Source organism: Blastococcus litoris (genome assembly GCF_003075095.1).
Classification (GTDB): Bacteria; Actinomycetota; Actinomycetes; order Mycobacteriales; family Geodermatophilaceae; genus Blastococcus_B; species Blastococcus_B litoris.
In genome coordinates, this window is record NZ_QCZF01000005.1 from 54,904 (window position 1) to 110,989 (window position 56,086).

The 56,086-nt window shown below is 74.8% G+C and carries 56 protein-coding genes and 1 pseudogene (1 of these 57 cut by a window edge); 24 read left to right on the forward strand and 33 right to left on the reverse strand.

Features of this window, described 5'->3' with window-relative positions; translation table 11 throughout:
* On the reverse strand, positions 1-789 hold the 5' portion of the coding sequence (locus DCS98_RS11965; protein ID WP_116451613.1) for a hypothetical protein. The gene continues 234 nt to the left of window position 1, outside the view; 789 of the gene's 1,023 nt are visible here — the first part of the coding sequence; its start codon is at positions 787-789; the stop codon falls past the left edge of the window.
* A 223-nt stretch (positions 790-1,012) separates the two neighbouring features.
* Here DCS98_RS11965 and DCS98_RS11970 point away from each other — a divergent pair, with 223 nt between their 5' ends.
* The 3 genes from DCS98_RS11970 to DCS98_RS11980 are packed head-to-tail and all read left to right on the forward strand — an operon-like array spanning position 1,013 to position 2,221.
* Positions 1,013-1,240 carry a hypothetical protein gene (locus DCS98_RS11970; RefSeq protein WP_116451614.1) on the forward strand — a complete coding sequence of 76 codons (228 nt, stop codon included), beginning with the start codon at positions 1,013-1,015 and terminating at the stop codon, positions 1,238-1,240.
* A gap of 53 nt (positions 1,241-1,293) precedes the next feature.
* A complete protein-coding gene (locus DCS98_RS11975) occupies positions 1,294-1,791 on the forward strand; it encodes a MarR family winged helix-turn-helix transcriptional regulator (protein WP_116451615.1) in 498 nt (165 codons plus the stop codon).
* A complete protein-coding gene (locus DCS98_RS11980; RefSeq protein WP_116451616.1) occupies positions 1,778-2,221 on the forward strand; it encodes a DUF5313 family protein in 444 nt (147 codons plus the stop codon). The genes DCS98_RS11975 and DCS98_RS11980 overlap by 14 nt, the downstream gene beginning before the upstream one ends.
* A gap of 7 nt (positions 2,222-2,228) precedes the next feature.
* Here the strand turns inward: DCS98_RS11980 and DCS98_RS23900 are convergent, their stop codons facing one another.
* The 7 genes from DCS98_RS23900 to DCS98_RS12015 all read right to left on the reverse strand — a co-directional run bounded on the left by DCS98_RS23900 (position 2,229) and on the right by DCS98_RS12015 (position 8,431).
* The gene (locus DCS98_RS23900) at positions 2,229-3,347 is read right to left on the reverse strand and encodes a phosphotransferase family protein (protein ID WP_116451617.1); all 1,119 of its coding nucleotides are present in this window, start codon (positions 3,345-3,347) and stop codon (positions 2,229-2,231) included.
* Positions 3,344-4,084, reverse strand: coding sequence for an SDR family oxidoreductase (locus DCS98_RS11990; RefSeq protein WP_241037735.1), 741 nt, complete (start codon positions 4,082-4,084; stop codon positions 3,344-3,346). Before DCS98_RS11990 ends, DCS98_RS23900 begins: the two co-directional genes overlap by 4 nt.
* The gene (locus tag DCS98_RS11995; RefSeq protein ID WP_116451618.1) at positions 4,081-4,875 is read right to left on the reverse strand and encodes an SDR family NAD(P)-dependent oxidoreductase; all 795 of its coding nucleotides are present in this window, start codon (positions 4,873-4,875) and stop codon (positions 4,081-4,083) included. The genes DCS98_RS11990 and DCS98_RS11995 overlap by 4 nt, the downstream gene beginning before the upstream one ends.
* A gap of 92 nt (positions 4,876-4,967) precedes the next feature.
* Complete coding sequence (locus DCS98_RS12000) at positions 4,968-5,450, reverse strand: hypothetical protein (RefSeq protein WP_116451619.1); 483 nt, start codon at positions 5,448-5,450, stop codon at positions 4,968-4,970.
* Entirely contained in the window at positions 5,432-6,355 is a 924-nt protein-coding gene (locus tag DCS98_RS12005; RefSeq protein WP_116451620.1) for an MBL fold metallo-hydrolase, read from the reverse strand. Before DCS98_RS12005 ends, DCS98_RS12000 begins: the two co-directional genes overlap by 19 nt.
* A complete protein-coding gene (locus DCS98_RS12010) occupies positions 6,346-7,590 on the reverse strand; it encodes a kynureninase (RefSeq protein ID WP_116451621.1) in 1,245 nt (414 codons plus the stop codon). The genes DCS98_RS12005 and DCS98_RS12010 overlap by 10 nt, the downstream gene beginning before the upstream one ends.
* The gene (locus tag DCS98_RS12015) at positions 7,583-8,431 is read right to left on the reverse strand and encodes a tryptophan 2,3-dioxygenase (RefSeq protein ID WP_116451622.1); all 849 of its coding nucleotides are present in this window, start codon (positions 8,429-8,431) and stop codon (positions 7,583-7,585) included. The genes DCS98_RS12010 and DCS98_RS12015 overlap by 8 nt, the downstream gene beginning before the upstream one ends.
* 80 nt (positions 8,432-8,511) lie before the next feature.
* On the opposite strand from DCS98_RS12015, the gene DCS98_RS12020 reads away from it, so the two are divergent.
* Complete coding sequence (locus tag DCS98_RS12020; RefSeq protein ID WP_206340223.1) at positions 8,512-9,225, forward strand: alpha/beta fold hydrolase; 714 nt, start codon at positions 8,512-8,514, stop codon at positions 9,223-9,225.
* A gap of 5 nt (positions 9,226-9,230) precedes the next feature.
* On the opposite strand, the gene DCS98_RS12025 is transcribed toward DCS98_RS12020, so the two are convergent.
* On the reverse strand, positions 9,231-11,798 hold the full coding sequence (locus DCS98_RS12025) for an ATP-binding protein (RefSeq protein WP_116451623.1): 2,568 nt from the start codon (positions 11,796-11,798) through the stop codon (positions 9,231-9,233).
* A gap of 368 nt (positions 11,799-12,166) precedes the next feature.
* Between DCS98_RS12025 and DCS98_RS12030 the strand changes: the two genes are divergently transcribed.
* Complete coding sequence (locus tag DCS98_RS12030) at positions 12,167-14,293, forward strand: DEAD/DEAH box helicase (RefSeq protein ID WP_116451624.1); 2,127 nt, start codon at positions 12,167-12,169, stop codon at positions 14,291-14,293.
* 4 nt (positions 14,294-14,297) lie between these two features.
* Here DCS98_RS12030 and DCS98_RS12035 read toward each other — a convergent pair whose 3' ends face one another.
* Positions 14,298-14,729 (reverse strand): MarR family winged helix-turn-helix transcriptional regulator, encoded by a 432-nt coding sequence (locus DCS98_RS12035; protein ID WP_116451625.1) that lies wholly within the window; start codon positions 14,727-14,729, stop codon positions 14,298-14,300.
* A gap of 76 nt (positions 14,730-14,805) precedes the next feature.
* Between DCS98_RS12035 and DCS98_RS12040 the strand changes: the two genes are divergently transcribed.
* The 4 genes and pseudogenes from DCS98_RS12040 to DCS98_RS12055 all read left to right on the forward strand — a co-directional run bounded on the left by DCS98_RS12040 (position 14,806) and on the right by DCS98_RS12055 (position 17,871).
* Complete coding sequence (locus DCS98_RS12040; protein WP_116451626.1) at positions 14,806-15,456, forward strand: maleylpyruvate isomerase family mycothiol-dependent enzyme; 651 nt, start codon at positions 14,806-14,808, stop codon at positions 15,454-15,456.
* A gap of 9 nt (positions 15,457-15,465) precedes the next feature.
* Positions 15,466-15,825: an MmyB family transcriptional regulator gene (locus DCS98_RS23015; protein ID WP_164704528.1), complete on the forward strand. Its 360-nt coding sequence runs from the start codon at positions 15,466-15,468 to the stop codon at positions 15,823-15,825.
* Between the two features lie 222 nt (positions 15,826-16,047).
* Entirely contained in the window at positions 16,048-16,863 is an 816-nt protein-coding gene (locus tag DCS98_RS12050) for a TSUP family transporter (RefSeq protein WP_206340224.1), read from the forward strand.
* 112 nt (positions 16,864-16,975) lie between these two features.
* Positions 16,976-17,871 (forward strand): annotated as a pseudogene (locus DCS98_RS12055) (MsnO8 family LLM class oxidoreductase).
* Here DCS98_RS12055 and DCS98_RS12060 read toward each other — a convergent pair.
* Positions 17,864-18,661 (reverse strand): DUF6544 family protein, encoded by a 798-nt coding sequence (locus DCS98_RS12060; RefSeq protein WP_116451627.1) that lies wholly within the window; start codon positions 18,659-18,661, stop codon positions 17,864-17,866. The pseudogene DCS98_RS12055 and the gene DCS98_RS12060 overlap by 8 nt on opposite strands.
* A gap of 172 nt (positions 18,662-18,833) precedes the next feature.
* On the opposite strand from DCS98_RS12060, the gene DCS98_RS12065 reads away from it, so the two are divergent.
* Positions 18,834-19,502, forward strand: coding sequence for a hypothetical protein (locus DCS98_RS12065; protein ID WP_206340225.1), 669 nt, complete (start codon positions 18,834-18,836; stop codon positions 19,500-19,502).
* A gap of 57 nt (positions 19,503-19,559) precedes the next feature.
* Complete coding sequence (locus DCS98_RS12070) at positions 19,560-20,063, forward strand: hypothetical protein (RefSeq protein ID WP_116451628.1); 504 nt, start codon at positions 19,560-19,562, stop codon at positions 20,061-20,063.
* A gap of 5 nt (positions 20,064-20,068) precedes the next feature.
* Here the strand turns inward: DCS98_RS12070 and DCS98_RS12075 are convergent, their stop codons facing one another.
* Both DCS98_RS12075 and DCS98_RS12080 read right to left on the reverse strand, forming a co-directional pair.
* The gene (locus DCS98_RS12075; protein WP_116451629.1) at positions 20,069-20,758 is read right to left on the reverse strand and encodes a monooxygenase; all 690 of its coding nucleotides are present in this window, start codon (positions 20,756-20,758) and stop codon (positions 20,069-20,071) included.
* A gap of 28 nt (positions 20,759-20,786) precedes the next feature.
* Positions 20,787-21,005 (reverse strand): PLDc N-terminal domain-containing protein, encoded by a 219-nt coding sequence (locus DCS98_RS12080; protein ID WP_116451630.1) that lies wholly within the window; start codon positions 21,003-21,005, stop codon positions 20,787-20,789.
* 295 nt (positions 21,006-21,300) lie between these two features.
* Here DCS98_RS12080 and DCS98_RS12085 point away from each other — a divergent pair, with 295 nt between their 5' ends.
* The gene (locus DCS98_RS12085) at positions 21,301-21,975 is read left to right on the forward strand and encodes a response regulator (protein ID WP_116451631.1); all 675 of its coding nucleotides are present in this window, start codon (positions 21,301-21,303) and stop codon (positions 21,973-21,975) included.
* A 6-nt stretch (positions 21,976-21,981) separates the two neighbouring features.
* Here the strand turns inward: DCS98_RS12085 and DCS98_RS12090 are convergent, their stop codons facing one another.
* The 5 genes from DCS98_RS12090 to DCS98_RS12105 are packed head-to-tail and all read right to left on the reverse strand — an operon-like array spanning position 21,982 to position 25,561.
* Positions 21,982-23,715: a sensor histidine kinase gene (locus DCS98_RS12090; RefSeq protein ID WP_206340226.1), complete on the reverse strand. Its 1,734-nt coding sequence runs from the start codon at positions 23,713-23,715 to the stop codon at positions 21,982-21,984.
* A 55-nt stretch (positions 23,716-23,770) separates the two neighbouring features.
* A complete protein-coding gene (locus tag DCS98_RS12095; protein WP_164704529.1) occupies positions 23,771-24,196 on the reverse strand; it encodes a pyridoxamine 5'-phosphate oxidase family protein in 426 nt (141 codons plus the stop codon).
* Positions 24,193-24,732, reverse strand: a complete 540-nt coding sequence (locus DCS98_RS12100; protein ID WP_206340227.1) for a flavodoxin domain-containing protein — start codon at positions 24,730-24,732, stop codon at positions 24,193-24,195. Before DCS98_RS12100 ends, DCS98_RS12095 begins: the two co-directional genes overlap by 4 nt.
* Entirely contained in the window at positions 24,729-24,869 is a 141-nt protein-coding gene (locus DCS98_RS23325; protein WP_206340228.1) for a hypothetical protein, read from the reverse strand. The genes DCS98_RS12100 and DCS98_RS23325 overlap by 4 nt, the downstream gene beginning before the upstream one ends.
* Entirely contained in the window at positions 24,866-25,561 is a 696-nt protein-coding gene (locus tag DCS98_RS12105; RefSeq protein WP_164704530.1) for a CBS domain-containing protein, read from the reverse strand. The genes DCS98_RS23325 and DCS98_RS12105 overlap by 4 nt, the downstream gene beginning before the upstream one ends.
* A gap of 200 nt (positions 25,562-25,761) precedes the next feature.
* Here DCS98_RS12105 and DCS98_RS12110 point away from each other — a divergent pair, with 200 nt between their 5' ends.
* Positions 25,762-26,427, forward strand: a complete 666-nt coding sequence (locus DCS98_RS12110) for a hypothetical protein (RefSeq protein ID WP_206340229.1) — start codon at positions 25,762-25,764, stop codon at positions 26,425-26,427.
* Positions 26,428-26,591: 164 nt separating this feature from the next.
* Complete coding sequence (locus DCS98_RS23910) at positions 26,592-27,581, forward strand: universal stress protein (RefSeq protein WP_164704531.1); 990 nt, start codon at positions 26,592-26,594, stop codon at positions 27,579-27,581.
* A gap of 116 nt (positions 27,582-27,697) precedes the next feature.
* Here DCS98_RS23910 and DCS98_RS12120 read toward each other — a convergent pair whose 3' ends face one another.
* Entirely contained in the window at positions 27,698-28,342 is a 645-nt protein-coding gene (locus tag DCS98_RS12120; RefSeq protein ID WP_206340230.1) for a phosphatase PAP2 family protein, read from the reverse strand.
* Positions 28,339-30,756, reverse strand: a complete 2,418-nt coding sequence (locus DCS98_RS12125) for a phosphatase PAP2 family protein (protein WP_116451636.1) — start codon at positions 30,754-30,756, stop codon at positions 28,339-28,341. Before DCS98_RS12125 ends, DCS98_RS12120 begins: the two co-directional genes overlap by 4 nt.
* Positions 30,757-30,966: 210 nt before the next feature.
* Here DCS98_RS12125 and DCS98_RS12130 point away from each other — a divergent pair, with 210 nt between their 5' ends.
* The 3 genes from DCS98_RS12130 to DCS98_RS12140 all read left to right on the forward strand — a co-directional run bounded on the left by DCS98_RS12130 (position 30,967) and on the right by DCS98_RS12140 (position 35,939).
* Complete coding sequence (locus DCS98_RS12130) at positions 30,967-33,408, forward strand: HAD-IC family P-type ATPase (RefSeq protein WP_116451637.1); 2,442 nt, start codon at positions 30,967-30,969, stop codon at positions 33,406-33,408.
* Between the two features lie 101 nt (positions 33,409-33,509).
* A complete protein-coding gene (gene arfA, locus DCS98_RS12135) occupies positions 33,510-35,015 on the forward strand; it encodes an arabinosylfuranosidase ArfA (RefSeq protein ID WP_116451638.1) in 1,506 nt (501 codons plus the stop codon).
* A gap of 15 nt (positions 35,016-35,030) precedes the next feature.
* Complete coding sequence (locus DCS98_RS12140) at positions 35,031-35,939, forward strand: NAD-dependent epimerase/dehydratase family protein (RefSeq protein ID WP_116451639.1); 909 nt, start codon at positions 35,031-35,033, stop codon at positions 35,937-35,939.
* Positions 35,940-35,952: 13 nt separating this feature from the next.
* Here the strand turns inward: DCS98_RS12140 and DCS98_RS12145 are convergent, their stop codons facing one another.
* The gene (locus tag DCS98_RS12145) at positions 35,953-36,771 is read right to left on the reverse strand and encodes an alpha/beta hydrolase (RefSeq protein WP_116451640.1); all 819 of its coding nucleotides are present in this window, start codon (positions 36,769-36,771) and stop codon (positions 35,953-35,955) included.
* A complete protein-coding gene (locus DCS98_RS12150) occupies positions 36,768-37,853 on the reverse strand; it encodes an LLM class flavin-dependent oxidoreductase (protein WP_116451641.1) in 1,086 nt (361 codons plus the stop codon). Before DCS98_RS12150 ends, DCS98_RS12145 begins: the two co-directional genes overlap by 4 nt.
* A gap of 128 nt (positions 37,854-37,981) precedes the next feature.
* On the opposite strand from DCS98_RS12150, the gene DCS98_RS12155 reads away from it, so the two are divergent.
* Positions 37,982-38,380 carry a nuclear transport factor 2 family protein gene (locus DCS98_RS12155; protein WP_164704532.1) on the forward strand — a complete coding sequence of 133 codons (399 nt, stop codon included), beginning with the start codon at positions 37,982-37,984 and terminating at the stop codon, positions 38,378-38,380.
* A gap of 54 nt (positions 38,381-38,434) precedes the next feature.
* Positions 38,435-39,538 (forward strand): NAD(P)-dependent alcohol dehydrogenase, encoded by a 1,104-nt coding sequence (locus DCS98_RS12160; protein WP_116451642.1) that lies wholly within the window; start codon positions 38,435-38,437, stop codon positions 39,536-39,538.
* A gap of 30 nt (positions 39,539-39,568) precedes the next feature.
* On the opposite strand, the gene DCS98_RS12165 is transcribed toward DCS98_RS12160, so the two are convergent.
* The gene (locus tag DCS98_RS12165; protein WP_116451643.1) at positions 39,569-40,117 is read right to left on the reverse strand and encodes a 2,4'-dihydroxyacetophenone dioxygenase family protein; all 549 of its coding nucleotides are present in this window, start codon (positions 40,115-40,117) and stop codon (positions 39,569-39,571) included.
* 239 nt (positions 40,118-40,356) lie between these two features.
* Between DCS98_RS12165 and DCS98_RS12170 the strand changes: the two genes are divergently transcribed.
* The 4 genes from DCS98_RS12170 (at position 40,357) to DCS98_RS12185 (ending at position 43,410) form a co-directional block, all read left to right on the forward strand.
* On the forward strand, positions 40,357-40,830 hold the full coding sequence (locus tag DCS98_RS12170; protein WP_116451644.1) for a DUF6790 family protein: 474 nt from the start codon (positions 40,357-40,359) through the stop codon (positions 40,828-40,830).
* 392 nt (positions 40,831-41,222) lie between these two features.
* Complete coding sequence (locus DCS98_RS12175; protein WP_116451645.1) at positions 41,223-42,164, forward strand: alpha/beta fold hydrolase; 942 nt, start codon at positions 41,223-41,225, stop codon at positions 42,162-42,164.
* Between the two features lie 104 nt (positions 42,165-42,268).
* Positions 42,269-43,036 carry an alpha/beta hydrolase gene (locus DCS98_RS12180; protein WP_116451895.1) on the forward strand — a complete coding sequence of 256 codons (768 nt, stop codon included), beginning with the start codon at positions 42,269-42,271 and terminating at the stop codon, positions 43,034-43,036.
* A 2-nt stretch (positions 43,037-43,038) separates the two neighbouring features.
* Positions 43,039-43,410, forward strand: a complete 372-nt coding sequence (locus tag DCS98_RS12185; RefSeq protein WP_116451646.1) for a cupin domain-containing protein — start codon at positions 43,039-43,041, stop codon at positions 43,408-43,410.
* A 27-nt stretch (positions 43,411-43,437) separates the two neighbouring features.
* Here DCS98_RS12185 and DCS98_RS12190 read toward each other — a convergent pair whose 3' ends face one another.
* The 7 genes from DCS98_RS12190 to DCS98_RS12220 form a co-directional block, all read right to left on the reverse strand.
* Positions 43,438-46,725 (reverse strand): MmyB family transcriptional regulator, encoded by a 3,288-nt coding sequence (locus DCS98_RS12190; RefSeq protein WP_116451647.1) that lies wholly within the window; start codon positions 46,723-46,725, stop codon positions 43,438-43,440.
* Positions 46,726-47,274, reverse strand: coding sequence for a copper chaperone PCu(A)C (locus DCS98_RS23020; RefSeq protein ID WP_164704533.1), 549 nt, complete (start codon positions 47,272-47,274; stop codon positions 46,726-46,728).
* A 41-nt stretch (positions 47,275-47,315) separates the two neighbouring features.
* Positions 47,316-48,881 (reverse strand): basic amino acid/polyamine antiporter, encoded by a 1,566-nt coding sequence (locus tag DCS98_RS12200; protein WP_206340231.1) that lies wholly within the window; start codon positions 48,879-48,881, stop codon positions 47,316-47,318.
* Complete coding sequence (locus DCS98_RS12205) at positions 48,838-49,542, reverse strand: MarC family protein (RefSeq protein ID WP_206340232.1); 705 nt, start codon at positions 49,540-49,542, stop codon at positions 48,838-48,840. The genes DCS98_RS12200 and DCS98_RS12205 overlap by 44 nt, the downstream gene beginning before the upstream one ends.
* Before the next feature lie 19 nt (positions 49,543-49,561).
* Positions 49,562-50,845: an arginine deiminase gene (locus tag DCS98_RS12210; RefSeq protein WP_116451649.1), complete on the reverse strand. Its 1,284-nt coding sequence runs from the start codon at positions 50,843-50,845 to the stop codon at positions 49,562-49,564.
* Positions 50,846-51,074: 229 nt separating this feature from the next.
* Positions 51,075-51,815, reverse strand: a complete 741-nt coding sequence (locus DCS98_RS12215; protein WP_116451650.1) for a B3/B4 domain-containing protein — start codon at positions 51,813-51,815, stop codon at positions 51,075-51,077.
* A gap of 100 nt (positions 51,816-51,915) precedes the next feature.
* The gene (locus tag DCS98_RS12220; RefSeq protein ID WP_116451651.1) at positions 51,916-52,587 is read right to left on the reverse strand and encodes a maleylpyruvate isomerase family mycothiol-dependent enzyme; all 672 of its coding nucleotides are present in this window, start codon (positions 52,585-52,587) and stop codon (positions 51,916-51,918) included.
* Between the two features lie 72 nt (positions 52,588-52,659).
* On the opposite strand from DCS98_RS12220, the gene DCS98_RS12225 reads away from it, so the two are divergent.
* On the forward strand, positions 52,660-53,091 hold the full coding sequence (locus DCS98_RS12225) for a MarR family winged helix-turn-helix transcriptional regulator (RefSeq protein WP_116451652.1): 432 nt from the start codon (positions 52,660-52,662) through the stop codon (positions 53,089-53,091).
* Between the two features lie 56 nt (positions 53,092-53,147).
* Here DCS98_RS12225 and DCS98_RS12230 read toward each other — a convergent pair whose 3' ends face one another.
* From DCS98_RS12230 to DCS98_RS12240, 3 genes are all read right to left on the reverse strand, one after another.
* Positions 53,148-53,723: a hypothetical protein gene (locus tag DCS98_RS12230; protein WP_116451653.1), complete on the reverse strand. Its 576-nt coding sequence runs from the start codon at positions 53,721-53,723 to the stop codon at positions 53,148-53,150.
* A 10-nt stretch (positions 53,724-53,733) separates the two neighbouring features.
* Entirely contained in the window at positions 53,734-54,873 is a 1,140-nt protein-coding gene (locus DCS98_RS12235) for a zinc-dependent alcohol dehydrogenase (RefSeq protein WP_241037739.1), read from the reverse strand.
* Between the two features lie 137 nt (positions 54,874-55,010).
* Positions 55,011-56,030, reverse strand: coding sequence for a helix-turn-helix transcriptional regulator (locus tag DCS98_RS12240; protein WP_116451655.1), 1,020 nt, complete (start codon positions 56,028-56,030; stop codon positions 55,011-55,013).
* Positions 56,031-56,086 lie beyond the last annotated feature (56 nt).

Here is a 56,086-nt window from a genome sequence, read left to right on the forward strand (position 1 = left end):
GAGGCGCTCCCGGGTGGCCGCGGCCTCGGCGTCCGCGCGCCGCCGCTCCTCCCGGCCGGTGCCCAGCATGCGCACGACCTCGTCACGGGCGCGCAGCCGGGCGGCGAGGGCCTCCTCGGTCGCCCGCTCGCGGATCCGCGCCGCCTCCGCGATGGCGCGGGCCTGCACGGCGCGGGCGTCGGCCAGGTGCGCGGCCGCCGCGCCGCGGACGTCGCGCCCGGTCTGCTCGGCCTCGGCCAGCGTCCGGTCGGCCTCGGCGATCCGGTCGGCCACCTCCGTCTCCGCGTCGGCCAGCAGCTGCTGCGCCTCGGTGCGCGCGTGGGCGAGCGCTCGGCGGGCGTCGGCGGTCAGGACCTCCGCCTGGGCGCGCACGACGGACCGGTGGTTCTCCGCCTCGGCCCGGATGTTCTCGGCCTCGTCGGCCGCGCCGGCGAGCAGGCCCCCGATCCGGCGGGAGACCTGCACGAGCCGGCCGCCGGCGGGGGAGTGGGACAGCAGCTCCCGCGCCTCCTCGAGCGCCGCCTGCGTGCTGACCTGACGGGCCAGCAGGTGCTCGCGCTCGCGGTCGGCGGCGACGAGCTCGTCCTCGGCCCACCGCACGTAGGTGTCGACCTGGAACCGGTCGTAACCGGCCAGGACGCGTCGGAACATCGGCCCGACCTGCAGGACCGTGGGCAGGTCGCCGGAGACGTTCGGGCGCGCCCGCTCCGGGCGCGCGGCACCCAGGACGGCGTGCGGCCCCCCATCGGTGCGTGCGGCCCCGTCGTCGGTGCGCAGCTCGGTGCTCATCCCACCTGCCTCCCCTCGCAGTTCGGTCCGAGGTTCGGGAACGCTACGGCCCCGGATCGCCTCCGCGCCCCCGCGGACCGGGCGGCATCACCCGGAGGGGCGGTGCCCGCGCCCCGATCCGGTAGCGCGGGCGCCGGCCCTCGCTCTGCGTGACCTCGCTCACCCGGGTGAGGACTCCCGTGCAGCGGGTGTGGCCGCGCCCGCGGCAGCGCACCCTCGTCCCATGGCGCCCGTCCCGACCTCGCCCGCACCGGGGAGCATGACCGTCCCGCCGCTGTTCGGCTGGGAGACCATCCTCGTCGTGCTGGTCGCCGTCGTGCTGGTCGCCGTCGCCTTCCTGCTGCTCGGCGCGGCGCGGGCCAGCGGCAGCGAGCGGTCGGAGTTCCAGGCCTGGCTCGACGGCCGGTCCGGCACCCGCGCGGGCGACACGTCCGACGCCCGGCGTGACTGACGCCTCAGACGCTTTGTGCCCCAACGATTGGTGCACCAGCTAACCTGGGGTGCATGAGCACCACGACCGCTCCACCCGTCGACGCGGAGGACGTGCTCGCGCTCGACCGGCAGGTCTGCTTCGCCCTGTCCGTGGCCGCGCGCAACGTCGTCGCCGTCTACCGGCCGGTCCTCGAGCCGCTGGGGCTGACCCACCCGCAGTACCTGGTGATGCTGGCGCTGTGGCAGCACGGGTCGCTGTCGGTCAAGCGGCTCTCCGGCCTGCTGCAGCTCGACCCGGGCACGCTCTCACCGCTGCTCAAGCGGCTGGAGTCGGCCGGCCTGCTGCGGCGGGAGCGCGACGCCGGTGACCAGCGCAACCTGGCGCTCTCGCTGACCGAGAAGGGGCAGGCGCTGCGGGCGGAGGCTGAACGCATCCCGGCCGGCATCGTGGAGCGGCTGGGCATGCCGGTCGACGAGCTCGTGACCCTGCACGCCGCGCTCACCGGGGTGATCGCCGCGTCCCAGCGGGCGCTGGCGGAGAGCGAGGGGAGCGGTCGTGGCGAGCGCTGACGTGGCGGCCCCGGTCGTCCGGCCCGCTCCGCACCGGTGGCTCTGGTACGCCTTCGGGGGCGCGCTCCCCGCGCGGCACCGCGGCTGGGTGCTGCACGACACCACGACGCGCACCTGGTGGCTGCGCCACGTCGTCCGCACGCTCGTGCAGCTCGCCGTCCCGATCGTCCTGCTGCTGGTGCTCCTCCCCGCCGGGTGGGGGCTGAAGCTGGCGTGCGCCGGCGGCGGTCTCGCGCTGGCGCTGTTCTACTCGTCGGCCTACATGCCCGAGGCGGTGGAGAACCGGGTCGTGAAGGCCGGCTACCCGGCCGGCACCGCCACCCGGCACCGCGACGCCGCCGGGCTGGTGCGCCAGCAGGCGGAGAGCGAGCGCAAGCGCGCGGCCGCCGCGAGGCGGGCGGCCCGGTACCGGGAGCGCCTCGGGCGCTGAGGCCGGGTCAGCCCACCGCGGCCGCGGCCCGTGCCGGGTCCATCCGCCGTGCCCGGGCGATGATCCGGCGGCAGCGCAGCTCCAGCAGCACGACGGCGACGCCGAAGAGCCGGAACTGCCTGTTCGTCGTCTGGCCGGTCCAGTACCGCTGGTAGACCTGCTGGGCGATCACGGCGACCCGGAACAGGCCGAACACCTCGTACCAGGCCCACTCCCGCCGCGTGACGCCCCGGCCGCTGCGCGCGCAGTAGTGGGCGACGACCTGCTCGCGGGTCATCATCCCCGGCAGGTGGGTGGGCTGGCGCCGGAACGCCTGCATCAGCCTGCCGTCGTCGGCCTGCAACCAGTAGCCGAGCGATCCGGCCAGGTCCACTAGCGGATCGCCCACGGTGGCCAGCTCCCAGTCGAGCAGGCCGATCGGCCGCGTGGGGTCGGCCGGGTCGAGGACGACGTTGTCGAAGCGGAAGTCGTTGTGCACCAGCGTGTGCGGGCGGTCCTCCGGCTGGTTCTCGTCCAGCCAGCGCATGACGCGCTCGAAGCTGCCGACGTTCCAGGTGCGCGCCCGGCGGTAGCGCTCGCTCCACCCCTCGACCTGGCGGCGCACGTAGCCCGGGCCCTTGCCGAGGTCGGCCAGCCCGGACGCCTCGACGTCGACGGCGTGCAGCTCCACGAGCAGGTCGACGACGTTGCGGCACAGGGCGGCGACCTCGTCGCGGGACAGCTGCACGCCGCGGGGCAGCTCCTTGCGGGGGATCGGCCCCTCGATCCGCCGCATGACGTAGAAGGGCGTGCCGACGACCGACACGTCCTCGCAGAGCGCGACGGTCCGCGGCACGTAGGGGAGCACCCGCCCCAGCGCCGTCTGGATGCGGTGCTCCCGCGCCATGTCGTGGGCGCCCTTGTGGTGCGTGCCCCGGGGCGGGCGGCGGAGGATCAGGTCGTCGTCCGGGTAGCGCAGCAGGTAGGTCAGGTTCGAGACGCCGCCGGAGAACTGCTGCACCCCGGGCACGGCGGTGAGGTCGACGCCGGCCGCCTCGCGGTCGGCGTGCGCGGCGAGCCACGCGGCGACCGCGGCGACGTCGAACGCGTCCTCGGTCCGGACGTCCCTGGCGTCCGGCGAGGTCACGTCAGCTTCCGGACGGCGGACAGCGGCAGCACCCGCATGAGGAACCCGATCGGCACCCACGGCCACGCCGGCACGTACGCCGTCGCCCGGCGGGCCTCGATGGCGGCGACCATGCTGCGCACCCCGGTCGGGGTGTCGACCATGAACCGGGTCCTCTGCTGCACGTGCTCGTTCATCTCCGAGCGGATGTAGCCCGGGTAGATCACCGACACGTCCAGACCCGGGATCCGTTCGGAGCGCAGCCCCTCGGCGATCGAGGCGACGCCGGCCTTGGTGGCGGCGTAGACGGTCATCGACTTCCGCATGCCGCGCAGCGCCGACATCGAGGAGATCAGCACCAGGTGCCCGCGCTGCTGGCGGCGGAAGATCTCCAGCGCCGCCTCGCACTGCGCGAGCGCGCCGACGAAGTTGGTCATCGCCGTCTCGCGGTTGGCGTCGGCGCGGCCGGTGCCCAGCGGGGCGCCCTTGCCGAGGCCGGCGTTGACCACGACCCGGTCGACGGTGCCGAACGCCTCGGCGAAGCGGGCGAAGACGGCGGGGACGGCGTCGGCGTCGGTGACGTCGAGCGCCGCGGTCGCCACCCGCCGTCCCGTCGCCGTCCGGATCTCCTCGGCGAGGGCGTCGAGCCGGTCGGTGCGCCGGGCGCAGAGCGCGAGGTCGTGGCCGAGCGCGGCGAACTGGCGGGCCATCTCCGCGCCGAGGCCGGAGCTGGCCCCCGTGATCAGGACGGTGCTCACGCCGCGCCCCCGTCCAGCTCGGCGCGGTGGATGCGCGCGCCCATGCCGCGCATCTGCCGGTCGTAGAGCGGCCGCGCCAGCCGCTTGCTCCAGTAGGCGATCCGTGCGTTGCGGTCGGGGAGCACCAGGAACCGCTTGGCGTCCACCGCGCTCACCACACGGTCGGCGATCTCGTCGGCGCCGAGCTTCGAGCGCTCGATGAGGCGGGTGGCCACCTGGTCCATCAGGGGGTCGTCCCCGCGGAGGGAGGCGGCCAGGTTGGTGCGGAAGAAGGTCGGGCAGACGACGGAGACGTCGACGCCCCACGGCCCCAGCTCCCAGCGCAGGCTCTCCGAGAGGGCGACGACGGCGGCCTTGCCGGCGTCGTAGGAGGTCATCGCCGGCGGGTGCACCAGGCCGGCCGCCGAGGCGACGTTCACCAGGTGGCCCGAGCCCTGCTCCTTGAACAGCGGCACGAACGTGCGGCAACCGGTGACCGCCCCGAGCACGTTGACGTCGAGGACGCGCCGCCAGTGGTCGGCGCCGAGCCGGTCGATCCGCCCGCCGGCGGCGATGCCGGCGTTGTTGACCAGCACGTCGAGGCCGCCGAACTCCGAACGGACCCGCTCCAGCGCCGCCACCCAGTCCGCTTCCGACGTGATGTCGAGCCGCTGGTAGGACGCGCCGGCCGGGACGTCCGCCGTCCCGGCCAGGTCACCGACGAGCACGCGGTCACCCCGGGCGGCGTACCGGGCGGCCAGCGCGGCACCGAGCCCGGAGGCGCCGCCGGTGACCAGCACGCGCCGGGTCATCGCGGGGCCACGGGCGAGGAGGAGCGGCAGGAGATCATGCGGGCACGCTACGGAAGAGCCGCAGGTCGGCGGCGGGTGGCTCCGGCGGCCGGTCAGCCGACGCGGCGGTAGGTGATCGCGAGGTCGGGATCCCAGATGACTCCGTCGCGCGACAGCTCGCCCTGCCCGGCGATCGTCGTGCCGTCCGGGCCGAGGGTGCCGGTGAACCTCTGGGCGAACCCAGGAGTGGCGTTCCGGTAGCGCCAGGTGCCGGGGGCGACGTCGACCTCGAAGACGCGGTGCACGCCCCGGACGTCGAAGTAGTGCATGGCCGGCGCCCCGTCGAGGGTGCCGATGACGGCGAGCGCGTCCGGGATCGCGTCGTGCTCGACGTGCGTGCGCAGGACCAGCAACTGCTGGTCCTCCAGCCACTCGAACGTGGCCCGTCCGTGGATGACCTCGCCGGGCAGGCCCGGGTGGGTCGCCTCCGTCGTCCACTCCCCGAGCAGCCACCGCCACGGGTGGGACGGCTGGTCCGGTGGCTGCACGGCGTCCTCCTCGATGCGGCGGGGAGCTGCTAGCACAGCCTCGCCCACGGGTCCTCCCGCCGCCAGACGGTCGGGAGGTGCAGGCCGACTCCCTGGTCGGCCGCCAGCCGGCCGAGCACCCGCAGGGTCACGTCGAGGTCGTCGCCGGCGTAGGGCAGCGCACGCAACGGCTCGTCGAGGGGGCGGAAGAAGTCGTCCCAGTGCACGAGGACGACGTCCCGCGCACCGACCGCCTCGACGGTGTGCCGCCAGTACTCGCGGATGTAGGCCTCGTCCAGGACGCCGAGCTGGCCCACGCCGAGGTAGGCGATGTCGGCGGTCCGGCCCTCGAGGGCGCCGGCGACGAACCCGGCGCTGCCCTGCACGAGCGCGGTGCGGCCGCCGGCGTGGCCGACCAGCAGGGACCACGCCTCCCCGCACCGGTAGGCGCCGGCCCGCACGGGCGGGACCGGGGGCGCGGTGATCTCCCCGGGGTAGCGGTCCGGCGGGCAGTGGTCGGACACCAGCGGGGTGACCGTGAAGCTACCGAGGGCGATCGGCTCGCCGGGTGCGGCGACCACGATCCGGTCGGCGGGGAGACCGGCGCCGCGGGCCAGGTTGGCCGCCGAGCGCCCGCCGACCACGTCCGCGCCGGTGCGCTGCGCCACGGCGGCGGAGTCCAGGGCGTGGTCGTAGTGGGTGTGCACCGGCAGCACGGCGCGCAGCCGGCCGCCCAGGTCCAGCCGGGCCAGGGCGGCGTCGATCCGGGCGTCGTCGGGCGCCACCTTCCCGAGCCCCACCCGCAGCAGCGAGGGCCGGGAGAAGAAGCCGTCGGTCAGCAGCGCGTGCTCGCCGTCGTCGAACAGCAGGCTGGAGACGCCCAGGAACGTCACGCCGAAGGCTCCGGTCGCCGCCGGGACGTCGAAGAGCCCCGCGTGCGGACGAAGGTCGGGGCGGCCGGGCCTCAGCCGCACGGGACCTCCGCGAGGATCTGCCGTACGTGCGCCAGGGCCGTGGCGAGCTCGCCGAAGCTCGTGCTCAGCGGGGAGAGGCCGACGCGCAGGCCGCGCGGCTGCCGGAAGTCGGGGATGACGCCCCGCCGCCACAGCTCCTCGACCACGGTCTTCATCGCGTCGTGCTCCAGGGTGACGTGACCGCCGCGGGTGGCGGCGTCCCGCGGCGAGGCGACGACGACGCCCAGCGGCGCCAGGACCCGGTCGGCGACGGTGATCGCGTACTCGGTGAGCGCCACGGACTTCGCCCGGACGGCGGGCATCCCGGCCCGCTCGACCAGCGTCAGCATGTCCTCGACCGGGATCATCGACAGGATCGGCGGCGTCCCGCTCAGGAAGCGCCGGATGCCGGTCGCCGGGACGTAGTCCGGGCCCATCGCGAAGGGCTCCGCGTGCCCCATCCACCCGGTGATGGGCTGCACCAGCTCGTCCTGGAGGCGGCGGGCGACGTAGCCGAAGGCAGGGCCGCCGGGGCCGCCGTTGAGGAACTTGTAGCTGCAGCCGACGGCCAGGTCGACGTCCGCCGCGTCGAGCGCCGTCTCCACGACGCCGGCCGAGTGGGACAGGTCCCAGAGGACGAGCGCGCCGGCGCCGTGGGCTGCGGCGGTGATCGCGGACAGGTCGGCGACGTAGGCGGACTTGTAGGCGACGTGGCTGAGCAGCACCAGCGCCGTCCGGTCGGAGAGCACCGCGGCCACCTCGGCGGGCTGCACGCCGGTGGCCGGGTCCGGCTCGATCCAGCGGATCGTCCGGCCGGTCTCCGCGGCCACCGACGCCAGGACGAAGCGGTCGGTGGGGAAGTTCTCGGTGTCGGCCACGATCTCGGTGCGCTCGGGCCGGGCGTCGACGGCGGCCCGGACGAGCTTGTAGAGCAGCACCGTGGTCGAGTCGCCCACGACCGTCTGGCCCGGGGCGGCGCCGAGCACGACCCGCCCGATGAGGTCGCCCACGGCGGTCGGGCGGTCCAGCCACCGCTCGTCCCAGGCGCGGATCAGCCGCTCGCCCCACTCGTCGTCGACGAACCGGGCGAGCCGCTCGCCCGTGACCCGCAGCGGCCGGCCGAGGGAGTTGCCGTCGAGGTAGGCGAGCACGCCGTCGGGCAGCACGAACTCCGACCGGTACCCGGCCAGCGGGTCGCGCGCGTCGAGCTCGGCGGCGAGGTCGACCAGCTCCTCGGGGAGGCGGGGCTCAGGCACCGATCCACGTCCGCACGGTGTACAGCTCGGGGAAGAAGGTGAGGTCCAGTGCCCGCCTGAGGAAGTCCACGCCCGAGCTGCCGCCGGTACCGGTCCGGAAGCCGATCGTGCGCTGCACGGTCCGCAGGTGCCGGAAGCGCCACAGCTGGACGGCGTCCTCGAGGTCGACGAGGTCCTCGCAGGCCGCGTACTCGGCCCAGTGCGTCGTGGTGTCCTCGTAGATCCGCTGGAACACCGGCAGCAGGGCGGCGTCCTCCACCCAGGCCTTCCGGACGTCGCGGTCGAGGACGGAGCGGGGGACGTCGTGCCCGTGGCGGGCGAGGAAGGCGAGGAAGGCGTCGTAGACGGTGGGGGAGTCGAGCAGCTCCGCGAGCATGCCGTGCGCCTCGGGCCGGGACTCGAAGACCTTCAGCATGCGGGCGTTCTTGTTGCCGAGGACGAACTCGACGGCCCGGTACTGCCAGGACTGGAAGCCCGACGCGTTGCCGAGCACGCCCCGGAACTCCGTGTACTCGCTGGGCGTGAGGGTCGCGAGGACCGACCACTGGTCGGTGATGGTGCGGAAGACGTGCTTGACCCGCGCCAGCCCCTTGCGCGCCCGCCGCACGTCGTCGGCGTCCAGGTAGGTGCGGACGGCGCGCAGCTCGTGCAGCGCCAGCTTCAGCCACAGCTCGGTCGTCTGGTGCGCGACGATGAACAGCGGCTCGTCGTGGTGGTCGCTGATCGGTTGCTGCGCCGACAGCAGGGCGTCCAGCGACAGGTAGCCGCCGTAGTCCATCCGCGCGGTGAAGTCCGTCTGCACGCCGTCCTCGATCGCGCGGACGCCGTCGTCGATCGCCATGCCGCCTCCCGGGTCCGGGCCCGACGCTACCGATCGGGTACACCTGGTCCGTGGTCGCCGCCGGATCGGAGGACAGATCGGTGCTGAGCCGGTCGGCGTCCGCTCCCGACGCCGTCGTCCCGTACGGCCCGGACGGCGACCAGGTCGCCGACGTCCGGTACGCCCGGGGGCCGGCTGCCCACCGGCCGGTGCTCGTCCTCCTGCACGGCGGCTTCTGGCGCCCGTCGTTCGACCGGCTGCACCTGCGGTCCACGACGGAGGCCCTCGCGGCGGCCGGCTGGACGACGGTGGCGCCGGAGTACCGGCGGGTCCCGGGGCGCCCGGACCGCACCGTGGCGGACGTCGCCGCCGCGGTGCGCGCCGTCGCGGGGCTGCCCGGGCTGGCCGGCCGGGCGGTCCTGCTCGCGGGGCACTCGGCCGGGGGCCACCTGGCCCTGCACGCGGCCGCCACCCTCGACGTGCCCGCCGGGGTACTGGCCCTCGCCCCGGTGGCCGACCTCCGCCTGGCGCAGGACCTCCGGCTGGACGGCGACGCGGTGACCGCCTTCCTCGGGGAGGACGCCGCCGCCCGCCCCGACCTCGACCCCGCGGCGCTGCCGTCCCCGGCCTGCGCGGTGCGGATCGTGCACGGCCGCGACGACGGCATCGTCCCGGTGGCGGTGAGCGGGTCCTACCTGCGGCGCCACCCCGCGGCCCGGCTCGACCGGGTCGACGGCGGGCACTTCGGGGTCATCGACCCGCTCAGCGGCGCCTGGCCCGCCGTGCTGGCGGCGCTCGCCGATCTCGGCGCCTGAACCGGTCAGGGAGCGCGCACGAGCGCGACGGCCTCCCGGTGGCCGAGCTCCGCGCCGTCGGCGACGGCGTCGGCGTAGGCCGCGGTGCCGAGGCACTCCCTGACGCGGTCGACCAGCTCGGCCTCGCTCCGGCGCGCCGCAGGCCAGGCCCGCAGACCCGCGCGCCGGCGGAGCCCGTCGGCCGCTCCCAGGGCGGTGGCCGCGCCCCGGCCGTCCCCGCGCGCCAGCGCGAGGTGTGCCCGGGCGACCAGGGAGAAGGTCAGCGTCAGGGTGCTGATGTCGGCGTCCGCACCCCCGTCCACCGACTCCAGGAGGAGGGGCCGGGCCTCCTCGGGGCGGCCGGTCCAGACGGCGAGGGCGGCGAGCTGGGCCAGGGCGGCCGACACGAGCCAGCGGTTCCCGGCCCGCCGGCCGAGCCCGGCGACCTCCGTGAGGTGCGCCCGCGCCGGCTCCGGCCGGCCGAGCACCATCTCGAGCCCGCCCACGGTCAGGAGCGCGAAGGCCTCGAACGGCGCGTCCTGGTCGCGGAAGCCCTCGAGCGCCGCCGTCGCCGCCCGGAGCGCCCCGTCGACGTCGCCGACGACGGGCACGGTCCACGAGATCGCCAGCTGGGCGGCGCTCTCGAGGTAGGGGTCCCCGATCCTGCCCTCCAGCCGCCGGAGGTCCTCGACCGCAGCGAGCGCGCTGTCGTCGTCACCGACCTCGACGGCGGTCATGGCGGAGGTGACCAGCAGCTCGGCGCGGGCGCGGTCGTCGAGGGCATCGGCCCGGCGCTGCACTTCGTGGATCCACGTGCGGCCCTCGGACATCCGCCCGCGCATCTGCCAGAACAACCACAGGATGCGGAACAGGTGCGGCAGGGGCCTGACGTCGTGCGCGCAGAACCAGCCGATGGCCACCCGCAGGTTCTCCTCCTCGGTCCGCCACCGGTCCGCCCACTCGCCCTGGCCCTGCGACGGCCAGTCGGCGGCCTCCACGAGCGCCCGGAAGTACGCGGCGTGGCGCCGGGCGACCTCGTCCCGGTCCGGCCGGCCGGCCAGCCGCTCGGCGGCCAGCTCCCCGACCGCTCCGAGCATGCGGAACCGCGGACCGGTCCCGGACACGTCGATGACCACGAGGCTGTGCGCGGAGAGTGCGTCGAGCAGGTCGAGCGCCCGGTCCTCCGGGAGCGCGGTCACGGAGGTCGCGGCCTCGAGCGTCCACCCCTCGGCGAACACCGACAGGGTCTCCAGCACCTCCCGCTCGTCGTCCGCCAGCAGCCCGACGCTCCACTCGACCGTCGCGCGCAGCGTGCGCTGGCGCTCGGGGAGGTCGACCGGACCGGGGCCCAGGGCGTCGAGGCGGGAGCCGAGCCGGGCCAGCAGCGCGGCGGGGTCGAGCAGCCTGCTGCGCGCCGCGGCGAGCTCGATCGCCAGCGGCAGGCCGTCGAGGCGGCGGCAGATCTCCGCGACGACCGGCGCGTTGGTCTCGGTCAGCGCGAAGTCGTAGCGGACCGCCCGCGCGCGGTCCTCGAACAGCTGCACGGCCGGCAGCGCCGCGAGCTCCTCGAGGCGGGGCCGCTCCGGCAGCGCCGGCACGTCGAGCGCGCCGACGGCGTACTCCCGTTCGGCGCGGAGCCGGAGCGCGGTGCGGCTGGTGACCAGGACGGTGAGCCCCGCGCACCGCGCCAGCAGCTGGTCGAGGTCGGACGCGACCCCGACCAGCTGCTCGAGGTTGTCGAGCACGAGCAATGCCGGGGCGTCGGCGAGGTGCTCGGCGACGACGTCCACCGGTGGTCGGCTCCCGTCGACGGGGGCGCCCAGCACGGCCGCCACGCGGGGCAGCACCAGCGCCGGCTCGACGACGGAGGCCAGCGGGACGAAGACGGCGCCGCGCGGGAAGGAGCGCTCGAGCCGATCGGCCACCGCGATCGCCAGGCGGGTCTTCCCGACGCCTCCGGGGCCGGTGAGGGTGACCAGGCGTGCGCCGGCCGACCGCACCAGCGCCGCGACGGCGTCGATGTCCCGCTCCCTGCCGATCAGCGACGTCGGCGTGGTGGGCAGTGACCGGGCGGGCGGCCGCGCATCGGCCGGCGGGGCCGGAGCCGCCGCCCCGAACCGCTCGCTGAGCAGCAGCGCCAGGTCGTCTCGCACGAGCCGCCCGAGCTCCCGCGGTGTCCGGAAGGTCCGGTAGGAATCCGCCCCTTCGGCCTGGAGCTCGCCGATCATGCCGGTCAGCCGGGCCTCCCGGTCCGGTGCCGGCTCCTTGACGTACAGCAGCCGGGGGATCGAGCCCGACAGCCGGAACTCGTCCTCGAGCCCGGAGACGTCCATGCCCGGCCCGATCCAGCCGTACCGCTGCCAGTACAGGCCGACGAAGACGTCGGACTGCGCGAGGTAGGCGCGGTAGAGCTCGCGGGGCGGGTGCGGGCGGGCCCCGAGCTCGAACATGACCGGAGTGAGCCGGAGCGCCGAGACGGCCCGCGCGACGGACGCCCGCTCCGGGGCCAGCTCCGCCAGCGTCGAGCTCACGAACACCCGCAGCCGCTGGTCCGGGGTGCGGATCGGCAGCGTCTCGTGCGCGTCGGCAGCCATGCGTCGTCCTCGGCGGGGTGGGAGGGGTGGGAACCATCGTGTCGCCGGCGCGGGTGCTGCGAACAGGTCTCTCGCCGCGGGTCGCGGCACGCCGTCCTCCGTCGGGCCGCCCGCGGGTGCGGTGGCCGGTACGATGGCGGTGTACGGCCACGACGTGGACCCCGCTCGTCGTGCGACGACCTGTTCTCTGCGGTCGCCGCCACAGTCGTCGACTGCCGGCTCTGGTCTCCCGCCGTGGTCGTCCGCCGGGTTCCGCGGTGCCGATCCCTCGGCACGCCGCACCACCGGGCCGGGGGCAGCACCCCCGTCCGCGGGACCGCACGGCAGCCGGGCACGCCACCGCGCCCGGCATCTCGGAGGAGGAGTACGTGGCTCGACCAGGCCAGCGCCGGAACGGCGCTCGCCGCAGCGCCCCGCGCAACCAGCGCCGCGTCCGGGACGGCGACGTGATCGCGGAGCTCGCCCGCGCGGTGCGCGAGGTCGAGGCCGCCGTCCAGCGGGGCCGCGTGACGCCCTCGGTCCGGACGAAGTTCCAGGCCATCGCACTGCTGATGCGCGAGCAGCACGCCCAGGTGCGGGCCGACGAGACCAGCAGCGCCGCGCACCGGGCCGAGCAGCTCAAGCGCCTCGACGGCGTCGCGACCATCCTGGCCAAGACCGCGGTGCGCGACTCGGGGTTGCTCGGGCTGCTCGCCGAGGACGCCGTCGTCACCGAGGCGGCCCGCTCGCTGGTGCGCGAGATGCTGCGCGACGTCGGCGTCGAGCCCGCCCCGGAGGAGATCGCCGAGCCCGAGCCGCTCGACGTCCCCGCCGTCCCGGAACGCCGGGTCGTCCCGCAGTCGGTCGTCGCCCGGCAGCTGGCCAACCCCTTCCTCGCCCCCGACTTCTCGGCGGCCCCGCAGCGGCCCGTGCGGCCGCGCCGGCTGGCCGGCTGGGAGCTCCTCGGCCCGCTGCTCCGGTCGTTCGAGCGGGCCGGGAGCGGCGAGCCGGCGTGCATGGCGCTGCCGGCGCCTACCTCCCTGCGTGCCGCCGGTGGGCGCCAGCTGATGCCGCACCAGGCGCAGCTGGTCGCTGCCGCGGCCGACGGCCACCGCACGTTCCTGCTCGCCGACGAACCGGGACTGGGCAAGACGGCCCAGGCCCTGCTCGCGGCCGAGGCCGCCGACGCCTACCCCCTGCTCGTCGTCGTCCCGAACGTCGTCAAGACCAACTGGGCGCGGGAGGCGGGGATCTGGACGCCGCACCGCCCCGCCACCGTGGTGCACGGCAACGGCGACACCATCGACGGGTTCGCCGACATCGTCGTCGTCAACTACGAGGTGCTCGACCGCCACGTCGGCTGGCTCGGCGACTTCGGTTTCCGCGGCATGGTGGTCGACGAGGCGCACTTCATCAAGAACAAGTCCTCGCAGCGGTCGCAGCACGTCCTGGAGATCTCCGAGCGCATCCGGGCGCGCACGACGCGGCCCCTGCTCATGGCGCTCACCGGGACCCCGCTGATCAACGACATCGAGGACTTCCTGACCATCTGGCAGTTCCTCGGCTGGATCGACGACAGCAAGCCGCTGGGCGACCTCATGGAGGCGCTCGAGGACACCGGCCTGACGCCGGCCGACCCGGGCTTCTACGCGGCTGCCCGGCGGGCGGTCATCGACCGCGGCATCGTGCGGCGCCGCAAGGTCGACGTGGCCGCCGACATCCCTGCCCGCCGGGTCGCCGACCTGCCGGTGGAGCTCGAGGGCGCGGCCGGCAGGTCGATCCGGGCGGCCGAGCGGGAACTGGCCCGCCGGATGGTGGCCCGCTACGAGACGGCGATCGCCGCCCGCTCGTCCGACGACGGCGCCGACGGCATCGACCTGGAGCTCGTCCGCCGGATCGCCCGGGCCGAGCTCAAGGACGCGACCGCGGGCGAGGCCGGCGAGAACGTCTTCAGCATGATGCGCCGGCTCGGGCAGGCGAAGGCCGGTCTCGCCGCCGACTACGCCGCCCAGCTGGCCCGCAGCGCCGGCAAGGTCGTGTTCTTCGCCAAGCACGTCGACGTCATGGACGCCGCCGAGGAGTCCTTCACCCGCCAGGGCATCCGGTTCTCCTCGATCCGGGGCGACCAGACGTCGACGGCGCGGCAGCGCAACATCGACGCCTTCGTCAAGGACCCCGACGTCGCGATCGCGGTCTGCTCGCTGACCGCCGCGGGCGTGGGCCTGAACCTGCAGGTGGCGTCCAACATCGTGCTCGCCGAGCTGTCGTGGACCGACGCCGAGCAGACGCAGGCGATCGACCGCAGCCACCGCATCGGCCAGAGCGAACCGGTCACCGCGTGGCGGATCATCGCCGCGCAGACGATCGACGCGCGGATCGCGGAGCTGATCGACAGCAAGGCGGGGCTGGCCGCCCGGGCGCTGGACGGCTCGGACGAGGAGGTGCAGTCGTCGGCCGACGTGCAGCTCGAGGCGCTGGTCTCCCTGCTGAGCGACGCGCTGGCGGACCGGTCCTAGCGCCTCACCGCCAGGGGTCGGTGATCTCGCGCAGGTCGGCGAGGACGTCCCGTAGCAGCGCCATGCGCTCGCGCCCGAGGTGGGCGGTCCACTCGGCCTCCACCTCGGCGACCACACGGCGGGAGACCTCGACGCTGCGGGCCCCCCGCTCGGCGATCCGGACCAGGCGCGCCCGCCCGTCCGCCGGGTCGGCGACGCGTTCCACGTACCCGGCCCGTTCCAGCTGGTCCACCAGGAAGCCGGCGCTCTGCTTGGTGATGCCGGCCTGCGCGGCGAGGTCGGTGAGCCGGCTGCCCTCGGGCGCGATCCGCTGGAAGACCTGCGCCTGGGCGGGGGAGACGTCGTCGAAGCCGGCCTCGGCCAGCGCGGCGAAGACGCGGCCCTCCATCGCCCGGTACGGCAGGAACAGCAGAAGGCCGACGTTCAGCGGCTCCATCACGTTTGACGATGGTAGGCAACGGTAAGAGAATCTGACGAGTCCGTCAGACTCTCTTACCACCTCGGGAGCACCCGTGGACCGAGACGAGAAGTGGGCAGTCGTCGCCGCCGGGCGCCGCGAGCTCGCCGACCTGCTGGACGGCGCGGCCGAGGCCGACCGGGACCGGCCGTCGCTCTGCCGTGAGTGGCGGGTGCGCGACGTCGCCGCGCACGTCGCCCTGACTCCGCAGTCGCCCGGGATCGTGCGCCTCCTCGGCATGGGGATCCGCGTCCGGGGCGACTTCGACGCGCTCAACCGGGAGCTCGCGGTGCGCCACGCCGATCGGCCGGGCGCCGACCTCGTCGCGGAGCTGCGGGCGCTGGCCTGGAGCCGGAGCAAGCCGGCGATCACGACCCTCGACAACCTGCTCTTCGACACCCTCGTCCACGTCCAGGACGTCGCCGTCCCGCTCGGCCGGACCGTCGTCATGCCACCCGAGGCCGGGCGAGAGGGTGCCGAGCGCGTGTGGCGGATGGGCTGGCCGTTCTGGGCACGACGCCGGTTGCGAGGCCTGCGGCTGTCCGCGACGGACGTGGACTGGGCGGTGGGGGAGGGCGCCGAGGTCCGCGGGCCGGTTCGGGCGCTGCTGCTCCTGCTCACCGGCCGGAAGGAAGCCGCGCTCCCGGAGCTGACCGGCCCGGGGGCCGCCCGGCTGACCGGGGCGGGGACCGGACCCGGGCGGTGACGGGAGCGGTTGACGCCGCCGATATCCGCTTGCCGGCACGGGGGGACGGCTGCCAGCGTCGCCCCGTGCCGCCCACCAGCGCAGGCCCACCGACCGCCGCGTTCCTCGCGGCGGCGGAGGCCGCGGCCCGCGCCCGCCCGGAGGTGGACCCGCGCATCCACCACAACGGCGCCAAGCAGTTCCGCCCCCCCCGTCGTCGGCGCCCTCGATCTCGGCTACAGCACCCTCGAGCTGCCCGCCGAGGACCGGGCGGACCTCCGCCTCACGATCTACACCGCCGAACCGGGGTCGCCGTCCGCGGACGGGCTCGCGCTGCTGGCCAGTTGGGCGGCGACCGCACCGGACGCGACGGGAGCCGACCGGTCCTGAGGCGGCGTCGCTCGCCCGCGGGGGTGGCGCGGCACGAGCGGCACGGCGACCGGCACGTCGCCGCCCACGCAGCGGACCGGCCCGCCGGCGTGGAGACGCTCCCGGACGGCGTCGCGGCAGGGTCTGCGGCACCCCGTGCGCGGAGCGCGCGGCCGCCGTGGTTGCGTGTCGGGGCGCCGGGCCGTCGGCGGCAGGGCGACGTCCGGAGGGTCGGTCAGGAACGTGCTGGGTCTCGACCTCCTGCCCGCCGGCCTGTCCACGACGACGCTGGTGCTCGTGCTGCTCGCCGGCCTGGCGGCGGGCTTCATCGACGCCGTCGTGGGCGGCGGCGGTCTCGTGCAGCTGCCGGCGCTGCTGCTCGTCCCCGGCATCAGCCCCGTGCAGGCGCTGGCCACCAACAAGCTCGGCTCCGTGGTCGGCACGAGCACCAGCGCGGTCACCTACTACCGGCGGGTCCACCCGGACCTGCGCACCGCGCTGCCGATGGCCGCGGTCGCCCTGGTCGGCAGCTTCTGCGGCGCGTCGGTCGCCGCGCTCCTGCCGGCGAGCGTCTTCAAGCCCGTGATCGTCGTCGCGCTGGTCGGGATCGGGGCGTTCACCCTGCTGCGCCCGTCGCTGGGGGAGGTGACGGCGCTGCGCCACAGCGGCCGCCGGCACCACGGCGTGGCCGCAGCGATCGGCGCCGCCATCGGCTTCTACGACGGCATCCTGGGGCCCGGCACCGGCTCCTTCCTGGTCTTCGCCATGGTGTCGCTGCTGGGCTACGCCTTCCTCGAGGCCAGCGCCAAGGCGAAGATCGTCAACTGCGCCACCAACATCGGGGCGCTGCTGTTCTTCGTGCCCCACGGTGCGGTGTTCTGGGGGCTGGGCCTGCTGCTCGGGGCGGCCAACATGGTCGGCGGCTACCTCGGAGCCCGGACGGCGACGGCGCGGGGGAGCCGCTTCATCCGCGTCACCTTCCTCGTCGTCGTCACGGCGCTGGTGGCCCGGCTGGGCTGGGACGTGTGGACGGAGAACGTGCGGCCCGCCCTCCGCTGACACCTGGAAGCCGGCGGGGCCGCGCCCGGTTGGCCCGGTCGTGAGGCTCTCGCTGCTCGACCGCTCCCGGACCCGCGCCGGCCACCCCGAGGCGGCCGCCCTGACGCACACCGTGGAGCGCGCGGTGGCAGCCGAGCGGCTCGGCTACTCCCGGTTCTGGGTGGCAGAGCACCACGCCGTGCCGGGGATCGCCTCGGGTGCACCCGCAGTGCTGCTCGCGGCCGTCGGTGCGCGGACGGCGCGGATCCGGCTCGGGTCGGGCGGGTGATGCTGCCCCACCACCAGCCGCTGGTCGTCGCGGAGCAGTTCCTGATGCTGGACGGGCTGTACCCGGGCCGGGTCGATCTCGGGTTCGGCCGGTCTCTCGGGTTCACCGCACCCGTGCGGCGTGCGCTGCGCCGCTCCGGCGACGAGCCCGACACCTTCGCCGACGACATCGGCGAGCTCCGCGGCTACCTCGAGCGCACCGCGCCGGTCACGGCCCGTCCGGCCGCCGCGGCGCCACTCCCGCTCTTCGTGCTCGCCACCGGTCGGGGCGTCGACGTCGCCGCCCGGCTCGGCCTGCCCGTGGTGCTGGGCGGACCCGTGCTCGCGCAGCCCGACCTCGGCGAGCTGCTGGCCGCCTACCGCCGCGGCTTCCGCCCGCACGCGGGCAGCAGGCCCCACGTCACCGTCTCGCTCGACGTGCTGGTCGCCGACACCGACGCCGAGGCGCGGGAGCTGGCGCTGCCGGAGGTGTGGGCGATGGTCCGCTCGCGGCGCACCGGTGTCTTCGACGCGCTGGAGCCGGTGGCCGACATCCGCGGCCGGCGCTGGGACGCCCAGGACGCCGACCGGGTGGAGCGGGGCCTCGACGCGGTCACCGCCGGCAGCCCGGCCACCGTCCGCCGCCGGCTCGAGGAGCTGGCCGGGCGCACGGGCGCCGACGAGCTGCTCGCGAGCGGCGCCACCTACGACCGCGCCGCCCTGGCGGCGTCCGACGGCGAGCTCGCGGCGCTCCTCAGCTGACCCCCGCGCCAGGGGCGACGTCCAGCGCGAGGTCGACCAGCCGCATCTCGGCGTAGCGGAACTCGCCGTCGGGGAGGTGCCAGACGGCCGCGCCGCCGGTCATCCGCGGTCGGCCGTCGACCACGGTCCAGCCCTCGACCGGCGTGCTCCACAGCGCCCGGACCGGGCCGCCCGGCAGGTCGGCCCACCGGTCGCGGCTGCGGACGTCGCGGGGCCGGCCGTCGTCGTCGAGGAACACCTCCGCGCTCACCGTGCGCCCGCTGTCGGTGACCGCGACCCGGAAGCTGTCGTCGCCGAGGGAGTCCCAGCTGATCCGCCGGTCCAGCAGCATCCCGGGCGCGATGAGCACCGCGTCGTCGAGCCAGGTGGTCAGCTCGCCGATGTCGAACTCCGGCCCGGACCCGTCGGCGACGGTCACCAGCCCGAGGGCCTTGCCGAGCATGCGGCCGCGGCCGTCGCGGTAGGTGTCCCAGCCCCACATCGGCACCGCCCGGCCGACGACCAGGCGCATGCGGAACAGGCGCGCCACCTCGACGGCGGAGTTGTACTGCCACGCGTCCAGCGGCATCCACGGCTGGTCCGGACGACGCCGGAAGCGGCCGGTCACGTGCGCCCGGAAGGACGCCGTCCGGGGCCGGCCGACCACACCCATCGCCCGCACGTACCGGCCGGCGACCGGCGGCAGCCGAGCGACCTCGGCCTCGGTGACCGGCTCCGTCGACGGGACGCCCGACGGCAGGCCGGCCGCGGCCAGCGCCCTGGTGAAGGCACGTGGCGGACGGGTTCGCATGCGTGACCTCGCAGGTGGGCGGGGAACCGGTCGAGCGGCCCGACGGCGACACTAGGGGCACGACGGTGGGAAGGCAGCGCCCCTACGCCCTGCGCAGGTCAGGACCGTCGGGCGCCCGGCGGAGGACCTCGGTCCCTGACGCCGGCCGCACCGCCGCCAGCACGCTGCCACCATGCGCCTCGCACCGACGGCACCGGACGCCCGATCCGGCCCGATCCGGCCCTGGGACCGCGCCCGGTGGCGATCGTGGGTGGCCCGCACGACGCTGGGGGAGACCGTCGGTTTCCTGTTCCCCGTCCTCGTGGTCCTGTCCGGGGCGGACGACCTGGCTGCCGTTCCGCGCCTGGCCGTCCTCCTGCTGGCCGGCGCGGCAGAGGGAGCCGTCCTCGGCTGGGCCCAGAGCTCCGTGCTCGCCCAGGTCGTGCCGGAGCTCTCCCGCCGCGACTGGATCGTCCGGACGGCGCTGGCCGCCGTCGTCGCCTGGGCCGTCGGACTGGGCCCGAGCACGTGGGCCGCAGGCGCAGCCGACCTGCCGGCTTCGCTCCTCGTGGTCCTCGCCGTGCCGGTGGCGGTCGTGCTGCTGAGCTCGATCGGGTTCGCGCAGTGGACCGTGCTCCGACGGCACGTGCCGGCCGCCGGACGGTGGATCGGCTGGACGGCGGCCGCCTGGCTCGCCGGGCTCGGCGTCTTCACCGCCGTCACCACTCCTCTCTGGCAGCCGGGGCAGGAGGCTGTCACCGTCGCGCTCATCGGCGTCCTCGGCGGCCTGCTCATGGCCGCCGCGATGGCCGTCGTGACGGCCGCCGGGATGGGGCGTCTGCTCTCCCCGCGCGACCGCTGAACCACGACCCTCGGCCTGGGAACGCCCCTGTCGACGCATCGAGATCTGGAGGCCCGCATGAACCACGCCCAGCCCGGCACCCACGTCGGCCGCGGCGAGGCGCTCGCCTTCGCGGCGCCCTACGAGCGGGACGGGGCGACGGTCATCACCGCGACCGCGGTGCGGGCCCACACCGCCTCCCGCAGCGACGGCGCAGCGGCCGGGGAGCAGGGCTTCGACGCCCGGCTGGCCGGCAACCGGCCGCTGGGCGCCTTCGTGGTGCGCAACGGCCGCGTGCGGTGGCACCCGGCGGTCGACGTGACGCGGTTGCTCACCACCGCGGAGCTCGTCGTGGGCGGCGTGCTGATCGCCCGGCAGCTGGCCGGGCGACCGGGGTCGGCCAAGGCGCTCGTGACCATGGGCCCGGGCGGCTGGGTCAGCATGAGGGGCGGGGTGATGGCCGTCCGTCCCGCCGAGCGCGCCTGGCGGCGGACCCACCCCGCGCCGGCCGGCCCGCCCATCCGGCGTCCCTGGTGGGCGCGTCTGCTGTCGGCCACGGCCCTGGAGAAGCTGCTGGGCTGACGCGATCAGCAGCGCAGAGGGTCCACGCCGTCCACCGTGCCCCTCGCCGAGAGCACCCCGAAGCGGGCGAAGAGCTCCTCCGCGTACCACCCCTCGCGAACGGTGCGCGCGACGACCGCGGCGTGCGCCGGCCGCTCGTAGGCGAAGGCGTTCAGCTCCGAGGACGAATTCCAGACGCTGAGGGTGCCCTGGAGCCCGATCGGCGCCTCCCCGATGCCCAGCGCCAGGCGCAGGCCCGGCGCGCCGTGCAGGTCGGCCGCGACCGGGTGCACCGCCCGCCAGAAGCGCACCGCGCGCCGGGGCGCGAGCCGGGCGCGGGTCACCGCCGCGACCGGACCCTCCCAGGGGCCGTGCCGGGGATCACCGAACGGCTCCTTCCGCGACCACCGGCCGCGCGCGGACAGCGGGCGCAGCCGCGCCGTCCACTCCTCGTGCGCCATGCGTCCCCAGCGCCCGGCGAGGCGGCTGCCGGCGAACGCCGTCGCGGCGACGTCGTCGTCCCAGACGGCGAGCAGACCCCAGCGCGTCGGGTCGGCGTCGAGCGGCGTGAACGTCCGGCCCCGGCCGGTGCCGAGGAGCTTGGCGAAGCGGAGACCGGGTGTGCGCCGCAGCGGTGCCCGGTCGGCCGCCATGTGCCACACCGCGCAGGGGAGGGCGTGCGCCGGCACACCCCACAGGTGCACGGTCACGATCACGCCGGTGACGCTCTCTGCCCGGGTGGGCTCACGGCCTGCGCCGGCCCCAGCGGAAGTACGCCAGCGGACCGACGACGTTGATCGCGATGACGAAGGCCCACCGGACCTTGCTCCCGTTCACCCCGGCGGCCGGCCGCGTCGCCAGGTCTGCCCACGCCGTCGCGGCCAGGGAGAGCTGGATCGAGGCGAGCGTCAGCACCGCGGTCTGCTCCCGGGAGCTCAGCTCACGCCATCGGCGTCGGGCCACGGTTCCTCCTCGGATCGGTCGCGTGCACCGTCGGACCTGCCGGAACCGCCGGTCGTCAGGGCCCGGACACCGACCACCCTGGTGGAGGCGGCGGTGTCGAGAACCGGGGAGGAGGTCACCGGGAGGTAGGTCGGGCGACGCCACCGCCCGGGGACGGGAGGCCCTCCGGTTCGTGACCTTCGTCCCTGCACCGGGGGCCGGCAGGACTGCCTAGCCTGGCGTCGCGGGGCCCTCCCAGGGCTCTGCAGCACCGTCGCGCACCCCGGCGCGGCCACGACCCGCTGGACGGAACCCTGTGGACGCGGAACAGCAGAACGGCATCTCCGTCTTCCTCCTCGACGACCACGAGGTCGTGCGCCGGGGCGTGGCCGACGTCCTGGGGACCGACCCGGGCATCACGGTGATCGGCGAGGCCAGGAACGCTGCCGAGGCACTGGCGCGCGTGCCCGCGCTCCGGCCCCAGGTGGCGGTGCTCGACGTCCGGCTGCCCGACGGGGACGGCGTCAGCGTCTGCCGCGAGCTGCGCTCCCGCCTGCCGGACCTGAAGGTCATCATGCTGACCAGCTACAGCGACGACGAGGCGCTCTTCGAGGCGATCATGGCCGGCGCTTCGGGCTACCTGCTCAAGCAGATCCTGGGCCAGGACCTGGTGGCGGCCGTGCGCACCGTCGCCTCCGGGGGCTCGCTGCTCGACCCGACCGCGACGACCGCAGTGCTCGAGCGCATGCGCCGGGCTGCCGAGCCGGCCGGGCCCCTGGCCACGCTGAGCGAGCAGGAGCGGACGGTGCTCGAGCTGATCGGCGAGGGGCTGACCAACCGCCAGATCGGCGAGCGGATGTTCCTGGCCGAGAAGACGGTGAAGAACTACGTGTCCCACCTGCTGGCCAAGCTGGGGCTGGAGCGGCGGACCCAGGCGGCCGTCCTGGCCACCGAGCTGCGCGGGTCGGCCGCGACCCAGCGGCGGGCCTGACGGCGCTCAGCGCAGGGGCGCGTACCAGCGCAGGCGGGTGCCGCCGTCGGTGACCGGCTCCACGCTCGCTCCGCCACCGTGCCTGCGTGCGCGCTGCTCGAGGTTGCGCAGGCCGCTGCGGGCCGCGCGCTCGTCGATCCCGCACCCGTCGTCGAGCACCTCGACCACCACGTCGTCGGCCGCGTCCAGGGTGACCGTCACATGGCGGGCCCCCGAGTGCCGCGCCGCGTTGCTGACCGCCTCCCGGACGACGGCCGCCACGTCCTCGGCGAGCTCGCCGGAGATCAGGCTGTCGACCGCCCCGGACATCCGGACAGTAGGCGCCAGGACGCCCGCGGCGGCCTCGGTGACGATGTCGAGCACCCGGCGGCGGAGGCTGCCGGCGTGCTCGGCCGCGCCCGTCGTGTGCAGGTCGAAGATCGTCGTCCGGATGTCGCGGACCGTGTCGTCCAGCTGGCCGACGACGCCCTCCACGCGGCGGCGGACCTCGGCGTCCGCGACCCGGGGCAGCACCGACTGCAGCGCCAGGCCGGCCGCGAAGACCCGTTGGATGACCAGGTCGTGCAGGTCGCGGGCGATGCGGTCGCGGTCCGCGTACACGTCGAGCTGCCTCGCCAGCCGCTGGCGCGCGGCGTGGTCCAGCGCGGCGGAGGCCTGGTCGGCGAACGCCGTGACCAGCGGGGCGACGGCGTCGTCGAAGGGCTCCGCGCCCGCGTGCCGGGCCACGACCAGCACCGCGTCGTCGGTGTGCGACATGCGCAACGGGATGCCGAGGCAGGGCCCCCAGGCGATGTGGTCGTCAGCCCCCTCGTAGGGGAGCCCGCTCAGGTCGACGCTCACGACGCCGTCCGCGGCCTCCAGCACCCCCAGCACGGGGCTGCCGGAGGCCGTCAGCCGCGATCCGGTCAGGTCGTGCAGGTCCGCGCCGAGGTGGGCGATCACGGTGTAGTCGCCGTCGGCAGGATCGGGACCGAGCGCCAGCAGGGTCGCATCGGCCCCGGTCAGCGCGGCCACCTGTTCCGCGATCAGCCGCAGCGCGTCCTCCTGGGACGTCGCCTCGAGCAGGGCCGCCCGGACCTCGGAGACGGCGGACAGCCATCGGCGGCGGACCTCGCCCTCCTCGTAGAGGCGCGCGTTGTCGATCGCGATCCCGGCGGCGCCGGCCAGCGCCGTGAGCACCGCCTCGTCCTCCGCGGTGAACTCCCCGGAGCGCTTCTCGGTCATGTACAGGTTGCCGAACACCTCGCCGCGCACCAGCACGGGCACCCCGAGGAAGCTGTGCATCTCCGGATGTCCCGGCGGGAAGCCGACCGACGAGGGGTGCCGGCCCACGTCGGGGATCCGCAGCGGGCGAGGCTCGGTGATGAGCTGCCCGAGCACCCCCTTCCCCTCGGGCAGCGTCCCGAGCCGTCGGGCCGTCTCGTCGTCGACGCCGACGTGGATGAACGCCGCGAGCCCGCTGCCGCCACGGGCGAGGACGCCCAGGGCCCCGTACCGGGCGTCCACGAGGTCGGTGGCGGCCGCGACGATTCGGTGGAGCGTCGTGTCGAGGTCCAGCCCGGTGGACACGCTCAGGAACGCGTCGAGCAGGTTCTGCACCCGGGCCTGCGTGCGCGCCACCACCGAGAGGCGTTCCTGGACCTCGTCCAGCAGCTCGGCCAGCCGCATCCCGGAGAGCGCTCCGGTGCCTGCCGGCGTCATCTCCGCCCTGTCCGGCCGCCGTCCACCCGGCGAGGTCATGCACATCCACCTCCTCGGCAGCGAGCCTGTCACCGAGGGGTCGCGATGGGTAGACCTACCGGTCGCAGCCCGCCGGCAGCCCGTTCCTCCCGCCGAGGCGGACGACGGGCAGGCTCAGCCGCCACCCCCGGAGCAGACCGATCCGGACGACGATCGAGCAGGTCCCGGCTGCGGCGCCGCCCGACCCGGCGAGCACCCGGGACGGGCCGACGGCGGTGACCCCCCACCCGGTCCCCGTGTCCACGTCGTAGGAGTCCACGGCCAGCGCCACGACCGAACCGCGCACGGCACCGACCACCCGGCTGTTCCCGCGGGCCGGGATCACGAGGGCATCGCCGTCGACCGTGAAGGCGACCGGGACGACGTCGGGCAAGGCGCCCTCGGTGAAAGCGAGGCGGCCGATGCGGGCGGTGCGCAGCAGGCGGTGGCACTCGGGCTCGCCGAGCTGCTGCAGGAGGCGGTCCTCGTCGTCGGTGCTCACGCTTGCTCCACGTGCCCGGCGGTGAGGGCGCCGGCGACCTCCTCGGCCCAGGCACGCACCGCCACCCAGTCGCGGAAGTCGCCGACCGGCGCGCGCATGGCGGTGGCCATCGCCCGCTCGCCGAAGCTGAGCCGGGCCTTGTCCAGACGACCCGGGAACACGGCGTGCCCCCGCGCGCCTGTCAGCTGCGCCAGCGGCGCGACGTCGTGCGGCTCGTCGGGCGGGAACGGCGGTTCGCCGATGGGTCCGCTCGAGAACAACCAGGTGGGGCGAGCGCGCAGGGCGGCGGCGCGCTGCGCGGCGTACTCGCGGGCGGGCTCGAGCCAGCGCCCCGCGTACACGGCGCTGCCCAGGACCACGGCGTCGAAGGCTGTCGGATCCGGTCGCTGCTCGGCCGGGAGCGCCACTGCGATCAGGCCGCCGGCCCGGCCGGCGCCGCAGTCCGCGATGGCACGGGCCACCTCCACACCGATCTCGGCCGTCGCACCGTGCCGGCTGGCCACCACCACCAGCACCTGGGGCTGCCGACCGGTCACCGCGTCGCCCACCGGAGCGGGACGACCGCGACGGGCGCGGTCGCGCGGTGCAGGACCGCATGCCTCGTCCAGCCGAGCGCGAACCGCCCCCGGTGACCGACGCCGGCCACCACCGGACGGTCGGGACTGCGGGTCATCGTGGTCCTCCCTGCCCGGCGACGCGGTCCCCGGCCGGTGCATCGACGTCGGGAGTCCGGGCACCGGGTGCGCCGTCGTGGACGATCCGCACCGCGATGACACCGGCGACGGTGCGGCCCAGCGTCCGGAGCGCCTGGTCCTCCACCTCGGCCGAGACCTCCGGAGCGCCGCGCGTCCGGCGGACAGTGGCGACCCCCTCCGTGACGTGGACGTCCCAGCAGCTCACCTCGCCCGTGTAGCCCTCGACGAGGTGGAGGACGTCGTCGCGCAGCTCGGCGTCCGGACGGACCAGTGCCCGCAGGAGGTCGCGCCGGCTCACGATGCCGACGACCCGGCCGCGTTCCAGCACGGGAACGCTGCGCAGCCGCTCGTCCACGAACAGGCGGGCGATGTCCGACACGTCCGCGGTCGGGTCGACCCCGCGGACGCCCTGGGTCATCACGCCGCGCACGAGCAGCGGCGGCGGGTCGTCCGCCCGGGCGTCGTCCCGGCGCAGGTGCAGCCGCGGGTCGGGCGGCAGGCGGTCGGCGAGCACGTCCGCCTCGGCGACGACCCCCACCAGCTGGTGATCGCCGTCCACCACGGGCAGCGCGGCGAACCCGCGCCCGGCCATCAGCTCGGCCGCGTACTTGGCCGAGGTGTCCGGTCCGACCGTGACCACCTCGCGCGTCATGACGTCTCTGGCCTGCACGGGCGCTCCCTCGCGTCTCGAGATACCCCGACGCTAGGCGGGCCGGCCCGGTGGCCCCAGGGTCGGCGGGCGCCCAGGGGCGGGACCTCCGTCCCCGGGCGCCCGGGCCCTCGGCCCGCTGATCCGACGGTGCCGGGCGGTCACCGTGGGAGCGAGCGGTCGCGGCGATCCGAGGAGCAGGCCATGAGCGAGTCCGGCTCGTGAGGGCCTGGGCCGGCGCGGCGTCCCGTGCGGTCACCGACGTGGTCGGGGGCGGGCTCCTCGTCCTCGGTGCCCTCGTGGCGTCCCCCCTGATGCGCACGCGGTACAACCGATGGGGCGTGACCGAGGACGAGCTCGCCACCTCGCTGCCGGGGGACGGGCTGGTCCCCGCTCCGGACCTCAGCTGCACGCGCGGGCTCACCGTCGACGCGCCGGTCGCCGCCGTGTGGCCGTGGGTGGCGCAGATCGGGCAGGGCCGGGGCGGGTTCTACAGCTATGACGGGCTGGAGAACCTGTTCCGCTGCGACATCCACAGCGCCGACCGGGTGCTGCCCGAGCACCAGCACGTCGCGATCGGCGACGTCGTCCGGCTCGCCCCGGGGGAGGGGCCGGCCTTCCGCGTGCAGGACGTCCGCCCTCCGACGGCGCTGGTCCTGGTCAGCGCACCACCGGTCGGGGCGGCCACCGGGGGAGCCGGGCCCGTGGCGACCTGGCAGTGGGTCCTGCGGCCGGTCGACGACGGCCGCCGCACACGGCTGCTCGTCCGCCAGCGGCTGAGCCGGCCGCACGAGCAGCGGCTGCTGTGGCGCCTCGTCGAGCCGGTCGGGTTCGTCATGGAACGGCGCATGCTGCGGGGCATCGCGGCGCGTGCCGGGCGGCCGTGACGGGGCGCGGGCCGGCCGGGTGGACCTCGTCGCTGTCGCGCGGGAGGACCTACGTCCCGGGCGACCGGGCCGTCGGCCCGCATCCCGCACCGGCCGGCCCCGGGACGGTGGGGAGGCCGGACAGCGGTCCGGTGACCCGCCGAGACCGATCCCCGGGAGCCATCGTGAACGAGCCGACCGACGTCCCGACCGTCACACCTGGGGAGGGTGGGCCGGGCACCGGGCAGCGGATCGTCGTCGGGGTGGACGGCTCGCCTGGTGCGCGCCTCGCCCTGGCGTGGGCGCTGCGGGCGGCCGCCGGGAGCGGCGCCGAGCTGCTCGTGCTGAGCTCGTTCCCGATCGAGGTCTACTGGCTGGACCCGTACTTCGTCGACCCGCGACGGATCGACGCCATCCGCGAGGACACCGAGGCCCGTGCGCGGGTCCTGGTCGACGAGGTGCGCCGGGACCCCGGGGTTCCCGCGACGACGGAGGTGGCGGTCCACGTCGTCGCGCTCGCGGGCCCGGCAGCGCCGAACCTGGTGCAGCACTCGGCCACGGCCGATCTCCTCGTGGTGGGCAGCCGGGGTCGGGGCGGGGTCCGGAGCACGGTCCTCGGCTCTGTCGCCCTGCACTGCGCGGCCCACGCCGACTGCCCGGTGGTCGTGGTGCGCCCCTCCCCGGAGGACGCCCCCGGCGCCGCCCCCCGGGTGGTGGTGGGACTGGACGACTCCGCGCACGGGAGGGCCGCGCTGGTCTCGGCGGTCACCGAGGCACGACGCGTCGGTGCACGCGCGGAGGCTGTCCTGGCGTACGAGGAGCCCACCTACTGGAGCGACCTGTACGCGGTGATGACGCCGCCACCGGGGCAGACCCGCGCCCAGGCGCTCGACCGCGCCGAGGCCGTCGTCGGCGAGGTCCTCGGGGCGGACCGCGACGCGGTCGATGTGACGGTGACCGCCGGTCCGGCCGCGGAGGCCCTGGTGCGAGCCGCCCAGGGCGCGCAGCTGCTCGTCGTGGGCAGCCGCAGCCGGAGCACGCTGCCCGGGATGGTGCTCGGCTCCGTCGCGCTGCACTGCGTGGTCCACGCGCCGTGCCCGGTGATGGTCGTGCGACCCGGAGGATCGTCCGAGACGGCTGCTCCGACCGCGGCCGAGCCCGCCGCGCTGGCCTGACCGGGGTCGGTGCCCGGCAGCCGGCTCCGAGAGGGGCAGCCCGCCGGTCGCGAAGGAGGACCTCGACAACCCCGTGCCGCCCGTCGACCGCATCGACGGCGGCGCTCCTGCGGAGGTCAGCCGGATGCGTCCGCCCGCGGTACGCCGACCAGCAGGTTCAGGAGGGCTCCCACCGCCACACCGGCGGCCGCGCCCCCGAGGACGTCGAGCGGGGCGTGGCCACCGAGGTAGACGCGGGCCACCGAGTTGAGGACGGCCAGCGCCACCACGACCACCAGCCAGCGGCGGCGCAGGTAGGGGGCCAGGAGGGCGACGATGCCGAAGGCGACGACCGCGTGCCCCGAGGGAAAGGACGACCCCGCGGACGGCACGTCCCGGAGGACCGCGCCCGCGATCGTCGTCCCCGGTCGCTCCCGCTGCACCAGCTCCTTGAGCAGCTCCCGCTCGACGGCCAGCTTGAGCGGGACGAGCAGGGCGAGCGCGAAGGCCAGCCGCCACTCCCGCAGGACCAGTGCGACGACGGCGACCGCCAGGGGCGCTCCGAGCACGCCGAGGGTCTGGAACACCCACAGCGGCCACCGGAGCGCGTCCGGCAGCCCGTTGACCGCCTCGAACAGGTGCCGCTCCAGGTCGCCGACGGTGCCCGGCGCGGCCGCGACCGCGCAGGCGGCCGTCAGCCCGGCCGCCACCGCAGCGGTCGCGGCGTCCACCCGGCGCCGCCCGTAGCGCCTGGTCACGCCCGCCGCCCGGGGTGCGGTCACGTGACGAATCGGTGCTCGAAGCGCGCTGCCAGCAGCGACCCCAGACCCGCCGGGATCCAGAACACCAGCAGCCGGAAGGCCAGCACCCCGGCGCAGGCACTGGCCAGGGGGGCGCCGAGCGACGTCAGGGCCAGCAGCAGCCCCACGTCCGCGGCCCCGGGGAGACCGGTCGCCGGGACCACCGACCAGAGCAGGTGCAGCGCGCCGTAGACCGCAGCGGTGGCGAGCAGCGGCACCGCTCCGCCCGCGGCGTGCACCGCAGCCGCCAGAGCCGCCGCCTCCAGGGCCACCCCGAGGGCCGCCCACCCCAGGTGCGGCCACCAGGGCCACCCCGTCGGGGCACGCAGTGCCAGGGCCTGGCGGAGGGTCAGCGTCACGTGCCGCTGCGGCTTCCGGACCGCTGCGGCGGCGTCCGCCGACCGGCGCGCCGCCAACCACTGCCCCAGGAGCACGAGGGCCCAGGCGACCAGACCGAGGACCGCGGCCGGCACCAGGGACTCGGGTGTGCGCCAGCCGCCGAGGCTGCCCTCGACGAGCGCCAGCAGGAACGTGCCGACGCCGACGACGAAGGCGGCGGCGATGGAGCCGGCGACGAAGCGGTCGGTGGCGCGACGGGCCGCGTCGGGGAGGACCCCGGCCCGCTCCAGGAAGCGCGCGGCCGCCAGGCGCCAGCCGGTCCGGCCCCGCATCAGGGTCGCGCCCTCCGCCACCATGCCCGCCCCGAACGTCCGACCCAGGGCGATCCGGCGTTCGACGGTCAGCAACGCCGCCGCAGCCGTGGCGGCGCGCGCCCCGACGACCAGCAACGCGGCGCCCCCCAGCCACCGCCAGCCGCCGACCTCGACCGACTCGAGGACGTCCGCGGCTCCGCCCAGCAGGGGGACGCCGACGAGGACCAGCAGCACGCCGGCCCCGACGGCGGTGCGGGCCGCGACGCCGGCGGGCGCGAACTGCGGACGCCAGGGGTCGGGCAGCTCCAGGCGGCGACGGACCTCGCGGCGCACGGCGCTGAGCCTTCCCGGCCGCGCGCGCTCCCCGGCTCGGGTGGCCGCCGAGAGGGTGAGCGGCGCCAGACCGGGCAGCGCCGACCCCACGACGTCCCGGCCCAGCACGTCGATGGCGGAGCCGACCACGACCGCCGGGTCCAGCCACATCGACAGCGAGGCCATCAGCTCGGCCACGTCGCCGTCCAGCGACTGGTCGCCTGCGCCGGTCAGGGCGTTGCCGAAGTCGACGATCCACGGGTCGCCGGCGGCGTCGATCAGCACGCTGGACGCCACGAGGTCGTGGTGCGCCACGCGCGTCGCCCGCAGACGGGCGACCTGCTCCCACACCCGCGCCAGCAGCGCGGGGGTGACGGCCTCCACGGGCAGCTCGTCGAGCGCTCTCCCGGGTACGAGCTGCTGCACGACGACGGCGCCACGGTCGGTGCCGCGGGCGAGCACCACGGGTGGCACGCGGACCCCGCGTTCGCGGGCCGTCATGGCCGCCACGGCCTCGTGCTCCGCCTGCCGGCCCAGCGGAGCGACGGCATCGGCATCCTTGATGTCGCGGACGGCGACGAGGCGGTAGAGGCGGTACAGCCAGTCCCGCTCGAACCGGTCGGGGTCGAGCACCTTGACGTAGAGCCGCCGGCCGTCCTCGTCGACCGCCTCGAACGGATGCGAACTGCGGGCCACGACGTCGGCGGGCCGGAGGTCGCGGACGCGCAGGCCGAACCGGCCGAGCATCTCCGCGACCGCCGCCGTCGCCGGCTCCCAGCGCGGCACGCCGAAGACGAAGTGCACGAGGCTGCCGATCGCCCAGCCCACCGCGGCCCCGCCCACGACGTCCAACGGCAGGTGGGCGCCCACGTAGACGCGGGCGATCGCCACGGTCCAGGCCAGCGTCCACGCCATCCGCCGACCCCGTCGGGAGAGGTAGGGCACCGCCGCGGTGGCCAGGGCGGCGGCGACCGCCGCGTGCCCGGAGATGAACCCGATCCCGGTGACGTTGCCGTCCAGCAGGTTCGCGTCGATCAGGCCGGCCGGCCGCTCCCGCCCCACGATGCTCTTCACCAGGTCGGCCGCGAGGTAGGCCAGCACGCCGGAGACCAGCATGTCCCGCGCCATGCGGAAGCGCTTCGTCAGGGCCGCGATGCCCGCGACGACCGGGACGGCGAGGACGTTGCCGAGCTGCATGACCGCCCACACGGCCGGGAAGACGATCTCGGGCAGGTCGTTCACGATCCGGAACAGGTCGCGCTCCGTGACGGGCAGCCGGCCGCGCTGGGCGATGAGGAAGCCGACCCCGAAGATCGCCAGCCCGAGCACCACCCGCACCAGGTCGGCGGGGTGCCGCTGCACCCGCGCGCCGCGGTTCGGCCGCGACTCCGGGCGCGGGGTGACCGGGGCGGTCACCGCGCGCGTGGTCACCCGACCAGTCCACCGGCCCGGTCGGCGCGCGGGCAGGGTCTTCCGACCCCACCGACGCCCGGCGCGAGAGGCCTTACGCGCCCGCCCGGCTCGCTGGTAGAAGGACGTGCGCCGAGCGCGGGGCGGCGTCGAGGTTCCCGGACCCGGGGGAGTGGTCGTGGTGGCGTCCGGCAGGCACCGACGAGGCCTCTGGCCGGCTCGCGGTTCGCGGTGACGGCGACCGAGGGCGCCCGTGACAGCGGACCCGGGGCCGGCCTGGTCGCGCGGCCGCGCACCCCTGCCGGCGGCCTGGGCAGCGCCGCCGTCGCAGAGCGGGTCGCCGCGGGACAGACCAACGCCACGTCGGTCCGCACCAGCCGGACGCTGCTCGAGATCGTCCGTGCCAACGTCCTCACCTTCTTCAACGGCCTGCTCGCCGCACTGTGGGTGGTCGCACTCACGGCCGGCCGTTGGCAGAACGCGCTGTTCGGCGGTGTCGTCGTCGTCAACGCGGCGATGGGGATCGTCCAGGAGGTGCGCGCCAAGCGGACCCTCGACCGGCTCGCCGTCCTCAACGCGCCGCGCGCCCGCGTCGTCCGGGACGGGGCCGGACGCGAGGTGCCCGTCGCCGACGTGGTGCTCGACGACCTGCTGGAGCTCCGGGCGGGCGACCAGGTGCCGGCCGACGGGGTGGTGCTGACCTCCGCCGGGCTGGCGGTCGACGAGTCGCTGCTCACCGGGGAGGCCGACGCCGTCGCCAAGGAGCCCGGCGACGAGGTGTGGTCGGGCTCGATCGTCGTGGCGGGGTCGGCCGGGGTCCAGGCCGTCGCGGTCGGCGAGGAGTCGTACGCCACCCGGCTGGCGACCGAGGCCCGGCGGTTCACCGTGACCTTCTCCGAGCTGGTCGCCGGCACCAACCGGCTGCTGCGCTGGATCGCGGTCGTCCTGCTCGTGGTCGGCCCCGCGGTGCTGTGGAGCCAGTTCCGCACGGACGAGAACGAGAGCTGGCGGGACGCGGTGACCGGGACCGTGGCCGCGCTGGTCGGCATGATCCCGGAGGGGCTCGTGCTGCTCACCACCCTGGCGTTCATGGTCGCGACGCTGACCCTGGCCCGCCGCCAGGTGCTGGTCCAGGAGCTGCCCGCCGTCGAGGGGCTGGCCCGCGTGGACGTCGTGTGCCTCGACAAGACGGGCACCCTCACGTACGGCGACGTCCGGTTCGACCGGATCGTCGCGCTCGCGGACCACGTCGTGGACGACGAGGTGGCCGCGGCCCTGGGGCAGCTCGCCGCGGGCGACGAGGCGAACGCCACCGCGGCCGCCCTCGCGGCCGCCTTCCCCGCACCCGGCGGAGCGCCGGTCGCCACCGTGCCCTTCTCGTCGGCCCGCAAGTGGTCCGCCGTCCGCACCGGCCAGGGGACCACCTGGGTGCTGGGCGCCCCCGAGATGGTGCTGCCCCGCCCGGGGGCCGAGGCGGCCGTGGCGGCGCGGGCCCGGTCCGACGCGCTGGCCGCCGAGGGCCGACGGGTCCTGCTCCTCGCCCGCTCGGCGCAGGTCCCACCTGCCCTCGACGGGGACGTGGCCCTCCCGGGCGGCCTCGACCCCGTCGCCCTGGTCCTGCTGGCCGAGCGCATCCGGGAGGACGCCGCCGAGGTCCTCGGCTACTTCACCGAGCAGCAGGTGGCGCTGAAGGTGATCTCCGGGGACAACCCGCGGACGGTCGGCGTGATCGCGGCGGGCGTGGGCGTCCCGGGCGTCTCCGGGGCGGCGGACGCGGTGGACGCGCGGACCCTCGGGGACGACCCGGACGCGCTCGCGGACGCGGTGGAGGCGCACAGCGTCTTCGGCCGGGTGACGCCGCACCAGAAGCGGGCCATGGTCACCGCGCTCCAGCGGCGCGGGCACGTGGTGGCCATGACCGGCGACGGCGTCAACGACGCGCTGGCGCTCAAGGACGCCGACATCGGGGTGGCGATGGGCAACGGCTCCCCGGCCACCCGGGCGGTGGCCCAGCTCGTCCTCCTCGACGGCCGGTTCGCCCACCTGCCGGCCGCCGTGGCCGAGGGCCGCCGGGTCATCGCGAACATCGAGCGCGCGGCCAACCTCTTCCTCGTCAAGAACGTCTACTCGGTGGTCCTGGCGCTGATCACCGTGGTCACGCTCAGCGCCTACCCGCTCGAGCCGATCCAGCTCACGCTCATCTCGTTCGTCACCATCGGGGTGCCGGGCTTCGTCCTCGCCCTGGGCCCCAACCGCCGCCGCTACGTCCGGGGGTTCCTCGCGCGCGTCCTGCGGTTCTCCCTGCCCGCCGGCGTGATCACCGGCGTCGCCGCCTACGGCAGCTACGCGGCCACCCGGGTGCTGGACCCGGCGGCCGGCGTCGCCGGGGCGCGGACGACGGCGACCGTCGTGGTGCTCGTCGTGGCGCTCTGGACGCTGGTGATCCTCGCCCGGCCGCTCTCGCCCTGGAAGCTCGCCCTCATCGGCAGCATGGTGGGGATCGTCGTCCTGGTGCTGCTGGTGCCCGCGATCGGCACCGGTGTCGTCCTGCTGGAGGTGACACCCGACGTCCTGCTGATCGCGGTGCCGTTCGGGGTCGCCGGGGCGCTGCTGGTCGAGCTGGCCGAGCGGCTCACGTCCGCCGTGGCCGGGCGTCGCCACGCCGGCGGCTGACCCCCTGGGGTTCGGCCGGGCGTCGGAGGACGTCGCACGGGAAGATCACCGGGACCAGCCGGACGGCGACTGCCGCCGGCCCGCCCGACCCCGGAGGACCTGTGCTGCGAGCCGGCATCTCGATCGACCCGGCGTTCACCGTGGCCCCGGTGAACCGGCGGACCTTCGGGTCGTTCGTGGAGCACATGGGGCGGTGCGTCTACACCGGAATCCACGAGCCGGAGCACCCCACCGCCGACGAGGACGGCTTCCGGCAGGACGTTCTGGAGCTGGTCCGCGAGCTCGGGGTGAGCGTCGTGCGCTACCCGGGCGGGAACTTCGTCTCCGGCTACCGCTGGGAGGACGGGGTGGGCCCGGTGTCCGGGCGGCCCCGGCGGCTGGACCCGGCGTGGCGGAGCCTGGAACCCAACACCTTCGGGCTCGACGAGTTCGTGCGGTGGTCCCGCAAGGCCGGCGTCGAACCGATGATGGCGGTCAACCTCGGCACCCGGGGGCTGCAGGAGGCCATCGACCTGCTCGAGTACTGCAACCACCCCGGCGGCACGGCGCTGTCGGACCTTCGCCGCCGCCACGGGGCCGAGCAGCCGTACGGCATCGGCACGTGGTGCCTGGGCAACGAGATGGACGGGCCCTGGCAGCTCGGTCACAAGCCGGCCGCCGAGTACGGGCGGATCGCCGCGGAGACGGCCAGCGCCATGCGCCAGTTCGACGCGGGCCTCCAGCTGGTCGCGTGCGGGAGCTCCTACCGGCACATGCCGACGTTCGGCGCGTGGGAGGCGGAGGTGCTGGAGCGGGCCTACGACTCCGTCGACGCGATCTCCGCGCACGCCTACTACGAGGACACCGGCGACACGGCGAGCTTCCTCGCCTCCGCGGTGGACATGGACGCGCAGATCCGCGACGTCGTCGCGACTGCGGACCACGTGCGGGCGAAGCTCGGGAGGAGCAAGCGCATCGACGTCTCGTTCGACGAGTGGAACGTCTGGTACGTGAGCCGGCTGTCCCAGCAGGTGCCGGAGGAGTGGACCTTCGCCCCGCGCATCAGCGAGGACGCCTACACGGTGACCGACGCCGTCGTCGTCGGCTCGATGCTCATCACGCTGCTGCGGCACAGCGACCGGGTGACCGCCGCCTGCCAGGCGCAGCTGGTGAACACCATCTCCTCGATCCGCGCGGAGCCCGGCGGCCCGGCGTGGCGGCAGACGATCTTCCACCCCTTCGCCCAGGCGGCGCGGCTCGCCAGGGGGCAGGTGCTCCAGGTGGTGGTCGACAGCCCGACGTACGGCACCGAGAAGTACGGCGAGGTCCCGGTCGTGGACGCCGTCGCCACCCATGACGAGGACACCGGCGAGCTGGCGGTGCTCTGCGTCAACCGCAGCCAGACCGAGGCGGTCGAGCTGGCCCTGGACCTGCGGGCGTTCCCCGGCGTTCGCCTCGCCGAGGCGACCGTGCTGGCCGACGAGGACCGGCTGGCCGCCAACACGGCGGAAGCGCCCGAGCGCGTGCGTCCCCGCGGGCACCCGGATGCCGTGTGCGACGGGGAGCGGCTGCGGGTCGTCCTGCCGCCGGTGTCGTGGAACGCCGTCCGGCTCGCGCCCACCGGCTGATGGCAGGCTGACCGCATGGCCACCTCACCTCCCGTCGTCGTCGTCACCGGTGCCAACGGGCTGGTGGGCGCCGCGGTCTGCCGCGCGCTCGCCGACCGCTTGGCGAGCGTGCGCGCCGTCGTCCGGCGTGCCGGCACCGCTCCCGCGCTGCCCGGGGTCTCCGAGCACGTCGGTGACTTCGCCGACGAGGCGTTCGCCGGCCCGGTGACCCGGGGCGCCGACGCGGCGGTCACGACCGTCCACCCGATGGGCTCCTCCCGGGACGTCCAGAGGCGGGTCGGGGTGGAGGGGACGACGACGTTCGCGCGGGCTGCCCGGGACGCCGGCGTGGGCCTGCTCGTCCACGTGTCCACGGCGGGGGTCTACGACCGGTCGGCCGGTGTCGGGGACCTGGCGGAGGACGGCGCCCTGCTGCCCGACGGCAGCGGCGACTACCCCGACACGAAGAACGCCGCGGACGCCGAGCTGGCGCGGGTCGAGGGGCTCACGACCGTGCTCGTCCGCCCGCCGGCGATCGTCGGCGCGGGCGAGACGTCGGTCTGGAACACGCTGCGGCCGCGGGAGATCCGCGACGGCGAGCGTGCGGCGAACCCGGCGAAGAGCTGGTCGTGGGTGCACGTCACCGACCTGGCCGCGCTGATCGCCGACCTGGCCACCGGTGCCGTCGCCACCGCGGACGACCCGGAGCGGGGACCCGTCCCCGGGCGGACCACCGCGGTGCTGGTCTCCGGCGAGCACGCGACCTGGCGCGACTACCTCGGCACCGTCACCGGGGCGCTGGGCGTCGAGCCCGAGTGGACCGACGAGCCGGTCTGGACGGGGCGGCTGCGCACCGACCGCGCACGGGCGTGGGGCTGGGCGCCGCGGGTGGGGCTGGCCCAGGCCCTGGACGAACTGCGGGAGGGCCTGACGACCAGCGGGTGACGCGGCGGGCGTCCTAGGGCGTCAGGTGGCGGCGGAGGAAGCTGCTGACCGCCGCCAGGGACTCCGGGGCGTCGAAGGCAGGGTCCTCGTGATTGGCCCCGTGCAGCAGCCACAGGCCGGCGTCCACGCCCTCGGCGCGGAGGGCGTGGTGCAGGCGACGGCTGTGCCCGGACGGGACGAGCCCGTCGCGGTCACCGTGCATCAGCAGGAAGGGCGGGGCGCCCGCCCGGACGTGCGCCACGGGGCTGGCCGCGCGCGCCGCCTCGCGGGCGTCCCGCACCTGCTGCACACCGAGCAGCCGTGCCTCGAACGACGGTTCCGGGAGGGGCGCGGTGACGAACGGGGGGAGCGGACCCTCGGGTACGTCCGAGTCCCGCAGCAACAGGTCGGACGGGGCGAACCAGGCGACGACGGCCTGCACCGACGAGTCGCCCAGCTCCGCGTCGCCGGCGTCCTCGGTGAGTGCGAGCAGCGAGGCGAGGTGACCGCCGGCCGAGGCGCCCCACGCGCCGACCCGTGTCGCGTCGAGGCCGTGCTCGGCGCCGTTGGCCCGCAGCCAGCGGACCGCCCCCCGCGCGTCGTCCAGCGGGGCGGGGAACGTCGCCTGCCCGCTGAGCCGGTAGTCCACGGCGGCGACGGCCACCCCGCTCTCCGCCACCGGGAGGAGCCGCTGCTCGGCCCGGTCGGTCCGCGACCCCCGCATCCAGCCCCCGCCGTGCAGCCAGATGCAGACGGGAGCGGGCCGCACGTCCGGCAGGTACAGGTCCAGCCGCAGCTCGACGCCGTCCACCACCGAGTGGACGACGTCGCGGTGCACCGTGACCTCGCTCATGCGGCGACCGCCGACCCGACCACGGGGACGACCTCGTCGCGGAACAGCCGCACCGACGCAAGGACGGTGTCGACGTCGAGCGAGCCCCACGCGAACGCGCCCGCGAAGTAGTTGATCTCGCCGACGTCCCGCGCGCGGGCCACCTGCGCGGCCACCGTCTCCGGCGAACCGACGAACAGCTTGTGCTCGGCCACCAGCGCGTCGACGTCCGCAGGCCCGGTGAAGCGGTCGCTGCCGTGCGCCCGCCACAGGTGGGTGAAGCTCTCGTGGTGCGCGTCGAACGCGGGGCGGGCCAGCGCGACTGCCTCCTCGTCGGTCGCCGCGACGAGGACGTGGCGCAGCATGCCGAAGCGCGGCGGGGCGCCCGGCAGGCTGTAGCGCACCCCGCCGGCCGCCGCGGACCGGGCGAAGTGGTCGAAGAACACCCGGCTCTGCTCGCGGACGACCTCGAGCGGCGGGGAGGCGAAGCCGAAGCCGAACAGGACGTTGTAGCCCTCGTCGCCGAGCCGCGGGATCGAGGCCGCGTTGGAGGTCGGGTACCAGAGCGGCGGGTGCGGGCGCTGGAGCACGGGGACGTGCAGCGGCACCTCGGCCGCCGGACCCTCGGCACCGGGCCGGCGGAACGTGCCGCTCTCCAGCGCCTCGACGATCGCCGGGAACAGCTCGTCGAACCGTGCCGCGGTGTCGGCCGGGGTGAACCCGTACATGGCCGCCTCGATGGGGGAGGAGCCCTTGCCCACGCCGATGTCCAGGCGCCCGTGGCTGAGCTGGTCGAGCATGCAGATCTCCTGCACCAGCCGCAGCGGGTCGTACAGAGGCACGATGAACGTCGTCGGGGCCAGCCGGATGCGCTCGGTCTCCCGGGCGGCGGCGGCGATGAACACCGACGGCGAGGGCGCCAGTCCCAGCGGCGTGCCGTGGTGCTCGGCGAGGTGGTAGGTGCGGAAGCCGCCTGCATCCGCCTCGGCGAGGACCCGCAGCCGCGCGTCGTAGAGCTCGGCCGTCGGCAGACCGGGGACGGCGTCCACCCAGTCGAAGAGGCCGAACTCCAGGTCACCCCGGTCGGGCTGCTCTGCCGACATCGCCGTCCTCCCCCTCGGATGCGGGTCAGGTCCGGAACCTACCGACCACCCGCACCGCCTGCCGGTCGCGGCGGGCAGGATCGCCCCCGGGCGGGACCGCGCCCGGCAACCCGACGAGGAGGCACTCCGTGATCGACGACGTGATCGACCGCTGGCACCGGTACATGGCCGGTGAACTCCCCGGCGGGCTCGACGAGCTGCTGGCCGACGACGTCGTCTTCTACTCGCCGGTGGTCTACACGCCGCAGCGCGGGAAGCCGGTCGCGACGCAGTACCTCGAGGCGGCGTCCCGGACGCTGGCCGGCGGGGCCGGGGGCGAGTTCCGGTACACGAAGCAGGTGCTCTCCGGCGACACCGCGGTGCTCGAGTTCGAGACGAGCGTCGACGGAAAGTACGTCAACGGCGTCGACATCGTCCGCTGCGACGACGCCGGCCGGATCGTCGAGTTCCGCGTGATGATGCGGCCCCTGCAGGCGATCCAGGTCGTGCACGAGCACATGGGCCGGGCCCTGTCCTCCGGCGGCTGACCGCCGGCCCGCGCCGAGTCGCGGGCAGCGACCGCCGGGGCGTCTCATGGGGGCATGAGGATCACCGCCGCCGTCGTCGAGGAGTTGCACGGGCCGTTCGTCGTCCGGGAGGTCGAGCTCGACGACCCCGGCCCCGGTGACGTGCTGGTCAAGGTGGCCGCCACCGGGTTCTGCCACACCGACGGCATCGCCCGCGACGGCGACCTGCCGTTCCCGCTGCCCGGCGTGCTCGGGCACGAGGGCGCCGGCACGGTGGTGGCGGTCGGGGACGGCGTCACGGGCGTGCGCGAGGGTCAGGACGTCGTGCTGGGCTGGCCGTCGTGCGGAGCGTGCCGCAACTGCTCGGCCGGGGAACCGCGGTACTGCCTGCGGATGGGGGAGCTGGTCGGGGGAGGGCACCGCCTGGACGGGGCGTCGGCGCTGCGCGGCACCGACGGCTCCCCGCTGGCCAGCCACTTCTTCGGCCAGTCGTCGTTCGGCACCTACGCGATGACGACCGCGTCCTCGGTGGTCCCGGTGCCCGCCGGTCTGCCCGTCGAGCTCCTGGGACCGCTGGCGTGCGGGTTGGCCACCGGCGCCGGCGCGGTGTTCAACACGCTGCGGCCCGAGCCGGGCAGCTCGATCGTCGTCTACGGCACCGGGACCGTCGGCCTGGCCGCCGTGATGGCGGCCCGCAACTCCGCCGCCACGACGATCATCGCGGTGGACCGGCACGAGGGCAGGCTGCGGCTGGCCGAGGGGCTGGGCGCCACGCACACCGTCGACGCGACCTCGACCGACCCGGTGCAGGCGGTGCAGGAGATCTGCGGCGGGCCCGCCGACGCGTCCCTCGACTGCACCGGCAACGTCGCGGTGATCCGGCAGGCGATCGACTCCGTCGGCATGCTCGGGACGGCGCTGCTCATCGGCGGCGCCCCCGCGGGTGCGGAGTTCAGCGCCGACCACCTGACGACGCTGTGGGGCAAGACGATCCGCGGCACCCTGGGCGGCAGCGGGCACGGCCAGCAGCTCATCGCCGCGCTGATGGACCTGCACCTGCAGGGCCGTTTCCCGTTCGACCAGCTGGTGGAGTTCTTCCCGCTGGAGCGCATCGAGGACGCCGTCGAGGCCTCCTACAGCGGGGCGGTGGTCAAGCCCATCCTGCGGATGCCGCACTGACGACCCGGCCCGGTCGGGCGGTGGCGGAGGTCAGCGCAGGAGCTTGTTCACCGCTTCGGCACCCAGACCGGCCTCCTCGTAGTGCTCCCGTGCCAGCTCCAGGTAGTCGTACGCGTCGAAGGTGCCGTCGGGCTCCCCGTCCTCGTCCAGCCAGATCAGGGGCCCGGTGACGTTGAAGTGCACGCGCATGGGCTCGGGGGAGTCGTGCGCCACCAGCGTGTGGGCCTCACCGGGTGCCTCGTACACGAAGGTCCCCGCGGTGGCCACCCAGTCGTGCTCCAGGTAGCTCCACCGGCCGGAGAGGGTGTACCCGAAGACCTGGTGCGGGTGGTAGTGCCGGTTGACCAGGCCTGGCTGCTTGGCCATGAGGATGTCGGCCCAGCGGTTCTGGGCCAGGGAGATCCACAAGGGACGGGTGAAGACGGTCTCCGACAGCGGGACGAAGAACCTGTCGTCGTCGGCCATCGTGTCGGGCAGGAAGACCTCGGGGGCGGCGTCCTTGCGGAACACCTTCTCCTTGTCGATCGGCGTGATGTCCCGCCAGAACTCGCTGCCGGCGGCGGGGTCGGGGGTGACCATGGAGCCTCCTCGTGCAGGTCGGAGCAGAGCCGAGGTGAGTCCTGCGGTCCACCGACCGACAGGACGCCCGGGGAGGCCCGCGGCGTCCACCGACCTCCATCCGCCCTGCTGCGTGGTGCGTGCTCATCCTCCGCCTGGCAGGGGGCCCCGGCACCCGGAGCGGGGAGCGGGGCCGCGGAGCGTTGACACCGGTTGCCGGCTCCGGTGTCCTGCCGGGGCCTCCAGCGATGGGACGTCCCGTGATCTCCCTGTTCCCGCCCGCCCTGTTCGTCCTCGCCTGCGTCCTCGGCTTCCTCGGGCTGGACCCGCCGGGGAGCAGCACGGACCCGGGGCTCGACGAGAGCCTGCTGCTGTGGACGCTGTACCTGAGCGTCGGCTGGTCCGGTGTCGGGGCGGGCCTCTCGCACACGGTCTTCGCCAGGCGCACCGCGGCTTCGATCGGGTGGGAGACCAACGGCTTCCAGTTCGAGGTCGGTTTCGCCGACTTCGCGACGGGGGTGGCCGCCCTCTACGCGGTCCACGCGGGATCGTCCGGGGCCTGGGCCGCGGTGGCGATCGCCGGCGGTCTGTTCAGGCTCCTGGCCGGGGCCAACCACGTCGTCGGCATGGTCCGCGACGGGAACTACGCCCCCGGCAACTCGGTCATCCTCGTCGCGGACCTCGGGCCGCCGGTCGTCTTCCTGGTCACGCTGCTCTCCACCGGCATCCTCTGACGCCTCGGGGCCGTGCGTCCGGCGACCGGGGATCCCCCAGTCACATGACGGATGCGCAGCGACCGCGCAGGACCCCAGGCTTCCGGTGTCCGGCAGCAGCCGCAGCGGGTCCGCAGGGGAGGTGTCCGCCGTGCGCACCGCACCTCCGACGCAGCCGGCCACGAGCCTCGACGAGGTGTGCGACGCGCTGCTCGCCGGCGACGCGGAGCTCCGTCGCCGACGAGTACGGGCGCCCCGATCCCGTCACGCGCGCGGGTGGGGCAGCCACGGGGGGGCAGCCCCTCCGCGGCCCTGCTCTGGGCGTCGCTGCGACCCACGCCGGCCACCGACCGAGGAGTTCCGATGAGGAGTGGGCCGACGCACCCGGCACGCCCCACGGGGGCGCACCCCTGATGGCCGTCGGCGGGTTCGACGGCTACGAGTTGTCGCGGGCCACCGTGGGTGAGGTGACCCTGCGCGTGCGGGTGGGCGGGAGCGGGCCACCGCTGCTCCTGCTGCACGGCTATCCGGAGACCCACCTCATGTGGGGCGGTGTCGCCGCGGAGCTGGCGCAGGACTTCACCGTGGTCGCCCCCGATCTACGCGGCTATGGCGACAGCTCCCAGCCGCCGACCGTGCCGTCGCACGAGACGTACGGCAAGCGCGCGATGGCTGCCGACGGCGTGGCCCTGATGCGGCAGCTCGGCTTCGGACGCTTCGACGTGGTGGGGCACGACCGGGGCGGTCGCGCCGCCTACCGGTTGGCCCTGGACTCACCCGACGCGGTGCGCCGGCTGACCGTCATGGACGTGATCCCGACCGGCGAGGTGTGGGAGCGCGCCGATGCCCGGTTCGCCCTGGGCTACTGGCACTGGGCCTTCCTGGCCCTGGCAGAGCCGGTGCCCGAGACGATCATCGCCCACGATCCCGAGCACTTCTTCTTCGACGCCGAGTTCGGCGGCGCCATCCGCGGGTTCGCCGCCGATGCGGTGGCGGACTACGCCCGGTGCGTGCGCGACCCGGCTGTCGTGCACGCGATCTGCGAGGACTACCGGGCGGGCGCGACCTGCGACCGGCGGGACGACGACGCGGACCGGGCGTCCGGCCGGACCATCGGCAGCCCGGTGCAGGTGCTGTGGGCCGGGCGCGGTGCCCTCGCGGCCTGGTACGACCCGCTGGAGGTCTGGCGCCGGTGGGCGGACGACGTCACGGGGTCGGCGATCGACAGCGGCCACTTCATGGTCGAGGAACGGCCCGCGGAGACGCTGGCGGCGCTGCGGGCCTTCCACCGCGACGAGCCGCCGGCGCGTGAGGGCGCCGCCCGGCAGGAGCGTGACCCGATGCCAGTCAGGTGACCGATGTTCGCCCCCGTCCCACCGGAGGAGCGTCCTCCGTGCCCGACGCCGACCTGCACTCCCGGCCGGCTGAACCGTCCGTCCCGATCCGTCAGGAGTCCGTCATGACCGACGCCAACGTCGTCGCCACACCCGCACCCACCGTCGCCCTCGTGCACGGCGCCTTCGCCGACAGCTCCGGGTGGACAGGGGTGATCCAGATCCTGCGCGCGGCCGGCATCGACGCCGTCGCGGTGTCCAACCCGCTCCGTGGGATCGCCGAGGACTCCGCCTACGTCGCCAGTGCGCTCGCCCAGATCCCCGGACCGGTGCTCGCCGTCGGCCACTCGTACGGCGGGGCGATCATCACCAATGCCGCCGCCGAGGCCGGCAACGTCGTCGGCCTGGTGTACGTGTCGGCGTTCGCGCCGGACGAGGGGGAGAAGCTGATCGAGGTCGAGGGCGGCTCGACCGACAGCGTCCTCGACACCGCGCTGGTCGAGCGGCAGTACCCGGCCGGCGAGGGCACCGTCACCGAGTTCTCCATCGACCGGGCGAAGTTCCACCAGGTGTTCGCCGCGGACGTCACCGAGGAGCAGGCCGCCGACATGGCCGCCACCCAGCGGCCCGTCTCCTCCCTGGGCTTCGTCGAGCCGAACGGGCCGCCTGCCTGGAAGACGCTGCCCTCGTGGGCGGTCGTGTCCACCGGCGACACCGCCGCCGGCACCGACGTCGTGCGCAGGATGGCCCAGCGCGCGGGGGCAGTCATCACCGAGGCCGAGGGGTCGCACGTGCTGTTCGTCGCCCGGCCCCAGGTCGTCGCCGACGTGATCATGCAGGCCGTCGAGGCCGTCTCGCAGGGTGCGGCGACGCCGGCCCACGCCGGCGTCTGACGATGGACCGCGATCCGGCGACGGCGGTCCTCCACGCGACGGACGAGCTCGCCGCCACGCTCACGCGCACCGAGGTCCAGCGAGGTCCCTCGTCGATCCCTGGCCGGGAGATCGTCCAGGTGCTCACGGAGATCCCGGTGGGGGTCGCCTCCGGCTGGCACACCCACCCGGGCGAGGAGGTGGGGTACATCGTCGCCGGGACGGTGGAGATGCAGATCGCGGACAGCGAGACGCTGATCCTGCACGCCGGTGACGGCTTCCTCATACCGCCGAGGACGCCGCACGACGCCCGCGACCTCGGCCCGGGCACCGGCCGCATGCTGTCGACCTACATCGTCGAGATCGGAGAGCCCCTGGCGACGCTGACGGGTTGATGCCCCCGGCGCGGCGTGGCGCCCGCGTCAGGGAGGCGGTACGGCGACGTGGCCGAGCCCGGTGAGGGCGTCACGGAGCGCGGCCCGGGACGTGATGCCGAGGCGGGGGAACAGGCTGTACAGGTGCGCCCCGACGGTGCGGGGCGACAGGTACAGCAGCTGGCCTATCTCCTTGTTGGTCTTCCCCTCGGCGGCCAGCATCGCGATCTGCAGCTCCTGGGCCGTGAGCACGTGCGAGGTGGTCCGGCTCCGCCCGGTGTGGTGCTCCCCGGTGGCCCGCAGCTCGCGTTCGGCCCGTTGCTGCCAGGGGAGGGCGCCGAGATCGGCGAACAGATCCGCCGCCGCGGCGAGGTGGGTGCGGGCGAGCTTCGATGCGCGGGAGCGTCGCAGCCTCTCGCCGTAGAGCAGCCGGGTGCGGGCGTGGTCGAAGCGCCACTGGGGGGCCTCGGGGTCGGCCAGGGCCTGCTCGAACAGCTCCCGGTACGCGCGCTCGGGCGCGACGACGCCCGATGCCGCACGCACCACCAGGGCCAGCCGGGTCGACAGCTCCGCGACGCCGTGGGCGCACAGCGCGTCCACGTGCGCCTGCGCCTCCGCGTGGTGACCGCTCCGCTCGGCGGCCTCGACGAGGTCCAGCGCCACCCACAGGGCATGCGGCACGTGCCGGGGCAGAACCCCCGCCGGGGAGATGGCACAGGCCTGCTGGAACGCCTCCTCGGGGTCACCGGCCGACAGCGCCGCCAGGCAGCGCAGGTGCGCGGCGAACATCTCGGCCACCCCCGCGCCCCGGGACCGCGCCCAGTCCGAGAGCTCGTCGGCCGCGGCGCGGCTCCGGTCGACGTCCCCGCGTGCCGTCGCCACCAGGGTCGAGAGGTAGCCCCCGAGGATCCACGAGTACTGGTGGTAGCCGAGGCGCTCGGCCAGGCGGACCCCTTCGGCCGTCAGCTCCCGGACCTCGTCCCACCGGCCGCGGTGCCAGTCGTCGTCGCACAGCGTGGTGAGCGCGTGCATCGCCAGGGCGACGGCGCCTCCGGAGCGGCCGTCCTCGACGACGCGCCACAGGGCCGATCGGCAGTCCCCGACCCGGTCGACGTAGACCGACGCCAGCCCCACCTGCGTGATCTGGACCGGGTCGTGCTCGTCGCGGAGCGCGGCGATCGAGCGTGCGAGCGCCGGCAGCAGCGGTGCGGCGGCGTGCACCGGGTCGCCGAAGGTTCCCGCGCAGACGAGCAGCAACTCGGGTGCGCGCGGCCGGAGGTGGGCCGCTGCCGCGTGGAAGGCGCTCCACAGCTCGGCACGCCCTCCGGTCCAGCAGACGACCAGCAGGCTGCGCAGGACCCCCACGACGTCCTCGTCCCCGGCGTCGAGGCCGTCGCCGCGGGCGTCGAGCGCGCCGGCGAGCAGCCCGTGCGCGGCGTCGATGTCGGAGTCGGCGTGCAGGAGCACGTACGACGTGGCGAGCACCGCCGCCATCGACTGCTGCAGCTCGACGGCTCCCGAGCGTGCCTGGTCGAGGAGCTCGAGCGCCCCGTCGAGATCACCGGTCACGTCGGCGCCGAGGTAGGCGGCCTCGGCCAGCCGCCGGTTCCTGTCCGGGCTGGCGGGACTCAGCTGGGCGGCGCGGATCAAGGCCTCCACCGCCCCGTTGGCGTCGCCACGGCGGAGGTGGTACTTGCCCGCGTGGTCGAGCGCGGTCGCGACCTCCTCGTCGGGCTCGAGGGTCGCCTCCGCCAGGTGCACGGCCCTCCGGACGACGTCCCCGTCGACGGCCGCAGCCAGGGCCCGGTGCGCGCCGTGGCGTTCGGCCGCGGTGGACAGCGCCACGACCGCGGCGGCGGCCAGGGGATGACGGAAGCTGACCCGGCGCGCCCGGTCGTCGACGTAGACCAGGTCGGCGCGCTCGGCGGGGGCGAGGTCGACGAGCACGGGCGGCCCGGCGGCCGCCCGGAGCACGTGGAGGTGCCCCGAGCCCGACAGCGCGGTCAGGAGGAGGACCTCCCGGGACCGCGGCGGCAGACCGCTGACCCGGGCGGCGAACAGCTGCTGCACCCGCCGGCTGACCGAGCTGGACGTGGACGCCCGGGACGGGCCGCCGAGGCGCTGACGCCCCGGCAGGGCCGTAGGCAGCTCCAGCAGCGCCAGGGCGTTGCCCCGCGCCTCGTCGACGAAGCGCGCCTGCTCACCCCGGGTGAGCGCGGGGAAACGGGCGCTCAGGATGCGCTCGGCCGCAGCGCGGGGGAGCGGGCCGATCTCGACCTCGGCCAGGTCGGAGCGCTCGAAGAACGTCGACGTGCCGGTGCGCAGCGTGGCGAGCAGGCCGACCCGCGGCGAGGTCAGCCGTCGGGCGGTGAAGCTCAGCGCCGCGGCGCTCATCCGGTCGATCCACTGGAGGTCGTCCACGGTCAGCAGCAGCGGCCGCGCGGCGCTCGCCCCGGTGAAGAGCGCGAGCGTGGCGCCGGCCACCGCTCCCGTGGTCGGGAAGGGGCCGTCGTCCAGCCCGAGCGCGGTCCGGAGGACCTGACGGTTCGCCAGCGGCAGCGCGCCCATCGCCTCGATCAGCGGGAGGGCGAGCATGCCGAGGCCGGAGTAGGGGATCTCCGCCTCGAACTCGACGCCGCTCGCGGCCAGCACGAGCAGACCCGCCTGCTGGGCATGCTGTGCGGCCGCCCTCAGCAGGGCCGTCTTGCCGGCGCCGGGCTCGCCGAGGAGCACCAGGGCCCGGCCCTGGTCGGGGACACCACCCACCAGCGAGGCGATCAGGCCCAGCTCGGCGTCCCGTCCCTCGAGCATCAGGACGGCTGGCGAGGGTGACGGTCCACGGGCAACCCCTCCACGACCGGGTGGGGCGACCCTAGCGCCGGGGCGCCGCCGCCGGACGGCTCGGCCGCGTCCCGGTCCGGGCTCGGTGCCCGCCGTGGCGGTCAGGCTCGCGAGCAGGGCCAGCCGTTCGGCCGACTGGCTGCCGGGAACGGCGTGGTACACCACCAGCACCTGACCGGGGGCGCTGGTCACGGCGAGCTTCTCGTAGCCGAGATCGAGCCGGCCCACCACCGGGTGGTCCAGCACCGAGCTGCCGCTGACCCGGGGCCGGACGTCCTGCCGCGCCCAGAGCTGCTGGAACTCCTCGCTCCGCAGGGACAGCTCGCCGACCAGCTCGGTGAGCTGCCGATCCCCGGCATCGGGACCGGCCGAAGCCCGCAGTGCGGCGACGACGGCGGCGCTCCGGTCACCCCAGTCCTCGTAGAGCCCGCGCACCTGCGGGTCGAGGAAGGCCGCGCGGACCAGGTTGGTGCCGGGCCGGTAGCAGGGGGGCACTCACGCCGCGGGCCCGGAGAACCTGTCCGGTCGGACGTCGGTGTACGTGCCGACCGGTACCGAGAGGGTGATCGGGCCGGCGTCGCGGAAGTCGAACGTGACGGGGACGCTGAGCCCGCTGCGCAGCCTCTCCTGCAACCCTGACAGTTCCAGGTGCTCACCGAGCACGTCCCGGACGGTCGCGACGCCGCCCGGCGGCACGGCCACGTCCAGGTCCGGGTCCGGACCGGCGTCGCCGTCGCCGTCGCGGAGCACGACCTCCTCGGCCACAGGGGTGCTCGCCCCGATGAGGACGTCGTCGCTCCCACCGTGGTTCGCGATCGTGAGGACGAGGGCGGCGCTGTCACCGGCGACGTGGAAGCTGCCGCGCGTTCCCGGGGAGGCGATGGACACGCCGATCAGCCGCAGAGGGCCGACCCGCCCGTCCACGCTGTCGAGCCCGATCCGGGCCCGGCCGAAGAAGGGGTCCGACCCCGGCGGACCGACGCCGCAGCCGGCCAGCGCCAGCAGGACGAGGACGACGGTTGCGGCGGTTCCGATGCGCTTCACGGGAACTCCCAGGGCCGTCCGGTCCGGCACGTGGCGCGACGTCAGAGGGCGATGAAACCGGTCGACAGGCCGATGATCCCGGTGATCCCGGCGGCCACGATCACGGCGCAGAGCCCCATCTCGGTGGGGGTGAACAGCCGGCGGCCGTGCTCGCTGCGCGCCTTGACGTAGAGCAGGGTGGCCGGGGCGAGGAGCACCGTGGACAGCAGCAGGAACTGCAGGCCCGCCGCCTCGAAGAGGAACAGCGTGTACGCGGTGGCGATCCCGGCGGAGATCGCCTCCTTGCGGCGGGTCCTCGTGGGGACGTCCTCGTAGGACTCGCCCGTGAGGCCGAGCTTGAGGGCGTAGGCGGCCGCGAGGAAGTACGGGATCAGCGCGAGGCTGGTGCACAGGTCGAGCATGAAGTTCAGGGCATCGGTCAGGACGAGGGTCGCGGCGAGCAGACCCTGCACCGCCAGTGAGGTGACGACGAGGGCCGTGATCGGCGTGCCCTGGTCGTTCTCCTTGCCGAGGAAGGCCGGGAAGTCCTCGTTGCGCGCGGGGATGTAGGCGACCTCCGCGGCCATCAGGGTCCAGGCGAGATAGGCACCGAGGACGGAGACGACGACGGCGATGCTGATGAACCAGCCGCCCCAGTCGCCGACGACGGACTCGAACACGCCGATCATCGAGGGCTGACGGGTCGCGGCGATCTCCGGCTGGGTCATCACCGAATAGCTCGACAGCGTCACCAGGGAGAAGATCGCCAGCACGCTCAGGAAGCCCAGGACGGTCGCCTTGCCGACGTCCTCGCGCCGCTTGGCGTACCGGGAGTAGACGCTCGCGCCCTCGATCCCGAGGAAGACGAACGTCGTGATGATCATGGTGTTGCGCACCTGCTCGTCGAGCGAGCCCAGGTCGCCGTAGCCGGTGGCGATCCAGTTGTCGGCGAAGACGCCGGCGTCGAAGGCGAAGAACAACACGACGACGAAGACCAGGATCGGCAGGATCTTGAAGACGGTGACGATCCGGTTGATCACGGCGGCGTCGCGGACCCCGCGCGCGATCAGGTAGTGGAACAGCCAGACACCGACGGTGGCCAGCCCCATCGCGAGGACGGTGTCGCCGTCACCGAACCCGGGCCAGAACGCCCCGAGGGTCGCGGTGATGAACACCCAGTAGAAGGCGTTGCCGGCGATCGTGCTGGCCCAGAAACCGATCGCGGAGTTGAAGCCGGCGTAGTCGCCGAAGCCGGCCTTGGCGTAGATGAAGACCCCGGAGTCCAGGTCGGGCTTGCGGATGGCGAGGTTCTGGAAGACGAAGGCGAGCATGAGCATCCCGGCGCCCGCGATCGCCCAGGCGATCAGCGAGCCGAGGATGCCGGTCGCCACGCCGAAGCGCGCTGGCAGGGAGAACACGCCCGCCCCGACCATGCCGCCGACGACCATCCCGGTCAGGGTGGGCAGGCTCATCTTGCGCGGCGTCGTCGCCGCGGAGGACTCCGCAACCGGGTCGGCAACGCGCGGGGGAGGGACCGTGTCCACCATGGTCAGCTCGCTCTCGTGGTCGGGGGTGCCGTCGGCGTCACGGGTTCGCCAGGACGTCGAGGACGAGCCGGGTGACCCCACTGATCAGGATGGTGACGGCGATGGCGGTGAGCAGGATGCCGGCGATGCGGTCGAGGAACGCCGCCGTCGACGGCTTGGCCCGGCGCTGGACGTGCCCGGAGGCGTAGACGGTCAGCGCCGTGACGGTCGCGTAGGCGAGGCCGGCCACCGACAGCAGCAGGACGTCGACGGTGGTGCCGGCCTCAGCGCGGAACGCGACGAAGAAGGCGAACGTCGTGCCACCCACGGTGAGCGGGAAGGTCACGGGCACGAACGCGACACGGCGCCAGTTCTCCGTCGTCGCGGGTACCACGGTCGGCAGCTGCGTTCCTCCCGTGGGGGCGCCCGGCGCCGCGGGACTAGCGTCGACGGTGTCCCCGGGCCCGGCCGCCTCGGGGTGGTGAGCGGTGCCGCGCATGAGCGCCACCCCCTCGTACATCAGCGCGATCCCGCCGGTGGCGGTCAGCGCGGCGGTGCTCAGGCCGAGGACCTCCAGCAGCGGCTCACCGATCCACAGGGCGACCAGCGCGAAGACCGAGGTGTTGAGGAACAGGGCCAGCGCCAGCCGCCGTTGCTCGTGCTCCGCGAGCTGCCCGACGACGGGGAAGTACGAGGGCAGGGCGGCGACGGGGCTGTACAGGGCGACCAGCGCCAGGAACAGCAGGAGCGGCTGCTCCAGCACGGGGATCCCCTCGACCGGCTCAGAAGTCGACGGGGTCGCGGATGATCGGGCAGGTCATGCAGTGCCCGCCGCCGCGTCCGCGCCCGAGCTCCGCGCCCACGATGGTGATCACCTCGATACCTGCCTTGCGCAGCACCGTATTGGTCTGCGTGTTGCGGTCGTAGGCGAACACGACTCCCGGCGCGGCGGCCACCACGTTGTTGCCGGAGTCCCACTGCTGCCGCTCGCCGGCGTACGCGTCACCGCCGGTGCCGAGCACCCGCAGCTCGCGCAGACCCAGCGCCTCGGCGACCACGTCCGCGAAGCGCCGGTCCTTCTCGTCGGTGACCTCGACCGGCTCCTTGTCACCCGGGCGCAGGGAGAAGGTGTGCAGCCCGTCGACGATGTCGAGGTACGCCGTGGCCACGTCCCGGTCGGCGAAGGTGAAGACGGTGTCCAGGTGCATCGCCGCGCGCAGCTTGGGCATGCCGGCGACGATCACCCGCTCGGCCGCGCCCTGCGCGAACAGCGCCGCGGCGACCTGGGTGATCGCCTGGCGCGAGGTGCGCTCGCTCATGCCGACGAGGACGACGCCGTTGCCGACCGGCATGACGTCACCGCCCTCGAACGTGGCCAGACCCCAGTCCTGCTCCGGGTCGCCCCACCACACCGTCGAGCCGGCGAAGTCCGGGTGGAAGGTGTAGATCGCCTTCATCAGCAGCGTCTCGTCGTGCCGGGCCGGCCAGAACAGCGGGTTCAGGGTGACGCCGCCGTAGAGCCAGCAGGTGGTGTCGCGGGTGTAGAGGGTGTTGGGCAGGGGCGGCATCAGGTACTCCCGCACCCCGGTCGACTCGCGTGCGAGGGCGACGTAGCCCGGCCGGAAGTCCTCCGGGAGGTCGGTGGTCGCCAACCCGCCGATCAGGAACTTGGCCAGCTGCCGGTTCTCCAGCCCTTCCAGGAACTCCCTCGTGGCGTCCACGAGCCCGAGGCCCACCTCGTTGGCGGTGATCTTGCGCTCGAGCAGCCAGGTCCTGGCCTCGGGGATGGCCATCGTCTGGGCGAGCAGGTCGTGCAGCTCCACGACCTCGGCTCCGCGGTCGCGGAGCTTGTGGACGAAGTCGGCGTGGTCGCGGCGCGCGTTGTCCACCCACAGCACGTCGTCGAACAACAGGTCGTCGGAGTTGCGCGGCGTCAGCCGGCGGTGGGCGAGGCCCGGCGCGCAGACCAGCACCTTGCGGAGGACGCCGATCTCCGAGTGGACCCCGTACGCCGCGGAGGTCCCTGGGTGCGAGCTGCTCCGCGGCGCGACGGTCGTCGTGGTCACAGGTGTTCCTCCCAGCACGCGGAGCCGGGGTCGTCGTCCGGGACGCCCCGACCTGCGGGCCGGGGCGAGTGCCGCCGCGGCCCCTGCGCTTGGCTCGGCATGGGCAAGACCGACATAGCCCAGCACCGATCGGCTCCCGGCTCCTCGTCCGTTCGGGATGACATGCCCCGACGTCGTGCTCCGGTTCCGGGTGATCGCACGGACGTCGCGCACAGCGTCCCTACGCGGGTCAGGACGGGAGCGTTCCCGCCGGGCCGGTCGGCGCGCGGACGAGCCGGCTGTGGACGACGCAGCCGGGGGAGAGCGTGAGCAGTCCCGCGGTGAGGTCGTCGCCCGCGGCGAGGAGCTGGTCGTGCGTCAGCGGGTCGAGGCCGTCGAGGATGAACACCGCGCTCGTGGTCGCGGCGGTGATCCGCGTGCGGACGCACTGACGCCAGTTCCAGCGACGGCAGGTGACGCCGACGTCGTCCCGCCAGACGACCTCGCCGGGCTCGGGGTGCTCGACGACGGCCTCGCCGCCGGCGGTGGTGTCGAACGGCTCGCTGCCGTCGGCGCGGACCAGGCGAGGCGGACCGGTGTAGGCGCCGCGGTCCTCACCGCCGAGCGGCAGCAGGTGGGCGATGGAGACGGCGTTGTAGACGTCGGTGAGCCGGTCGATGCGCGGCAGCCCGTCCGGGTCGAGGCGGCGCAGCAGCGCCTCGACGCTGGGCCGGGTGCGCTGCGGCTTGGCGCCGAAGGCCCGGTAGGCGTCCCGCCAGGCGGCCAGCTCCGGCAGCTCCTCCGGCCGCCGCCCACCGACCCGTTCCCGCGCGGTGGCCTCGGCAGCGGCGAGCAGACGCTCGCTGGTCTCGTCGGGTGGCCCGCCCCGGAGGCCGTCCGCGGTCACCAGCACCACGCGGTAGTCCGGCCGCAGCGCGTGCACGGCCTCCTCGACGGCGGCGCCTCGCAGCCACTCCTCGGGGTCGGTCACGGGCGGCCTCCGGTGGGATCGGCGGGCGGGCAGGGGAGCGCGGACGGCTGGGGCGCCCCTGCCCTACCTCGCCGTCGTGGCCGTGAGCCTCCGACCGACGTCAGCCCGGCCGGCCGGCTCGTCGGCGTCGGCTCCGGTGCGCGGGATCGGCCAGCTGCTCGAGGGCCGGGCCGCTCAGGTGCGGCACGGCGGCCTCCGTGCGGCCGGTGAGCAGGAGCAGCAGCGCCTGGACCGGCCCCCGGATCTCGACCCCGTCGCCGGCGGTCCAGTCGACGTCGGTCGCGGCCAGCCGGATGCCGCGCAGCCGGCGCCGGGCCCAGAACGGCCAGCCCATCCGCCAGACGCGCTCGGCACCGGCGCGCGCCGCGTCGAGCGGCATGCTCGTGGCCAGGCCGAGCGGCACGGCCACGTCCTGGACGTGCACCAGGGTGTCGAACAGGAGGTTGTCCAGCGTCGTGAGGGCGGGCTTGCGCCGGCTGTCGGCCAGCTCCCGCAGCTGGGCCAGCAGCTGGCCGGGCGGACGGTCGGCGTGCGCGACCGCCAGGTCGCGGTTCACGGCGTCGAAGCTCCCGCCGGCACGGAGCCCCAGCGCGACGACCCGGACCATCCCCGGGGACTGCGGGGTGAGGGCGACATGCGCGACGACGTCCTTGATCCGCCACCGGTCGCACAGCGAGGGTCGCTCCCACTCCTCGTCCGCGAGGTCGGCGAGCAGCTCGGCCAGGGCCCGGCGCTGACCGGCGATCACGCTCCACTTCTCCTCGTGGTCCATGCCCGCCCCCCTGCCGTAAGAGACTCCGACCAGATGGTCAGAGTCTCTTACCATCACCTAGCATCGTCAAGCATGGAGCCGCTGAACGTCGGACTGCTGCTGTTCCTGCCCTACCGGGCGATGGAGGCGCGCGTCTTCGCCGGTCTGGCCGAGGCGGGCTTCCATGACGTCACCCCTGCCCAGGCGCGGGTCTTCCAGCGGATCTCACCCCAGGGCAGCCGGCTCACGGAGCTCGCCGCGCAGGCCGGGGTCACCAAGCAGACCGCCGGGTTCCTGGTGGACCAGCTCGAGCGTGCCGGGTACGTCGAACGCGTCCCCGACCCGGCGGACGGGCGCGCGCGCCTGGTCAGGGTCGCGGAGCGGGGTGCGCGGAGCGTGGAGGCGTCCCGCGCGATCGTCGCGCAGGTGGAGGCGGAGTGGACGGCCCACCTCGGTGAGCACCGGATGGTCGAGCTCCGGGAGATCCTCACGGATCTGCGCGAGATCACCGATCCGTGGCGGTGACCAGCTGCCACGCGGCCCCCGCCCGCGGGCGGACGGAACCCCCCGGGGTGCCGACGTCAGTGCACGAGCGACCGGACCAGGGCTCTGCCGCCGGCGATGGCGGCGCCTGCCGCCGCCACCCATGGGCCGGCCACGACGAAGGGGTCCAGGGGCTGGTGCACCAGATCGGTGCGCTTGCGTCCGATCCGCGACGAGATCCCGTGATGGGTGAACTCGGCCTTGATCCCGGTCTCGGTGATCGGATTGTCCGGGTGCGAGGTCGCGAAGGACTTCAGGTGCTCCTCGACGGCATCCACGCGGTCGGCCAGCATCAGCAGGAGCCAGTGCGCGGCACGGCCCTCGCTGTACCGGGCGTAGGAGAACCTCCGGATCACTCCGGACAGGCCTTTCGGCGGCTGCGCCGTGCCGAAGACCGGCGTGAGGAACTTGTGCTCGATCGAGCGTTCCCGCGGCCACTTCTCGGGCTGGCGGTCGGGGAACTCCCAGCGCGCGCCCGTCAGGTCCTTCTGGAACTGGAGTTTCGGCACCGAAGGCCGGTCGGACGGGTCGCTGTCCACTCCCCAGCCGGGTATGCGCGCCCGCAGCTGGTCCGGGGACTCGGCGATCGGCGGCTTGTGCGGTGTGTAGGTCATGGCTTCTCCCTCAGGCAGCGCTCGGGACCACGAGCGGCTTGATGCAGTCGTCGAGCTTGGCCGAGAAGATGTGGTAGCCCTCCGCGATGTCGTCGAGCGGGATCCGGTGGGTGACCAGCTCGCTGGGCTTGATGTAGCCGTTGCGCACGTGCTCGAACAGGCGGGGCCACTGCCGCTTCACCGGGCACTGGTTCATCTGCAGGGTGAGCCCCTTGTTCATGGCGTCGCCGAACTTCACGGCGCTGAACAGGGGACCGTAGGCGCCCACCACGGAGATCGTGGCGCCCTTGCGGACGGAGTCGATCGCCCAGTTGAGCGCGACCGGCGACCCGCCCTGCAGCTTGAGCTTCGAAGTCGTCACGTGCTGCAGGAAATTGCCGTCCGCCTCGGCCCCGACGGCGTCGATCGCGACGTCCGCGCCGAGGAAGTCGGTCTGCTTCTTCATCTCGAGCACGATGTCGCCGTACTCGGTGAAGTTGAAGGTCTCGGCGTGGGCCCACGTCCGGGCCTTCTCCAGGCGGTAGTCGAGGTGGTCGACCACGATCACGCGGCCGGCCCCCATGAGCCAGGCGGACCGGGCCGCCACCAGGCCGACCGGGCCGGCGCCGAACACGACGACCACGTCACCCTCGACGATGTCGCCGAGCTGCGCACCGAAGTAACCGGTCGGGACGGCGTCGGTGAGCAGGACGGCGTCCTCGTCGGACATCCAGTCGGGGATCGTGGCCGGTCCGACGTCGGCGAACGGGACGCGGACGAACTGCGACTGCCCGCCGTCGTACCCGCCCGTGGTGTGCGAGTAGCCGTAGATGCCTCCCACGGCGGTGGCGTTGGGGTTCACGTTGTGGCAGTTGGAGTACAGGCCACGGGCGCAGTACCAGCACGAGCCGCAGAAGATGTTGAACGGGACCATGACCCGGTCACCGACCTTCAGGTTCTGCACCGACGACCCGACCTCGTCGACGACGCCGATGAACTCGTGGCCGAACGTGTGGCCGATCCGGGTGTCCGGCATCAGCCCGTGGTAGAGGTGCAGGTCGGAGCCGCAGATCGCCGCCAGCGTCACCCGCACGATCGCGTCGTTGGGGTGCTCGATCGCCGGTCGTTCCTTCTCCTCGACCCGCACCTTGTAGGGCCCTCGATAGGTCATCGCACGCATTGCCTCGGTCTCCCCCTGGCGCCGTCCGGCCCCTGTTGATCGGTGGCCCGAGCCTCGGTCAGCCCCCGGCGGCAGGCCACCCGAAGTAGCGGATATCGGCAGTTCTGCCCATACGGGCCGCGGCCGGTTTACCGGCGCGCCGACCGCGGGACCGCGGGGACGTAGAGCCCCTCCCGCTCGGCCCGCACCGCCGCGAGCGTCCTCGTCGGCGCGTCGAGCTTCACGAGCAGGTGCTCGACGTGTGCGGCGACGGTCCGTGGTGCCACGACCAGCGTCCGGGCGATCTCCTGGTTCGAGCACCCGTCGACCACGAGCCCGAGCACCTCCAGCTCGCGGGGGGTGAGCCCGTGCAGGTCCGGCGCCGGCGACACGACGACCACGCCGCGCAGGACCGCCGGCACGTCGTCGGGCGCGGCGAGGGCGGTGACCCGCGCGTGGCCGTCGGGGGCGTGGGAGCCGCCCAGGGGCCACAGGAAGGACGAGAACACCTGCCCGTCGGTGATCCGCCCGCACGCCGCGGTCAGGACCGGCGAGCCGACCGCGAGCAACGGCCCGGCGTCGAGGCCGGGCAACGGCTCGGTCCGTCCGTCCCTGCGAAGAACCGTCCCGGCCGTCGCCCCGCGGACCAGCCGCGTGACGCTCAGGACGGAGCGCATCGGGTCGATGCCGTGGGCGAGCACCGGCGCGAGCCGCCCGAGTCGGCGGCGCGCGGCCGGGGCCGGTGGCTGCCGACTTTCGGACAGCACCGTCAGGAAGCCGACGTGACGGCCTCCGTGAGCGAAGAGCGCGACGGACAGGCACTCATGGATGCCGGCCGGGATCAGGCACTCGGCCCACGTCGGGAGCTCCTCGGCCGGGTAGGGCAGGTCCGACAGGCTCACGGGCGGGCGATCCCGATCGACACCGGCGGTCTCGATGTCGTGCGCCGCCTGTGGCCCGCTGAAGATGTCGACGACGCGGTCGTCCAGGTCGGCACTGGCGAGCGAGCTGAAGCTGCTGCGGAGGGGGTCGGCGAGGGCGATCCACGCGGCGTCGAACGGGACGAGCGGGCGGAGGACCTCGAGCAGGGCCTGCGCGCGCTCAGACGTGGTGCCGGCCGAGGAAGCGGTCTCGGCCAGCAGCAGTTCACCGACATCGTGCGAGCGCATGAGGGCCCTTCCTGGAGCTCGGTGAGAGCGGACGCATGGAGGCCGTGACCGAGCCG

Excerpts from the sequence above, each read along its gene's own strand:
- DCS98_RS12160 (WP_116451642.1), top strand. The coding sequence starts at position 38,435 with ATGAGGATCACCGCCGCCGTCGTCGAGGAGTTGCACGGGCCGTTCGTC.
- DCS98_RS12240 (WP_116451655.1), bottom strand. The coding sequence starts at position 56,030 with ATGCGCTCGCACGATGTCGGTGAACTGCTGCTGGCCGAGACCGCTTCC.
- DCS98_RS12165 (WP_116451643.1), bottom strand. The coding sequence starts at position 40,117 with ATGGTCACCCCCGACCCCGCCGCCGGCAGCGAGTTCTGGCGGGACATC.
- DCS98_RS12150 (WP_116451641.1), bottom strand. The coding sequence starts at position 37,853 with ATGTCGGCAGAGCAGCCCGACCGGGGTGACCTGGAGTTCGGCCTCTTC.
- DCS98_RS12180 (WP_116451895.1), top strand. The coding sequence starts at position 42,269 with ATGACCGACGCCAACGTCGTCGCCACACCCGCACCCACCGTCGCCCTC.
- DCS98_RS12070 (WP_116451628.1), top strand. The coding sequence starts at position 19,560 with ATGAACCACGCCCAGCCCGGCACCCACGTCGGCCGCGGCGAGGCGCTC.
- DCS98_RS12185 (WP_116451646.1), top strand. The coding sequence starts at position 43,039 with ATGGACCGCGATCCGGCGACGGCGGTCCTCCACGCGACGGACGAGCTC.
- DCS98_RS12225 (WP_116451652.1), top strand. The coding sequence starts at position 52,660 with ATGGAGCCGCTGAACGTCGGACTGCTGCTGTTCCTGCCCTACCGGGCG.
- DCS98_RS12230 (WP_116451653.1), bottom strand. The coding sequence starts at position 53,723 with ATGACCTACACACCGCACAAGCCGCCGATCGCCGAGTCCCCGGACCAG.
- DCS98_RS12235 (WP_241037739.1), bottom strand. The coding sequence starts at position 54,873 with ATGACCTATCGAGGGCCCTACAAGGTGCGGGTCGAGGAGAAGGAACGA.
- DCS98_RS12025 (WP_116451623.1), bottom strand. The coding sequence starts at position 11,798 with ATGGCTGCCGACGCGCACGAGACGCTGCCGATCCGCACCCCGGACCAG.
- DCS98_RS12065 (WP_206340225.1), top strand. The coding sequence starts at position 18,834 with ATGCGCCTCGCACCGACGGCACCGGACGCCCGATCCGGCCCGATCCGG.
- DCS98_RS12090 (WP_206340226.1), bottom strand. The coding sequence starts at position 23,715 with ATGACCTCGCCGGGTGGACGGCGGCCGGACAGGGCGGAGATGACGCCG.
- DCS98_RS12145 (WP_116451640.1), bottom strand. The coding sequence starts at position 36,771 with ATGAGCGAGGTCACGGTGCACCGCGACGTCGTCCACTCGGTGGTGGAC.
- DCS98_RS12035 (WP_116451625.1), bottom strand. The coding sequence starts at position 14,729 with ATGGAGCCGCTGAACGTCGGCCTTCTGCTGTTCCTGCCGTACCGGGCG.
- DCS98_RS11995 (WP_116451618.1), bottom strand. The coding sequence starts at position 4,875 with ATGACCCGGCGCGTGCTGGTCACCGGCGGCGCCTCCGGGCTCGGTGCC.
- DCS98_RS12015 (WP_116451622.1), bottom strand. The coding sequence starts at position 8,431 with ATGGCGATCGACGACGGCGTCCGCGCGATCGAGGACGGCGTGCAGACG.
- DCS98_RS12220 (WP_116451651.1), bottom strand. The coding sequence starts at position 52,587 with ATGGACCACGAGGAGAAGTGGAGCGTGATCGCCGGTCAGCGCCGGGCC.
- DCS98_RS11975 (WP_116451615.1), top strand. The coding sequence starts at position 1,294 with ATGAGCACCACGACCGCTCCACCCGTCGACGCGGAGGACGTGCTCGCG.
- DCS98_RS12175 (WP_116451645.1), top strand. The coding sequence starts at position 41,223 with ATGGCCGTCGGCGGGTTCGACGGCTACGAGTTGTCGCGGGCCACCGTG.
- DCS98_RS23325 (WP_206340228.1), bottom strand. The coding sequence starts at position 24,869 with ATGACCCGCAGTCCCGACCGTCCGGTGGTGGCCGGCGTCGGTCACCGG.
- DCS98_RS12140 (WP_116451639.1), top strand. The coding sequence starts at position 35,031 with ATGGCCACCTCACCTCCCGTCGTCGTCGTCACCGGTGCCAACGGGCTG.
- DCS98_RS12060 (WP_116451627.1), bottom strand. The coding sequence starts at position 18,661 with ATGCGAACCCGTCCGCCACGTGCCTTCACCAGGGCGCTGGCCGCGGCC.
- DCS98_RS11970 (WP_116451614.1), top strand. The coding sequence starts at position 1,013 with ATGGCGCCCGTCCCGACCTCGCCCGCACCGGGGAGCATGACCGTCCCG.